Origin of the sequence: Micromonospora sp. NBC_01796 (assembly GCF_035917455.1) — a bacterium.
Lineage (GTDB): Bacteria > Actinomycetota > Actinomycetes > Mycobacteriales > Micromonosporaceae > Micromonospora_G.
On sequence record NZ_CP109078.1, the window covers coordinates 6,633,000 to 6,687,609 of the forward strand.

Below are 54,610 nucleotides of genomic sequence, written 5' to 3' on the forward strand. Positions count from 1 at the left end.
CGCAGCCCACGAACGCACCGAGCGCACGGGCGGCGTCCCGGTACCGGCGCGAGACCAGGAAGAAGACCACGAACAGCAGCGGGGTCAGTTTGATCGCGGCGGCGACGCCGACCAGCACGCCCCGGTAACGCGACGGGGTGAGCCCCACCGCGTCGACCAGGGCGAGCAGCACGATGAACATGCTGACCTGGCCGAACCGCAGGTTGCTCTGCGCCGGTGCGGAGACCAGCACCGCGCAGGCGATGGCGGCGACGACGAGCTGGCGGTGCGGGGGCGCGACGGGGAACGCGCCACGCACCGTCGCGGCGATGGCGGCCACCGCCGCGATCGTCCCGACCAACCAGATCACCTGTACGGCGGACTCCGGCAACGCCACCATCGGGCGCAGCAGCAGCATCGCGAACGGCGGGTAGGTGAACGGCCCACCGTTGGCCGCGGCGTACTCGTACAGCGGGCGGGCGGCTTCGACGGTCTGCGCCGCTCCGTAGTAGATGTGCAGGTCGGACAGTCGGTCCCAGTCCGGCCGGCGCAACACCAGCACCGACGACACGACGGCGATCACGCCGAAGAGCGACCACATCGAAGCAGCCCTACGCCATGGCATCGGACCAACGTACCGAACATGCGCGTCGGAGGGCACACAGCGTGTGGGATCGATGCTAGGTTGACGTCCCGGTCCCGGCAGCGGTGAGTGGCGGGGCGATGACCAACCGTTGGAGAGATCGTGTCCGGAGCGGTGACGCAGGACCAGTGGCAGGCCGCTCGGGGCGCATTGCGTGACGCCGGAGACCGGTTCGTCGACCTGATCTCCGGGGCGCGGGGCGAGACACCGGTGACCCCGCACTGGACGGTCGCGCAGATGACGGCCCACGTCGCGGCGACCGCCCGGCTCTACGCCTCGATGGTCGAGCCCGATCCCGTCCCGCTGCCGGTCCCCGGACTCGGCGAGCGGCTACAGAGCACCACCGTGGACACCGTCGCAGACCTCAACGAGGTGTTCCTCGCGCACTTCACCGAGCGCGACCTGGCCGTGCTCGGCGAGCAGCTACGGGCCGACATCGACCACATCCTTCGGGTGACCGCCGACCGGGATCACACGGCCGGGATCGACTGGCTCGGCGGATCGTACCCACCCCTGGCCGGGATCCTCGCCCACCTGGTCAACGAGCTGATGATCCACGGCTGGGACATCGCCCGCGTCCGGCGGGTGCCGTGGGAGATCCCGCCCGCGTACGCCGGTCTGTACCTCGACCTGTTCGTCATGGGCATGCTCGGCGACGGTTATGACCACGGACGGCTGCTGGACAACGACGAGCCGCCGCGGGAGCGTCGGATCGCGGTCGAGTTCCGCTCCCGGTACACCACCCCGGTCACGGTCGTGCTGCACAAGGGTCTGGTGACCTCCGAACCGCCCGGATCCGCTCCGGACATCCGGCTGTCGTTCAACCCGGTCACCCTCAACCTGCTGATGTTCGGCCGGGTCGGAACGGCGCGGGCGCTGCTCAGCAGGGGAGTGGCCGTCACCGGTCCCCGCCCCTGGCTGCTGCCGACCTTCCTGCGTACGCTGCGCGCGCCCGGCCCCCTGCGCGCACCCGCCGCCTGAACCACACCGGCCACGTCACCACGCTCACGGTTTACCGCATTTCCGGTACGGGTACCGCAGCCGGAAGATCGACCGGTGAACCGTCGGCGAGGAGTGGGGAGCGGTGCGGCTGCGGCGTACGGATCTGACGAAGCCCGGCTACGGCCGGCGCGTACGGGGCCGTGGGGTCAGCTTCCTCGACCGCGACGGACGCCCGCTGCGCGACCCGGACGAGGTGCAACGCCTCCGTGAGCTGGTGATCCCACCGGCCTGGCGGGACGTCTGGATCTGCCCCGATCCCCACGGCCACATTCAGGCCACCGGAACCGACGCGGCCGGACGAAAGCAGTACCTCTACCACCCGCGCTGGCGGGCGAACCGGGACCGGGACAAGTTCGCGCACGTCCTGACGGTCGCCCGGCGGCTACCGGCGTTGCGCCGGAGAATCGACCGTGATCTCGCCGGTCGGGGGCTGAACCGTGCCCGGGTGCTCGCCGCCGTCGTCAAACTGCTCGACCTGGGCATGTTCCGCATCGGTGGCGACCAGTACGCCACCGGCGACGACCCGACGTACGGCGTGTCGACCCTGCGTCCGGAACACGTACGCCCCGGGCGCGGCTGCGTGGTCCTGGAGTTCGCCGCGAAGGGTGGGATCGAACAGGCACGGCAGGTCACCGACCCGGAGGTCTGCCGGGTTCTGCGGGACCTGCGCCGCAGGCGCCGCGACTCCGACCGGTTGTTCGGATACTGGGCGGGGCGACGCTGGCACGACGTGCACGCCGACGACGTCAACAACTACCTGCGCGAGTTGAGCGGAATGCCGATGTCGGCGAAGGACTTCCGTACCTGGAAGGCGACGGTGCGTACGTCCCGGGTGCTGGCCGAGGCGGCGCCGCAGCGGTCGAAAACCGGCCGTCGCAGGGTCGTCGCCGAGGCGATGCGGGATGTGTCCGACCTGCTCGGCAACACCCCCGCCGTCGCGCGGACGTCGTACGTGGACCCGACCCTGCTCGACCGGTACGACAACGGCCAAACACCCGACATCCGACCCGGTACGTCCGACGCAGCGGCCGAACGCGCCGTGCTCAGATTCCTCCTATGACCGCGGTGTGCTGTCCCAGCGCCACGTGGTGAGACGAGGGTGCCCCGGCAGTTCGGTGCGGCCGGTGGCCCACAGCAGGGTGAGCCAGGGATCCGCACCGCCCGGAGCCTCCGGAAACAGACGGGCGAGCACCCGCGAGCAGAGAGCGGAGGGCGGGGTCCAGGCAAGCCCGAAGCCTTCCGCCAGATCGTGCATGTGTACCAGCGTCTCCACCACCCCCATCGCCGCGAAGCCTTCGGGGTCCGACACCCCGGCGCCGTGGTGGGCGCGGACCCGGGGCGGCGTCGTGCGCACCATGGCGACCAGCAGCGCACCGCACGCCTCCAGCACCTGCACCAGGCCGGCCGGACCCGCGTCACGGTCCGCGAAGAGGAAGTTCGCGGGTCCGTCCGGCCTCTTCCGGCTCAACACGAAAGGGACATGGGTGTCCAGCGGCGGGCTCTGCGGCCCCAACTGCACGGCGTAGTAGAACAGGTCATCGGCGAGGTGCTCGGCGGTCTCCCAGCAGTCCCACTCCAGCGAACCGGCCTTACCGGCCCACCCCTGCGGGGGCGCGTCCCGAAGGACGCCCACGGCGAGCCGCACGGCAAGGTCGACGTCGTCCGCGGTGACGGGAGACAGGACTGATCCGGTTTCGGCTGATCGAGACATGGCAGCACCGTATCGCGAGGGAAGAGGGCAACCTGTTCTGGTCCGCGAGAACCGGAGCCAGAGGTTCGCCACTTCGGCGCCACCTCGGCTTCCGGTCCCCGCGGATGTTCGTCAGAACGAGCGCCACTCGTCGACCATCGGGGGTCAGCGGCCAGATTGACCCAGAGGGCCGCTACGTCACCCTGCGTACCTACACCTCCACTGCACCCCGAACTCCTCGCAGCGCCGCTGCGAGGTCGGCAGCGATCTCGAAGGTCGGTGCCGCCCTCCCGGTCTCGTCTGCGTCCAGCGCGACGTGCTCGACGCGGGCCAGCATCTCCGTTGCGGTCTCCCGGTCATGGAGCGCCAGAGCCAGTTCTGCGCGGTACACCAGAACCTCTACGTGTGTGACGGGGTCGTCGTCGGCCTGCGGGCGAGCCAACGCGCTGTCGAGGATGCGGACTGCCTGGCCGGCGTCACCCTTGGAGTCGGCCAGCACGACGGCGTTCGCCAGCGCTTTGGCGAGTCGTCCGGCGGATGCGGGGGCTGACGTGGGCATCGTGGCGGGGTTCTGGAAGACGCGGATCCAGTTGCCGCCCGGGTCGACGACGCTGAATCCGCCCAGCCCGTCGGCGTTCTTTCGAGCCCTGGGCCGGGTCATCCGCGGCATTCCGGACACCAGGACTTTGCCGTACGCGTCCCGCATGCCGGTAGCGAAAGCCCGGTGCAGTTCCGCGATGTCCGGGGTGATCACGAGACAGGAGCCGTAGGAATGCTCTGGGTCGAACCCGGCGATCTCGAAGAATTGCAGGTGCAGGTCTTCACGTTGCAGTGCCACGCAGGGGTTGGGTTTGCGCTGCTTATACGTGGTGCTGAAGCCGAGAACCCGGTAGAAGGTCTCGATGTCGTCAATCGACGCGCAGGGCAGCAGGGGAACGGTCACCTCGTTGGTCATGGCTCTTTCCTAGGCGTCGCGGAGGGTCTGTCGCACATGGAAATAGCCGATCATCGCCCGAGCCCATCCGATCGGGCGATGCGACCGCAGTCGGCGTGCAGCCGCTTGGATGTGCGGAGACGTCCGTCGGACGGCTGGGGGTGTGGTGGCAGAGCCTGTCGGGTGGGCGGCACGGCTGGTTGAATCGTCGGAATGACTGGCTGGCCGACTGTGATCGGGACGCTCGGCGGGGTCGCCGTCACGGCCCTCCTCGGGCTCGTGACCGCATACCTCACACATCGCTGGCAGCAGGAGCGGGTTCGCCAGGAGCAGCAGATCGTGTCCCACCGGGAGCTTCGCGCGGCACGCCGCGACGTTTATGCGCGGTATCTGGTGTCGGCCCAGCATGCGTTCGATGCCGCGAAAGCCCAGTACCTGGCCAACCGCGACCAACCACGGGATCCGGCCGAGTTCACCACGGACCCGCCCGAGGAGATGCGCGTCGCGATCGCCGCCAACGAGGCGCTACGGGTCGAGGTGATGCTGCTGGCCGGCGAGCCGCTGCGGGCCGCGTTGGAGGCGTACGACAGGGGTTTGTGGAGACTGTGGCCGGTGCTGGGGTCCGGCAACGACCGGAGCTTCCAATCGGACAGCACCCGGAGGTACCACCGCCTGGTCCAGGCAATGCACGACGAGGTCACCGGCACCCATTGAAGACGCCGTACGCCCTACGGTCGGTTTGATCTTTCACGCCATGCAGGTGATCAAGTCGTGTCGTCACCCCGGACGAGCCATCGACGGATCGTCGACAGGTCCGCCTCGGTCAGGCCGGTGTACGGGTCGACGCGGTGCAGCAGCGCCCTTGCCGGGTGATGCGCCTTGACCCATCGCCGGTCGGCGTCGGTTGTCTCGTCGTCGAGCCAGACGAACGGACGTCCGGCTGCCCACCGACCGGGAGGTCCGGAAGCCCGAGCCGTGGCGAGATGACCTCGTTCGCCTCCGCCATCCACGTCGTTGCCCAGACCAACTGGCATCCCAGGGACATCAGTCCGCGCCCGTCATCCGGGTCGAGCCGATCGAGCAGGGGATTGCCCGTATCGTCCGATGGTCGAGCCGGGGAAGGTCTTCGATCACCCGGCCGGGCCTTGAACGGGATCAGCGGTCCGTCCACGTCGAGGAAGAGCAGGGGGCGGGTGGCGAGGCCGGGCGTCACGCCCGAACCGTAACGTGAGGACGGTCCGGGCTGCACCGGGTACGCGGCCGGACGCCGGGCGGCCCCGACCAGACAGCGGGGAGAGCGCATGACATCGACCGTGTTTCGTTTCGACCAGGGCCTGGCGGTACGGCGGCTGGGGTTCGGTGCCATGCACCTGCCCACCGAGCCGGGTCCTGCCCACGAAGCCGCTCTGACGGTGGTCCGGCGGGCTGTCGAACTCGGCGTCACGCTGATCGACACCGCCTACCTGTACGGCGGGGGAGCCAACGAGGAACTTCTTGCCGAGGCCCTGCATCCCTATCCGGACGGGCTGCTCATCACCACGAAGGTCGGTGTCGCACGCTCCGGCGCTGGGGGCGAATGGAAGCTGGACGGGCGCCCGGCGGTCCTGCGTACGCAGGTCGAGCAGGGATTGCGCCGGCTGCGGTTGGAGCGGATCGAGCTGCTCCAGCTACATCGGATCGATCCGGAGACACCGCTCGCCGACCAGCTCGGCACACTGCGCGATCTGAGGGCCGAGGGAAAGATCGGCCGGATCGGACTTTCCGAGGTCACCGTCGCCGAACTCGACCAGGCACGGCGGATCGTCGACGTGGCGAGTGTGCAGAACAGGTACAACGTGCTCGATCGCGAGCATGAGCCCGTACTCGAAGCCTGTGAGCGGGCGGGGATCGCGTTCCTGCCGTGGCGGCCGGTCGCGGCAGGTTCGTCGGGAGCGAAGGCGGAGATCGCGGCGGTGGCGGCCGAGGTCGGTGCCACACCCACCCAGGTTTTGCTCGCGTGGCTGCTGGGCCGGTCGCCGGTGATGCTCCCGATTCCGGGTACCGCTCGGCTGGACCACCTGGAGGAAAATCTCGCCGCGGAAGGGCTCCACCTGGGCCAGACCCATCGCGCCCGCCTGGACCGGCTGCACGAGCCGGCGTAGGACTTCGAGGCAGTCCGTCATCCGCGTCATCGGGTGGCCGGCTCGTACCGGAGATTCTCACCAGCCGGCAGCAGATATCCCTCCCAGCGCGGTTCCGGTGCGATGCCGTCGAGCTGTTCGGAGGAGATGTCGGCGTTCAGTTTCGAAGCCGATGAGGCCGAGCCGGAACGGGACCTCGCGGAAGATTGTCGTGCCGACGGCGGCCAGCCAGTCGTCCAGGGGACGCCGCCAGACCAGGGAATCCTCCCCGCTCCGGGAGTCGAAGGGGAAGCCGCCGATGCGCGGGTCGACGCGCGCCAGAGCTCCCAGGGGCAGATAGAAGTCGAGCCATTCAGGATCCTCGTCGCCACCCAGGATCACGCAACCGCACACCACTCGGTGACCATTCGGAAGGTGCACCGTCCCCCGCAGGTGGCCGAAGGTCGCCAGGGATGAGACGGTGCAGGGAACTTCCGCCTGCTCACCAGGTTCGTGGTCTCGGGATCCGTAGCAGCCGTCGATGGAAGCCGCTCGCCACAGGGCCGTCAGCGCCCTTTGTAAGCCTTGATGATCCAGGTCGCCCAACTCGATGGACAGCTCGTAGAACCCTCCCGACCAGTTTTCTTCGTCGGTGAACGAGGCTGGATCAGGCATGGCCCTTCCGAGGGGTCAGGACGCAGAACTCGTTGCCGTCGGGGTCGGCCAACAGCACCCGGCCGACGTCGTCCTGGCCGGTGTCGATTCGGGTGGCCCCGAGGGAGAGGAGACGGTCGACCTCCACTTGCTGGTCACCGTCGGCCGGTGGAGCGAGGTCGAAATGCAGCCGGTTCTTCCCGGTTTTCGGCATCAGGGGCGGGCCGCCCCAGGTGATCTTCGGACCGCCGTACGGGGAGCGGATCGCGGTCTCCTGGTCCTGGTCCCAGACCAATGGCCAGCCCAGCGCCTCGCTCCAGAAGTAGCCGACCCGCTGCGAACCGTCGGACGAGAGCGCGCCGATGAATCCGCACTCGGCTAGGAAGTTGTTGCCCGGCTCGATGACGCAGAACTCATTGCCCTCGGGGTCGGCGAGCACCACGTGATCCTCGTCGGGGAGTTGGCCGACGTCGATGTGCCGCGCGCCGAGCTTGAGTGCCGTCGCCACCGTCTGCTGCTGCTGATCGAGGGACGCGCTCGTCAGATCGAAGTGGATCCTGTTCGGGCCGGTCTTCTGCTCCCGGCTCGGGAGAAATCGGAGCCGGAACCCGGTGTCGTCGCTCGGCAGGAGGGCGATGCCGTCGTGGGGATCGTCGGCCAACTCCCAGCCCAGGACACCGGCCCAGAATTGCCCGACACGGAGTGGGTCGTTGGCGTCAAAACAGAGCGCAAAAAGTTGGGTGGTCATCCGGCTTCGCATCTCCGATCTGGTGACTCATGGTCGGAGACACGGCACCTCCGCCCTGTCCCGCGAGGAAATCAACGCTAGGACGGTCGGCGCCCGTCATGCAACGCGAATACCAGCGGGGGTGGCCCGGCGGTAGCCGGTCATCGCCGCGCGAAGGGAGTGGGTATGACACCGGACGAACTTGTCACTCTGGCGCTTGAGGTTTCCGAGGAGGGCATGCGGGCGGGTGAGCTGCCTGTCGGCGCGGTCGTGGCGATGGGTGACGAGATCATCGGGCGTGCGTACACCCAGGAGCGGACGCAGGGCCGCCGACTGGTCCACGCCGATCTGCTGGCCCTGGAACAGGCCGACCGGAGCCTCGGCTGGAAGCAGCGAAGGGATCCCCTGACGTTGGCGATCACGTTGGAGCCGTGTCTCATGTGCCTCGGAGCCGCGATGGCGCTCGGAGTGTCCCAGGTCTACTACGGTCTGGAGGCACCTGACGACGGCGCTGCCGGCGTACCCGCCGTATGGCAGCCGTCTCGGCAAACCATGTGGTTTTCGCAGGTACCTGCCGTGGCGGGCGGATACCGTCGATTCGAGTGCCGGGACCAGTTCCGCCGCTACGCTCTGACCGCGTCGAACACCAATCTGCGCCGGTACGCCGAAAGCATGAGTATCGAGCCGGACGAATCGGTCGGCGTGTGACCACGGCGGGAGTCTGATGGCGGGTACGACTCGCGGCGATGGCGCCCCGAGGCGTACCCGCCGGCCCTGCGCCACGTCGCAAGGTCCCCTTCGCTCTCCTGAGGATGGGCCTTCACCCGCCGGGGACGGAGACATCCGCTCGACAGGGGCCGCGGTAACGAACGCCGGGTTTGCCAGGGCGGGTGGAGAGTGTGGTTGTGTCGATCTTTATGATCACCCGATGTTCGGACTCTTCAGGAAGCCGCCCACACCGGATACCGACTATGGCCAGGCCGACCTGGAGTTGCGCAGTGCGCGTGACCGGGCGCTCGCGGGTGACTGGGCAGCAGGCCGCGACCTGATCAGGTCGACCGGCAAGGACTGGGAGCTGCGCGGCCGTAGGCTCGCGGTGCTGAGCAGCGCCGTCGCGGAGTCCTCGCAGTGGCTGGACGCGTGGGAAGCCACTGCGCCAGACGACCCGACGGTTGCCATCCTGCGAGCTGGTGCCCTGATGGACCAGGCTGGCAAGGCCCGGGGCCAAGCGTCTGCGCGCAACACCAGCCGGGAGCAGTTCGAGAGGTTCCAACAGCTTTCCGCCCTCGCGACCGAGGCCGGCCACCGCGCGGCGGAGCTCAACCCGGACGACCCCTATCCATGGGCGACCAGCATGACCTCGATGCTCGCCAACGGCCGCCAGCAGCGCGACGAGTTCCTCGTGGCGATGGACGAGTCGGTCAAGCGTGATCCGTACAATTTCGACGCTCACCTCATGGCGGTGACTTTCCGCTGTGCGAAGTGGTACGGCTCGCACGAGCAGATGTTCGACGCCGCCCGCGAGCCCGCCGCCGCCGCACCCGCCGGGTCATCGGTCGCGATGCTGCCGCTGCTCGCCCACTTCGAGTACGCGCTGCGCGAATTCGGCTTTGACACGCGGGCGGAGTCGCTGAGCACAAAAGCGAGTTACTTCCGCCGGCCGGAGGTGATCGGGGAGATCGACGCGTGCGCGGCGAAGTGGCGCGGGGCCGGCGAGCCTCGCCTGATCGGTCGGGGCATCACGCTTCGTCACTGGCTGGCGCTGGCGAACTACCTGGCCGACCATGACCGGAAGGGGACCAAGGCTCTGCTCGCGCAAATCGGTCCCTACCTCGGAAACACCGCGACGTACGGCTACTTCTGGATGCGGCAGACCGAGGGCTTCCACGCCGTCTGGAAGTGGGCCGACAAATGAGCACGCCGGGGGCTCGACGTTCCTAAGCAACGCCGGCTCCCGCGCCACCGGCCACGTCAGCCCCCGACCGGTTCGGGTTTCAGCCCCGCAGGGTGGCGATGGCCTTCTCGATACGCCGCTGGCGTGTCTCGGGCTTCTTCGCGCTCTCGATCGCGCGTACGTGCTCACGCTTGTGGCTGTACGCCAGATTGTCGTACGCGGCGCGGGCGATCGGGTCGTCGTCCAGGGCTCGGGCGAAGTCCGTCGGCTCGACGACGACGCGTGGCTCGGTGTCGAGTTTCAGCTCGACCTCGACCTCGTCGCCGATCGCGACGCCCGCGGCCTGCCGGTTGGCGTTGCTGAGGCCGAGCAGGTGGCGACCGCGCATGATGGCGACTCGGCTCCTCCAGGAATGCCCGTTGACCGTGATCGTCACCGGCGGCCGGGCGCCCCCGCCGAGCGCCTCCACCACATCGGGCGGCACTTCCAGCCCCCGCATGGGCTCGGGCGGCTCGACGAGGGTACGAAACTTCACGACGTGCTCCTTGCCGATCGGTACGGGGTCAGGAGGCGTAGGTGGTGATCTTCCACAGGTAGCCGTCAGGGTCGCTGAAGTAGCCGAAGTACCCGCCCCATTGGGCGGCCGCTGCCTCTCTGACCACGCTACCGCCGGCGGTCACCGCATTGCGGATGGTCTCGTCCACCACCTCCCTGGAGTCGGGGTTGAGGTGGAACGAGGCGCCCCGGAAGCCGGACCCCTCCGCGGAGACGCCTGCGTCCTGTGCCGCCGCGTCCCATTCGTAGAGAGCCAGTTGTAGGGCTCCCTCGCCCAGGCTGAACGAGACGAAGTTGCGGGTATCCTTGTCGATCTTGAAGCCCAGACCTTCGGCGTAGAACTTCTTGGCGCGGTCCAGGTCCTTAACACCGAGCATGATGGCGCTCACCGACAGTGACACGGTTTTCTCCTTGTAATTTCGATCTGCTGGCCGTACCGGTGGGCCGGACATCGGTCCGGGGCCCGGGATGTCACACCGGCTCGGTTCCGCCGGTCAATTGGTATGACAGGCCGCGACGGAGGAACGTGACAGATGATCGAGAACGACTGGCTGAGCGAACGGTTCGCCGAGCACCGGGACCGCCTGCACGCGGTGGCGTACCGGATGCTCCGCTCGTCCGGCGACGCCGAGGACGCGGTGCAGGAGGCGTGGCTGCGGGTCAGCCGCGCCGACACCGACAAGGTGGAGAATCCGGCCGGGTGGTTGACCACGATCGTCGCCCGGGTCTGCCTGAACATGCTCGAAGCACGCCGGGCCCGCCGTGAGGAGCCGGTCGGGGCGCTGCCACCCGAGCCAGCCACACCGCACGCCACCACCCCAACCGGCCCGGTCGACCCCGAGGACGAGGCGCTGCTGGCCGACTCGGTCGGTGTCGCACTGATGGTGGTCCTGGACACGCTGACTCCCGCCGAACGGCTCGCGTTCGTCCTGCACGATGTCTTCGACGTGTCGTTCGCGGAAATCGGTGCCATCGTCGACCGCTCCCCGGCCGCGGCCCGGCAACTGGCCAGCCGGGCCCGCCGCCGGGTGCAGGGAGCGGCTGCCGCGTCCGACGCCGCACGCTCCCGCAAGCGGGACGTCATCGCCGCCTTCCTGGCCGCCTCCCGCAACGGAGATTTCGACGCCCTGCTCACGCTGCTCGACCCGGACGCCGTGACCGGTGGGGCCCAGGGCGCCCACGCGGTGGCGGCAACCTTCGCCGGACGAGCCCAGGCCGCCCGGCCCGCCCTGGTCAACGGCGTTCCGGCGGCCGTCTATGCGTACCGCGGCCTGCCGAAGGCCGTCTTCACGTTCACCATCAGCAACGACAAGATCACCAGCATCGCCATCGACGCCGACCCGGATCGGCTCCGCGACCTCGACATCGTCTTTCTCAGCACCGGCGACAGGGAGCGGGGATGATTCTCGGGCCGGACGAGAGACCGGACCTGTTCCGGACGGAGGTCAAGCTCTCGTATTGCACGCTCGCCGTCCACGATCTTGACCAGTCGCTCCGCTTCTACCGCGACGTACTCGGCTTCCAGGTACGCGATGACGTCGAATTCGAGGGGATGCGGTGGGTGAGTGTCAGCGCGCCGTCGCAGCCGGACGTGCAGATCGTCCTCGAACCACCCGGCGTCCACCGGGGCGCCACGCCGGCCGACCAGCAGGCGATCAGGGACCTCATGGCCAACGGACTGCTGGGCCGTCTCGTGTTCGTGACCGACGACTGCGACGCCACCTTCGAGCGCGTCGAGGCCGCGGGCGCCGAAGTGATGCAGGAACCGATCGACCAGCCCTCCGGCGTCCGCGACTGTGCCTTCTGTGATCCCTCCGGAAACCTGCTGCGCTTCACCCAACCCGCGGCCGATAGTCCCGGCAATCGCGTCACGCCGAGCGCAGGCGTTTCGACCGGGCATAGCACCCAGAATTGTCTCCCGCCGGCCGTAGTCTCACCGGCATGACAACTCCGCAGACACATACCCTCGCCATTGCAGGCGTCGACCTGGTCTACGACGTGCGCGGTCCGCTGCCCCCGTCCGGCGGGCGCCCCGCCCTGCTCATGATCGGACAGCCGATGACGGCGAGCGGTTTCGAGGCGCTCGCCGCCCACTTCACTGACCGTACGGTGGTCACCTATGACCCGCGTGGGCTGGGGCGGAGCATCCGCAAGGACGGGCGGTCCGACCACACACCGCAGCAGCAGGCCGCCGACCTGCACCTGCTGATCGAGGCGCTCGGTGCCGGGCCGGTCGAGGTGTTCGCCAGCAGCGGCGGTGCGGTGACCGCACTGGAACTGGTCGCGGCGTACCCCGGCGACGTTGTGACGCTGGTGGCGCACGAGCCGCCGATCAACGCGGTGCTCCCCGACGCCACGGCCGCCGAGCGCGCCCGCGCGGGCTTCCACGAGGCGTACCAGGCGAAGGGCAACGGCGCGGGAATGGCCGCGTTCATCCTGATGACCTCGTGGCAGGGCGAGTTCACCGACGCCTATTTCGCCCAGCCCACGCCCGACCCGGCGATGTTCGGCATGTCGACCGAGGACGACGGCAACCGCGACGATCCGCTGCTGTCGAAGAACTCGTGGGCGATCACCGACTACCGCCCGGACGCGAGCGTGCTCACCGCCGCTCCGACCCGGATCGTGATCGCGGTCGGCGAGGAGTCGGCGGGGACCTACACCGCGCGTACGGCCGGGGGCACTGCGGCGTTGCTCGGCCAGGAGGCGACGGTGTTCCCGAGCCACCACGGCGGCTTCCTCGGTGGTCAGTTCGGTTACGCGGGCAAGCCCGAGGAGTTCGCGGCGAGGCTGCGCGAGGTGCTGGACGCGGGCTGAGGCTCAGGTCAGGACCGGATCAACGCGTCAGAACCTCGCGGGTCGCCAGGACGGTCCCGCGATCCCGGGTGGTGTGCGCCACGTCGGCTTGATGGCTTGCCAGGTGGCGGGCCACTGCTCGGGCGGGAGTGCCAGGGTGGCGCACACCTCGCGGGCCAGGCCCTCGGGGGTCCGGCCGTGCCACGGGCAGTCGACGAAGACCTGGTAGTCGTCGTCGATCTGAAGCGCGACCCGGAACAGCTCGGGGTTGCGGTAGTCGTTCGCGACCCAGCTCGGTCGGAGGCCGTGGGTGCGCAGCCGATCGCGGTCGATGTTCGTCAGGACAAGCCGTCCGGCCGTCCGTTCCGGCGTCTCCCATGAATGATCTGCTGCCACCCGTGCGACCTCGGCGTCGTACCGGGTGGCGGTGAAGGAGACGCCTCGGAGCATGGGGACCTCGATCGACCAGTCCCAGTGGACCAGGTCGCCGTCCCGGACGATGGTCACGTCCGTGGACCCACAGCCGTACACCCCGCAGGTGCAGCGGGCGATCGGTACGGTGCGCGGTTGTGACGTGGCCACGAGACGATTGGTGGGGACAAGGATTTCGTACGGGTCCATCCCGAGCCCGGCTCCGGCGGAGGTCATCTCCACGTCGTTGACGTACACCCGCACCTGGAATCCACCGCCGGTGGCGGCGGTCGCCGACGACACCTCCAGACGTAGGGAGTCCACCCCCGGTCGGCGGGCGATGCCTCCACCTGCCGCCACGGTGAAGCCGATCGGAACGGTGCCCGGGTAGGGGATCCCGAGTTCCTCGAGCGCCTTGACGACGAGTTCGCGGACATCCCAGGACGAGTCCCGTACGGAGACACCCGCGAGTTCACACAGTGCCGGGGAGTCCAGCCCGTCGATGAGCGCCTGGCAGGCGGCATGGATCATGTCTTCGAGGCCGTATCCGGTGTCCGCGTTCCACCGCTCCACAGCGTCGTACAGGCGCTTCTCGGCGATTTCGCCACCCGTTTCGGTCACGGTCACCATCGTCCACGACCGTTCCGGGGACCGCATCGGCATTAGTGTCGGGGAGGGGCGGTTCAGCGCGTCCCCGGTCTGCCGCCGAAGCGCCAGTAATGAACTTCCGTACGGCCTTCGCCACCTGTCGGCAACGAGGCCGCCGCAGCTTCGCGGTCCGGTGCCTCCAGCAGAGCCGCCCGGCCGAGGTGTGTTTCGCCGTCCAGGGCGAGTAGATCGCCGTACACGATCGTGTGTTTCGGGGGGACCGGTTGGGGGCCTGGTTCACCCCGGGCAATAACGAGGAACCGGCCGTAGCCGTCGACCGCTTCGGTGAAGTCCCACATCGTACGGCCGAGGACGTTGACGAACCCGTACAGCAGGATCGAGCCGAACACCCCGGCCCGGTGGTACGGCTCCTCGTACGCGAACTTGTGGGCAGCCAGCGCATCGGGCTGGTCGACGATGTGCAGGCTGCCCGTTGTCTCCGCCTCCTCACCATCACCGGTCAGGGTCGGCCCACGGGCGATCAGTCTGTCGGCGTACGAATCCATGAAGGACCAGTGTTCGGCGTTCAGGCTTCTCTTGAGCCCGAAGGAACCGGGGCGGTCGCGGCCGTAGACGAAATACTGCACGCCGCCCAGCCTAGAGATCGCCGACAGCGGCCCGAACCAGCCCACGCTTGGGACAGACGAGCGCACAGCGCCGGTGCGAGGATCAGTGCGTGGAGATTCGCTTCGACTTCGGTGACGAGCATGGTCGGGTGTTGGTGGACGTCGTGCCGAACACCGACCCGGTGGCCGTCGGCAAGACCGAGCGGGAGTTCGGGATGCCGGTGTGTACGGCGTCCGTGGAGTTCAGTGCGCGCGGTTACCGGTCGCTGCTGGGCTGGGTGCAACTGGTACGTGAGCCCGGCCCGTCGGACCCGTTCGGGATCGATCCGTTCGACCTGTTCGAGGACTCCAGCGCACCTTTTGCCTGGTACGGGTTCCAACCGGCGCTGTTCGACGCTCCTTCCCACTGGCGCCCCGGTGCGGTGCGGTGGGAAGCGCACAGCTTCCTGACCATCGGTCCCTGGGACGTCGACCCGACGCTCGTGGTTCCCCTGGTCGGGTTCGCCTGGGGCTACGGCTATGACCAGGATCCGGAGGACCAACCGCACCTGTCCCCGGTGCGCCTGCTCGGACCGGCGGACTGGGACGGCCATCGTCCCTACCTGGCCGACAGGTACCCGACCTGGAAGTTCGACGACGGGAGCCCGCTCGCCGACCAACGGTGACGACCGTTCCGACGGGCGGATTGTGACTAGTGCCCCGTCTTTGAACGTTGATCCACCCCCCTAGTGACAACACCCGTTGTCGACACTCGGCCTGACGCCGACAACAGATGTTGTCAACCCCTGTCCGGTAGTCGCGTTTCGTCGTCGCGTCGTCGTGCCGTTTCCGCACCACCGCCGCAGGTCCGAATCGTCTCGCCCGCCACCACCACAGTGACAACAGCGTTGTCAAGCAGTGGGCCTACCGCGCACGGCTGATGCTGTCCCCGCACGACGGAAACGGCGTTTGAGGAGCATCCGTGTCAGATCGTGCGCTAAGTTTTTCGTTGGGCTGCTTGGTGCTTTGACCTGGGGCGATTGAGCGTCGGAGCCTTCGTGGGTCGTTGTCAGTTGGTAACCTTCTCCGCACAAGGTGCAGGCCGGAGCTGGCGAAGCAGGAATCGCGGGCCGTGGCGCGTGGTCATCGTGCCAACGGCACGGCCCTGACCGTCTCGTTAAGCAGGAGTGTTTTGATGCCGACCGTCGCGTTTCTTGCCCGATTCAAGGTTAAGCCAGGGAAGGCAGCGGACCTGATCGCCGGTTTCCGACCTGCGATCGAGCAGGCGGAGCAGGAACCGGGCACGCTGTTCTACGCTCTGCACCGGTCCAAGGACGATTCCGAGCTGTTCTGGATCTCCGAGCTCTACGCAGACGACTCTGCCTTCGCCGTTCACCACGGGAGCGCTGTGATGGCCGCAGTCAGGCCGGTGATAGCGGAGCTCGTCGCCGAGTCGGAACAGGTCTTCGGCGCGGCTGTGTATGGGAAGGGCGTACCGGCCTGACTGTCCGCGTCCCGCGGGACCATGCCTTCCCTCTCGCCGAACGTTCTCCGAATCGCAGGTGAGGAACATGGTCGAGTGAGATAGCCCGGGGCAGCACGTTGCCATCCGGCGGCCGTTTCCGCGCCACCGGCGCGGGTCCGGGTCGCCTTGCTCGCCACTGCCACGGCGACAACATGCGTTGTCGAGCGTCATGGTTCAACGCGCTCGGTTGGGCGGACATCAGCACCATGATCGCCCGCCGCAGCTTCACCGGGTCCTTCGCGGTCCGGGTGATCCGCTGCAACCGCTGACCCTCGACCATCGACACCTGCCGGACGAACACCTCCGGGCGTCTACCCACCGGCCACCACCTCCCACAGCGTCCTACGTTGGGAGACAGCCGGCCCGACGCCCCCTCAGAACCGACGGATTACACGATCAACGTTCAAAGACGGGGCACTAGCTCGGTCATCGGGGCCGGCGTACCCGTACCCAGCCGAGGAAACGGTGGTGGATGGCGTCCGGCTCGACGGCCAGCTCCACCGCCGGATTGACGGCGGTGAGGTCCGCGAGGGCGTGCACGAACTGTGCACCGAGGTAGAGGTACAGCTCGACCTGCCGGTCCCGGAAACCGTGTGTCAGGTCGAGTTTGGCGTCCGCGCAGGGCCACGGTTGGGCGTCGGTCCGGCAGATCCAGAATGGTCGCAGGGGAGTGTGCATCGCCAACTCCGGCGGGTCAGGCATGACCATTCCGCCCGCTCGGGCCGGGTATGACCGGCGGCCAGTCAGGGACATGTCCCGGCAACGCGCGGCGGCGTACGACAAAGGGCATCTCGGGTTTTTCCGGCTCGCCCGGTGGCATCTCGACGCCCCGCAGGGACAGCCATTCCCCGCCCCACACCGAGGCGTCCTTCGGCAGGTACGTCACGCGTAGGTGCAGGTCACCGTCGCCGGGCCGGACATGCGGGTGGGCGCCCCGGTGGTACTCGTCGTGCTCCGCGTTCACGATGTCGCCGATCTTGACGAGCGGCTTTCCGCTCATTTCGTGGAAGTTCCGCGCAACGGTTCGGTCGTCGTGTTCGGACATCGGCGCGTCTCCTTTCGTCGGTGGAAGGGGCCGCCCCGCTCGCACGGGCGGGTGGGGAAGGAACGGGGCGGCCCCGCAGTTCCGCCCGGGCGTTTGCCGACAGCTCCGAGCGGTTCCACTAGTGACACCCTGGTACCGCGCCCCCTAGTGTCGATAGGCGTTCGAACCCGCTAGAGCCGACGTGACGGGAGCGGGTCCCGCATGAGTGGCCGTGAATAGTTGATCTGTTGAATTGGGGGATGTCGAATGGCGGACGTACCGGGTCCACTGGCCGAATTCATCGTTGGGGAGATCCGCCGGGCGAGGACCGCGTCCGGCCAGACACAGGAGTCGTTCGGCAAGGCCGCTGGTTTCAGCGCGTCACACGTCAGCTCGGTCGAGAACGGCACCCGAGCACTGACCATGGACTTCGTCCGTGGCGCCGATCGCGCGTCGAACACCGGCGGCCTGTACGAGCGGCTCGTGCTCAAGTTCGGCGCCCCGTCGTGGTTCCAGCCGTGGCGGGACGCCGAACAGTCGGCCGACCAACTCCGGGCTTTCCAGCCGAACCTGATTCCCGGCCTGCTCCAGACCGAGGACTACGCCCGCGCGGTGTTGCGTCTAGACACGACGATGAGCGAAGCGGAGGTAGAACAGGCCGTGGCGACCCGGATGGAGCGGCAGGCGATCCTGGACCGGGACGACCCGCCGCACCTCGTGGCCGTGCTCGACGAGGTTGCGCTGCACCGCTTCGCCGAGGGCTGCGACAAGATGCTCGCGGCCCAACTCGTGCACCTGCTGGAGATGGCGCAGCGACCACGGGTCAGCGTGCACGTCATCCCGGCCGGCGTCGGCCTACATGTCGGGCTGAGCGGCCCGTTCGTCCTGGTACACAGGTCGGAGGGCGGCTGGGTCGGGTACATGGAGAATCAGCTCGGCGGCACGGTCGTGCATCGGGCCGAGCAGGTGGCCAGCCTGCTGACAAGGTGGGAGAGCGTCCGGAACGAGGCTCTGCCGACGCGTCAGTCTCTCGATCTGATCAAGGAAGTGGTGAAGCCATGGATCTGACCGGCGCCAGGTGGCGTAAGTCCTCTCGCAGCGGCTCCAGTGGCGGCAACTGCGTGGAGGTCGCGGACAACCTGCCCGGCCGCGTGCTGGTCCGCGACACCAAGAACCGCGACGGCGGCACCCTGACCTTCGCCCCGGACGCGTGGCGCGCGTTTGTCGGCCTGGCAAAGCAGCACTGACACCTAAAGAACCTCGACCGTCGCCCCTGTCGCCCCAACCGGCACAGGGGCACGGTCATCTCCGGCCCGCGCTTCCGCCGCTCAGTTGGTCGGCAGCTCGCCGATCAGCACCCGCCCCAACGGCCACCGGAGCCACTGTGCCGGGTCCGACCGGTGGTGCAGGGTGATCTGATCGCCGTCCACGTCGATCGAGTAACCGGCGTACGGATCAGGATCGTCCTCCTGGCCGGCGGAACCCGCCCGTCCACCGCCACGGTCAAGAGTGCCCTGGTCCGGCCCCTGTCGATCGAGCGACGGCGGCGCGGGGGAGCGCGGGTACGCCGGTGGGACGAGAGTCGCGGTGGTGAGCTGACCGAATGCCGTCCATGCCGTCAACGCTGCCAGCAGGGGCACCACGGTAAGGGCGAGTACGTGAGCCTTCACCTGGTCACCTCCGGTGCCAGGAGCCCCCGGGGGTGGGGACACCGTTCGTAACTACAACGAGCGAGCGCCCGATCGGTGTCCCCGCGACTGCGGGTTACCTGTTTGAGGCTCGGAGACCGGGGTACGAAACAAGGGATCGATGATCTCGAAACCCTGATGAGGAGGAACGATGAGCCGCAGCGAGTACCACGTCGTACCGGACGGCAGTCGCTGGAAGGTCGAGCAGGGGTCGAGCGGGTTCGGCACCTTCGCCACCAAGCAGGAGGCCGTCGACAAGGGCCGCGAGACCGCGCGGGCGAACCAGCCGAGCCAGCTCGTGCTGCACACCACCGACGGGAAGATCGAAACCGAGTACACCTACCAGGACGATCCGTACCCGCCGAAGGGCTGACGCCGCGCCCGGCGCACAAGCTTGGAAAGGGGCCCGACTCGTACGAGTCGGGCCCCTCCCGGTTGGTGGTGGTTCGGGAACTCAGGTGGGCCAGCTACCGGTGACCCGACGTACGCCGACCGCACCACCCCGGTCGACGGCCGCCTTGACCACCGCGAAGATCGCGCCCTGGATGGCGGCGGCGGCGAGGATCTCGCCCCAGCCACGGTCCTCGTCGGTGGCGTTGGGCGCGTCGCCGTCACCGGCCGCCGTCTTCCAGACCTGCTTGAACACCATGCCGGCGAGTGCACCGGCCGCGACACCGAGCAGGATTCCCACCGGTTTGTACGCCATCTTGTTGACCGTCTTGCCCATCGTGCCCATCCTCCCTCGTGGCCGGTCAGCGTCGTTGATCGCGCAGCGCCGGCAGTACGTGCTTGGCGTACAGGTCGAAAAGCCCCTGGTAGTGCGGACCGGTGTTGGCGACGTAGATCTCGTCGAAGCCCGCCTTGGCGTACTTGTCGATCATCTCCAGGTGGGCGTCCGGATCGCTGCCGCAGACGAACGCCTTGCGCACCATGTCCTCGGTGACCAGCTCGGACGCCTGCTCGAAGTGCCGGGGCGACGGCAGCACCTGGGACAACTCGCCGGGCACCCCGGCGTTCGGCCAACGCTCGTACGCGATCCGCGCACCCTCGTCCTCGGTCGCCGCGTACGCCGCCTTGAAGCCGGCCTGGCACGGCTTGTCGCCGCCGCCACCGTCCCGGAAGCGCTTGACGAGGTCGGGGTCGGGGGAGGTGCTCATGTAACCGTCACCGATCCGGGCCGCCAGATCCACCGACTTCGGGCCGAACCCGGAGACGTAGATGGCCGGCGGCTGCTCCGGCCGGGTGTAGATCCGAGCATGTTCCACCGTGTAGTGCTTGCCGTGGTGGTTGGTGAACTCGCCCTTCCACAGCTCGCGGATGACCTCCACGGACTCTTCCAGCATCTCCAGCCGTACGTCCGCGCTGGGCCACGCGTCACCGAAGATGTGCTCGTTGAGTGCCTCGCCGCTGCCGATGCCGAGCACGAACCGACCCTCGTGCAGGACCGCGCTCGTCGCCGCCGCCTGGGCGATGACCGCCGGGTGGATCCGTACGGTCGGGCAGGTGACGGCGGTGGTCACCGGCAGCCGGCAGACCTGGCTCAGCGCGCCGATCGTCGACCAGACGAACGGGCTCTGCCCCTGGGCGTCCACCCACGGGTGGTAGTGGTCGGAGATCCAGAGTGCCTCGAAGCCCGCCCGCTCGGCGCCCCGCGCCTGCTCCAGCAACTCGGCGGGGGTGTATTCCTCGCTGGAAAGGAAGTACCCGATGCGCATTGTCCACTCCTTCGCGCTGCGAAAACCGTACGGGGATCAGGCGGTGACCGCGTCCACGGCCTTTTTCATCGCCTTCGGCTCGGTGGGCTTGCGGGGCGCCTTCTTCTTCAGCTCGATCATGCGTTCGCCGATCTCCTGGAGCTTCTTTCGGCCGAGCCCCTCACGCACCTTCGGGAACCACTCCTCTTCCTCCTCCTCGATGTGGTGCGTGACATTCTCGATCAACACCATCGTCTTGGCGTCGAAGCGCTCGTCCTCGGGCTTCATCGCGGCAAGTTCGAGGCAGAGTACGTCCGCCACGTGGTGCTCCTCGTAAGATTCCAGCACGTCGTCCTCGAGATCCGGCAGCAGCTTGCGGGTCTCCGGGTACATGCACTCGTTCTCGATGTAGGTGTGCACGGTCAGCAGTTCGAGAATGCGGTCGACGATGTCGCCCTTTTTCTTGGTGGCATTCTCGCCGGCCTGCTGGAATTCGTTGAACAATGCCTTGATCTCTTTGTGATCCTGCTTGAGCAGAACAATCGCGTCGTTCGACATCCGAGCCTCCTGGTTGGTTCGAAGACCCTGCTACCCTCCGCCCTCCGAACGGAAACCTCGGCCGATGCCGCTGACCTGGAACAAAGAACGCTGGCGCCGCCCCGAAAGGGGAGACGCCGGTCGTGCGGGTGCGCCTGGTTCAGGTGGCGATGGGTCAGGTGGCGGAGCCGGACGGCTTGAGCGACCGGATCCGGTCGGCCAGGTCGCGTTCGAAGAAGTCGAGGAAGCCGTCCGGGTCCGGGCCGGCGTTGAGCAGCACCAACCGGTCATAACCGGCGTCGAGATAGCCCTGCACCGCCCGTACGTGTGCCTCCGGGTCCGGACCGACGGTGTACTGCCGGCGGATGTCGTCCTCGTCGACCCACTTGCTGGCGGCGTCGAAGTTGACCGGGTTGGGCAGCTCGCTCATCACCTTCCAACCGGTGACCGCCCACCGGCTGCTGGTCAGGGCCGCCTGCACCGCCTGTTGCTCGTCGGTCGCCCAGGCGAGGTTGACCTCGGCGTAGCGGGGGCCGTCGCCACCGGCCTGTCGGTAGTGCTCGATGATCTCGGCCTGCGGTTCGACCGCGAACAGGGCGGTGCCGAGTTCCCCGGCGATCTTCGCCGAGGCCGGTCCGCTGGCGGCGACCGCGATCAGCGGCAGGGTCTCCGGCAGGTCGAAGACCCGCGCGTCCTCCAACTGGAGGTGCTTGCCCTCGTACGAGTGGTACCCGCCCGACCAGAGTAGGTTGATGATCTCCAGTGCCTCGCGCAGCCGTTCGTGTCGACCCCGCACGCTCGGAAAGCCCAGGCCCACCACGTGCTCGTTCAGCCGCTCGCCGGCACCGACACCGAGGGTGAAACGGTTGCCGGAGACGATCGCCAGGGTTGCCGCCGCCTGGGCGATGATCGCCGGGTGGTAGCGCATCGTCGGACAGGTGACGCCGGTGACCAGGCCGACGGTCCGGGTACGGGCGGCGACGGCGCCGAGCACGGTCCAGGTGAACGACGAGTGCCCCTGGATGTCCAGCCACGGGTGGTAGTGGTCGCTCATCTCCACGAAGTCGAAGCCGACCTCCTCGGCCCGGATCGCCTGCCGGATGATCTCCTCCGGCCCGAACGCCTCCGAGGAGAGCTTGTACCCGATCTGCATGCCCGGTCCCCTTCTCGCCGCCAACCACCGGATGACCGACTACCCCGACCGGTACGCGACAAACGTGCAGGTCACCTCGCTGCGGTCGAATCGGGGAGCGTTCGATCGACGAAGTGGGATAAGGTATCGAGCCTTGCCTGAGCAAGACCTCACTTACCCCCGGGGGATTTTTTCTCGTGTCTCGTTGGAAAAGCTCCACAGTCCTGACCGTTTCCGCGGTCGCGATGCTCGGTCTCACCGCCTGCGGCCCGCAGGATGCGGCGACGGAGACCAAGAAGGAACCGACGGTCCTGGAACTGCTGGCCAGTGACGCCAAGGGCTCGATCCAGAAGACGGCGACCACCATCGGCAGCGCCACCTCCATCACGTTCACGATGGACGGTAAGGGCGAGGGCGAGCCGATCAAGGGGAGCGGTTTCGCGATCCTCGGCACCGACCGCAAGGCCGAGATGACGCTGGAGGACCCGAAGGAGGGCCCGACTACCGTCCGCATCATCGGCTCCGCCATGTACGTCGGAATCTCCGCCGCCGAGCAGGCGGAGTTCGACGGCAAGAAGTGGCTGAAGATGGATGCCGGCATGGCCGGCCAGGAGGGTACCGAGGCGATGTCCAGCATGCTGGACAACATCGACCCGGGTCAGTCCCTGAAGCCGGTCCTGACCGCCGAGACGGTGACCGTGGTGGGGGAGGAGACGGTGAACGGGGCAAAGACCGTCCACTACACCGCGACCGTCCCGAGCACGGCCTACGTCGCCGCGACGACCGACGCCAAGGCCCGCGAGGCGCTCGAGAAGGAGCTCACCAAGCTGGGCGTCAAGGAGGTCAAGGTCGACCTCTGGGTGGACGAGCAGTACCAGCTCCGTCGCTTCCGCGCCTACCTCAACGACGCGAACGACATCACGGCCGACTACACCGAGTACAACAAGGCCCTGACCGTCGACGTGCCGCCGGCTGCGGAGACCGCCGACTTCGCCGAGATGATGAAGGGCCTCGCGGACGCCCTGAAGGACCTCGAAGGCTGACCGACCGGCACCTCGAACGCGTGACGGCTCCGGGTCCGCCCGGAGCCGTTTTGCGTTTCGACTCCAACCGCCGCCCCGCGGGCGGCGCTCAGGCGAGCTGACCGCTCTCGTGCAGCCGGTCGAAGATGATCTGGTCCACGGGGGAGACCCGGTCCCGGTCGGCGTACCCGAGCCAGGCCACCTCGGCGATTTCGTTACTGGCCGTGAGTACGCCCCGGTAGTCGGCGGCGTAGCAGGTCATCCGGACGGTGATGCCCTCGGCGTGCCCGTGGGCCTGGGCCTCGAAGGTCCCGACCGGGGTGACGCTCTCCGGTGTGATCGCCACCCGGAGTTCCTCGTCGATCTCGCGGACCAGGGTGGCCAGGTCGGTCTCGCCGGGCTCGCGCTTCCCGCCGGGCAGGTAGTAGACGTCCTTGCCGTGGCTGCGGGTGCTGAGGATGGCGCTGTTCTCGATCCGGATCCACGCGATCTTGTCAATGACGGTCACGCTCGGCATCGTAGGCGCCGGCCTTTCCGCGTACGGTGAGCACCCCGGCGAGGTCGATCTCGTCGGATCGGCCTCCGAACCCGGACTCCGAGATCAGGCGCGCGCCGAGGACGGCGCTCCAGAACGTACGGGTCTCGACGTCGGCGGGCCGGTCGATCTCCCACCCCCGGCGCTCCAGGATCGTGGTGAGGTACCGCTGCGCCTTTCCGAACAGCAGGGTGAGGCTCTGCTCGGCCAGTGGCCGCAGCTCCGGGCGCTGACGGGTGATCGACATCGCCCGGACGGCGGTCGGCACCGCCGGCAGCGCGAGTGCCGTACGCGCCATCGCCGTCCGGAACGCCTCCGGCGTACGCTGCCGCCGCCCGACCGGCTCCAGTCGTGCGGCGTCGCGCAGTAGCAACCGGAACGCCGTGTGCACGAACAGCGCGTCCTTGGAACCGAAGTAGTAGGTGATCTGGTTCGCGTGCGCGCCGGCCGCGGCGGCGATCTCGGCGACACCGACGCCGTCGTAGCCCCGCGCCGCGAACAGCGCCGCGGCCTGTTCGAGGATCAATCCACGGGTACGCCGACCGCGGTCCCTGGGTGGGGCGTCGCGGCCGGAGCGCGGCTCGGAGGTGGACATGTCAAAGTTGTATGCGATACAACTAGGAGATGGCAAGCCCCGAATCCACGCACCCCGCCAGGAGGCCAGCATGAACGCCCACGACGTTGTCGTCACCGGGCTCGGCGCGACCACGCCGCTCGGCGGGGACGTCGACTCGCTGTGGCAGGGCATGCTCGTCGGGCGCTCCGGCGTACGCCGAATCGACGACCTGATGGCGTCGTTCGCGTACGCCGACGACCTGCCCACGAAGATCGCGGCGCCGATGGCCGTCTCCCCGGCCGACGTCCTGCCCCGGGTGCAGGCCCGCCGGATGGACCGCTGCCAGCAGGCCGCGCTCGTCGCCGCCCGGCAGGCATGGGACGACGCCGGGGCGCCCGAGGTCGACCCGGTCCGCCTCGCGGTGGTGATCGGCACCGGGGTCGGCGGCCTCACCACCCTGCTCGGCCAGGACGACCTGCTCGAGGAGAAGGGCCCGAGCCGGATCTCCCCGCTCACCGTGCCCATGCTGATGCCGAACGGCCCCGCCGCCTGGGTCAGCCTGGAGTACGGCGCCCGCGCAGGCGTGTACGCCCCGGTCTCCGCCTGCGCCTCCGGAGCCGAGGCCCTCGCCCTCGCCGCCCGACTCATCCGCGCAGGCGAGGCCGACGTGGTCATCGCCGGTGGAGCCGAGGCCGCCATCGCCCCGCTGACCATCGCCGGATTCGCCCAGGCCCGTACGTTGTCCAAGCGCAACGACGACCCGGAGCGCGCCTCCCGGCCGTTCGACGTCGACCGGGACGGCTTCGTGCTCGGCGAGGGCGCCGGGGTGATGATCCTGGAACGGGCGGACTTCGCGGCCGGGCGGGGCGCCCGCGTACTCGGGCGGCTGGCCGGCTACGGCATCACCTCCGACGCCCACCACATCACCGGCCCGGACCCGACCGGCGCAGGACAGATCCGGGCGATCCGTACGGCCGTGGCCAGCGCGGGCCTCCAGCCCGCCGACGTCAAGCATGTCAACTGTCACGCCACGTCCACCGTCGTCGGAGACATCGGCGAGGCCGCCGCCATCGAGCAGGCCCTCGGGGACGACGTCGTGCTCACCGCGCCCAAGTCCAGCCTCGGTCACCTGGTCGGCGCCGCCGGTGCGGTCGAGGGCATCATCACCCTGCTGTCGGTGGTCAACAACGTCATCCCGCCCACCCTCAACCTCGAACAGAAGGCCCCCGAGGTCCACCTGGACGTGGTCACCGACAAGCCCCGCGAGCAGCAGCTCGACGCGGCCCTCTGCAACTCCTTCGGCTTCGGCGGCCAGAACGTCTCCCTGCTCTTCACCGCCTGACCAGCGTGTCGTAGAGAGCGAGGTGGCGGTGCACCATCAGGTCGGCGGCCAGGTGCACCCGGCTCCAGTCCCGTGCCGCCCGGCCGACGGACTCGGCGTACGCCCGGTCGCGCAGCAGCCGTTCCAGGGCGTTGGCCAGGCCGACCGGGTCGCCGGGGCGTACCAGCAGGCCGCGCCCCTCCGCGAGCAGTTCGGGGATTCCGCCCACCGCGGAGGCGACGACCGCCCGCCCGGCCGCCATCGCCTCCATCACCGCATTGCTCATCCCCTCCGTCATCGACGGCAGCGCCACCACATCGGCGCGGGCCAACAGGCCGTCCATGTCCAGTCGCGCGCCGAGCAGACGCGCGTCGATCCCGGTCAGGGCGGCGTGGCGCCGCAGGGCGTCGCGCTCGGGACCGTCTCCGACCAGCGCGAGTGTGCAGGTCAGGCCCCGGTCACGCAGCAGTGCGGCGGCGTCGATCAGGTGCTTGTGGCCCTTCAGGCCCCTGAGGTTCGCCACACACAGGACCACCGGGTGGGCGCTGTCGAGTGGGGTCGGCTCGGCCCCGGCGAACGCGGCCGGCGGTAGCCCGTTGTAGATCACCGCGAGCCCGCCCGCCGGTACGCGTTCGGTCTCACGAACCCGATCGGCGACCGCGTGCGCGTTGGCCACCAGCAGGTGGGTCATCCGGGCGGAGATGCGCTCGACCGCCAGCACCCAGCGTCGCCCGCGTTTGAAGTCGTCCAGGCTGCGACGCCCGGCGACAAAAACCGGGACCCGCGCCAGCCGGGCGGCTGGTGCTCCCAGCACGTAGCTGTTGAACAGGAACGCGTGCACCACGTCGGGCCGTGACCGGCGCAGCTGGCGGACGAGTCGCCCCCACGTTGCGAGCAGGGGCGGTACCGCCCGCCATCCGCCGGGCTGTCGCAACCCGAGATGTACGACCGGAACCCCCGCCACCCGGAGCGCGTCCTCCCGAGGTCCCGCCCCGGTCAGCACCACGACGGACACCTCCACGCCGAGCCGGCTGAGCCCTTCGGCGAGCAGGACCAGTTGTTTCTCGGCGCCGCCAAGGCCCAGTTGGCAGATGATCAGGCATACCCGTAGCGGCGCCACCCGGCGTCCGGTCATCGGATCGGCAACGGCGGCCAACTCTTCCATTCGGCAGACGCTATCAGTATGAAATATCCCAAATCGCTCAGAACACCCTGGCTCGCGAGTCCCGACCACCGCCCGGGTCACCCGTGCGGTGGACACGGGTTGCGGGGGCCGGCAAACCCGCCTGGCGCGGGCCGGCGGCCGACAATCCTTTGCTCATGGAGACCGACCGTGTGACCCTGCCGGACCTCACCCTGTACCGGCTGCAGCGCAGTGAGCGCGACGCGGAGTTCGAGGGTGTGGCCGTACCCGGTCTGGTGGCGCGGTTCTACCACCGCGACGAGGACGGTCGCACCGCCACCGTCGGCCGTTACTGGTACGCCGGCCGGGAACTGCTGATGGCCTGGGGGTACGCCGACGAGGAGCACTGCCGGGCCTCGGCGGTCCGGGGCGCCGACGGTCGATGGCACCCGCCGACCGAGGGCTGCCCGACGGTGCGGGTGGTCCGGGAGCGGCCGGAGGCGCCGGTGGCCGGGTTCGAGGTCCAGACCCCGTCCGGGAACTGGATCGCGGGAGGGACGACGGCACCGGTTCCGGCCGGATGATCCGGCCTCCGGGTTCCCCCGGCCGGTCCCGTCGTCCCGTCGTCCCGTCGTCCCGTCGTCCCGTCGTCCCGTCGTGCTGCACCACCCGGACGTCGTCAAGATCTACGACTTCGATGCCGAGCTTCCGTCGCCGGCCAGGTCAGCCGGCTGCCCCGGCGACCGGTTCCGGCCGGGGCACCGATGCGGTGCGGCGGACCGCCCAGAGCGAGCCGGCGGTCAGGGCCAGGGCGGTGGCGAATGCCGCCAGGTGGATCACCGGGTTGTCGATCGGTACAAACCCGATGATCGCCACCGGCACCTGGACGACCGCGACCAGGGCCACCAGCAGGCCACGCCGGGCACGGCCCCAGGCGTACGCGGTCCACAGCGGAGCGGTGACCGCGATCAGGGTCAGTGCGTCCAGCACCGAGTGCAGGTACGTGTTGTGTACCGCGTTGTGCGCGAACGCCTGAGCTGGTGATGCCACCAACAGCCCCGCGATCACCAGTCCGGCCACGATCCCAATTCGACGCATGACAACCTCCCAGTGCGACCGCGAAGTCACGGATAGTCATCACGGTAGGCAGGGGATCGGTGCGCAGATAGGCGCATCGCGTCATCTGCCGCTCCGGACACCCGTGCGGGGGAGTTGCGGCCATTGATGGAACTCTTTGGCATCGTCCGGCGACTACTTCTCCGGGAGGCCCGTCAACCGCCCACTGTCCCTTTCGGAGGAGCAGCCGATGGACCGCAGAGCGAGACGCACGGGTCGGACCCCGTGACCCGCCGACCCGTCACCCGGTGATGCCCGGACCGCCGGTGCTGGCGCACGGGGTGGGTGGCCGCCAGGACCTGCCCATCTCGCTCACCGAGCTGGTCGTCGGCGCCGTGCTCGCACTGGTCGTCACGTTCCTCGCCCTGGGCACCCACTGGCGCCGCCCCCTGCTCGACACCGCCGACACGGCCGGTCGGCCGGTGCCCGTACCACTGGCCCGTCTGGTCGACTCCGCCGGTGGGGCGTGGGGCGTACGCCTGCTCGGCCTCGCTCTCGCCGGCTGGTTCGGCGTCGGACTGCTCGCCGGCCCGGACACCCCGCAGAACCCGACCGCAGGCGCGGTCCACGTGCTCTTCTGGGTGGGGCTGGTGCCGCTGTCGCTGCTGTTCGGGCCGGTGTGGCGCGCCCTGAACCCGGTACGCACCCTGCACCTGCTCGCCGCGCTCGCCCTGCGCCGCGACCCGGCGACCGGGCTCCGGCCGCTGCCGCCCCGGCTCGGGTACCGACCCGCTGCCGTCGGCCTACTGGCGTTCGTCTGGCTGGAACTGGTCGCGCCGGGGCGGGCCACCCTGCCCGTCATCGGCGGATGGCTGGCCGCGTACCTGGTCGCGATGCTCGCCGGTGCCGTGCTGTACGGAGCCGGGTGGTTCGACCGGGGCGACGCGTTCGAGGTGCTCAGCGCGCTGGCCGGCCGGCTCGCGATCATCGGTCGCCGGGGCGACGGGGCACTGGTGTGGCGCAACCCGCTCGACGGCATCGCCTCGCTCGCCCCGGCCCCCGGCCTGGTCGCCACGGTGGTGGTGCTGCTCGGCTCCACCATGTACGACAGTGTCTCCAACGCCCCGTTCTGGCTTCGTTTCCAGCAGGGCAACGGACTGCCCGCGCCGGTAACCGGCACCGTGGGACTGGTCGGCGTCATCGGCGCGGTCGCCCTCGCGTACGCCGCCGCGACCCGTGCCGCCGCCCGACGCGGGCACACCGACCGGACGGGTACGCCCGGGGAACTGGTGCACTCCGTCGTCCCGATCGCCGTCGCCTACCTCGTCGCCCACTACCACTCGCTGCTGATCCTGGAGGGTCAGCGGACCATCGCCCTGCTCTCCGACCCGCTCGACACCGGCGCGAACCTGCTCGGCACCGCCAACTGGCCGGTCCGTACGGACCTCGTCACCCCCTCCGGGGTCGCGAACCTCCAGATCACCGTGATCGTGCTCGGCCACCTCCTGGGCACCCTGCTCGCCCACGACCGGGCCCTCGGACTGTTCCCACCGGCCGAGGCGACCCGAGCGCAGGTCCCACTGCTGGTGCTGATGGTCGGGTACACGGTGACCGGCCTGCTGCTGCTCTTCGCCTGACGGTTCGGGCAGGCGGGTCAGCGTCAGCCGTACCGCGTCGGCCGGTCAGCGTCGGCCGGTCAGCGTCGGCCGGTCAGCGTCGGCCGGTCCCCGTCGGTCGCGCGGTCAGCCGAGCAACTGTTCGCCGACCCAACCGTCCGGGGAGCAGCCGGGCGGGATGGCGAAGACCGCCGAGCCGATCGGCGTCGTCCACTCGTTGAGCAGGTCCAGTTCGGCGAGGCGGCGTTGGATCGGCAGGAACTGCCGCTCGATGTCCGCCTGGTACGACGCGAAGATCAACCCGGTGTCCGGATGCCCGTCCGGGTTCGGCACACCGTCGTAGTTGTACGGCCGGCGCAGGATGCGCAGCCGATCCTCGGTGACGTGGGCGCGGCTGATGTGGGAGAAGTCGGGAATCGCGGGCAACCCGGTGGCGTCGGTGACGGCGAAGTCGGGCAGGTCGTGTTCGGCGGTCCCGCTCAGCGGCGCACCGGTGTCCAGGCGCCGACCGACGGCGAGTTCCTTGTCGGCCCGTCCGAGCAGGTCCCACGTCTCCAACTCGGCCCGGATCCGCCGCAGGACCAGGGTGGTGCCGTCGCGCAGCCAGGCCGGCCCCTCGGGCACCCATACCGCCCGGTCCAGGGCACCGGTGGCCATCTTCGGGTTGGCGGTGCCGTCGAGTTGGCCGAGGATGTTGCGCTGGGTCTGCGGCTCGGCCTGGACACCCGCGCCGCGACGGAACCCCTGCTGGACCCAGCGCACGGCCCCGAACGGGCGGGCGTCCTTGATCAACATCCGCTGGGCGTGGGCGACGGTGAGCGGGTCGTCGGCGCAGATCTGGAGCAGCAGGTCACCACCGGACCAGGCCGGCAGCAGCCGGTCGATGGGGAACGGCGGCAGGTCGGCGACGGACGGGGGGCGCCGGTCGTCGAGCCGGGCGGCGGCGTACAGGCCCGGTCCGAATCCGAACGTGATGGTGAGCCGGGCGGGGAGCACGGCCAGTTCCCGTTCGGTGTCGCCCAGGGCCGGCTCACCCCGGGTCAGCCGGGCGGCGTCGTCGGAGAGCAGGCGCATCAGCCGGACCAGGGCCGCCCGGTCGGTGCCCGGTTTCAGGGTGAGGCCGACAAACGCGGCGTGCGACTGCGGGTCCGTGGCGATGCCGGCCTGCCGGGCGCCGTGGAAGGGCTCCACCGCCGTACCGATCTCGACGGCCGGAACGGGCGACGCGGCCGGCGGCGCGGCGTCGGTGGCGTGGACGGCGGCGACCGTACCCGCTCCGGCGAGGATCCCACCCACCGCGACGGACCCGCCGGTGAGCAGACGCCGCCTGCTCACCGGACGGTACGTGGACCGGTCCGTCATGCCGGCGGGCTCATGCTCATGCCCGCGCCGGGGCTGGCGGTGGGGCTCATGTTCATGCCGGTGGCTGGACTGGCGCCGGGGCTCATGTTCATGCCGGTGCTCGGGTCGTAGCTCTCCCCGGCGCCGGCGAACGGCTTCACGATCGCGGCGAACTCGGCGGTGCGGCCATCCGCGAAGGTCAACGTGAAGATGACCTCGTCGCCGGGCTTGACCGGCTTCACCAGGTTCATCAACATCAGGTGGTCGCCGCTGGGTTCCAGCACATGGGTGCCCTTAGCCTTGATCACAAAGCCGCCGGTCTTGGGCTGCATCACCATCTTGCCGTCTTTCATCGCCATCTCGTGCAGTTCCATCGGCGACACCGACGACACGGCGCTCACCACGGTGACGTCGGTGTCGCCGTCGTTGACCAGGGTGCCGAACGCCGCCGTCATCCCCGAGTCGGCCGCCTTGACCCACGGGTCACGGAGGTTGAACGCGCCGGTGGTCGACGAAGCACTCGGGCTGGCCTGGCCGGTACCGGACGGTTCGCTGCCGCCGCACCCCGCCGCCGTGCCGATCAGGGCCAGAGCCGCCACGGCGGCGCTGGCGATGGTCAGGAGTGCGGGACGCCGTCGTGGGACTGGCGACGCGGCAGTGCTCATCTGTTCCTCGGCCTTCGTGTTCATCTGGGGTGTTCCGTTCGCCCTGTTGGTCGTTGCCACCCCTCGTGGAGTTCCCGGCATCGTGCCCGGCTCGACGCTCTCCCTGTGTCGTGCCGCCCCGCCGGGGAAGCGGTGGCCGGACCAGCAGGTCTGATCGATGTCGGGACGCAGGTCACAGAGGGTGAAGAAATAACCGGGGAGGGTCTCCCCGTTTGACTCTTCGTACGAAGCGGGGAAGATCTCCCCGGTTTCAGTGAGGAGCGTCGACGTGGCTGGTACTGCCGTACAACAGCGGTTGCCCCGGCAGCGAGCCGACGCGTCCCGGAACTTCGACCGGATCATCGCCGCTGCCGGCGAGCTTTTTGTCGAGCGGGGCGCCGATGTGCCGCTGGACGAGATCGCGCAGCGGGCGGGGGTGGGTAACGCCACCCTCTATCGGCATTTCGCCAACCGGCGGGAACTGATCCGGGTAGTGGTTCTGACCCTGATGTCCGGTCTGACCGACCAGGCGGACCGGGCACTGACGGAGGAACCAGACCCGTTCGAGGCGCTCCGGCGGTTCGTGCACATATCGGCGGAGCTGCTGATCGGGGGGCTGTGTCCGGTTTTCTCCGACTGGCTGGACCCCGCCGATCCCGAGTTGAACGTACAGCGGGAGCGGATGGAGGACGCGTTGGAGGCCATCCTGCGCCGGGCACGTGAGTCCGGCCAGTTGCGTCCCGACGTGGCCATCGGCGACGTGATCGTCCCGATCGTCCAGCTCACCCGACCGATGCCCGGTACCGGGCGGGCGACCCTCGATCGGTTCGCCCACCGCCACCTGGAGATCCTGCTCGACGGGCTGCGCGCACCGCAGCGTTCCGTACTGCCGGGGTGCACGGTCACCCTGGCCGACCTACGACAGGCAGCGTGCGGTCCGGCTCAGCGTGGAGCCGACCCTTCCGCCGAGCGGGGAGCGCGCTGACCGACCGGCGCTGACCCACGGCGCCGACAAACCAAACACCATCACCGCCACATCCGGGTGGCCTGCGTCCACAGGCTGCCGTTTCCATCCATATTTGCGAAAATTGCGGGGACCTTCATGTCCACAGAAGTAGAAGCCAATCCGAGGCGCTGGACAGCGCTGATATTCATCTCGTTGGCTCAGTTGATGGTCGTGCTGGATGCGACCGTGGTGAACATCGCCCTGCCGGCGGCCCAGCACGACCTGGGTATCTCCGACGGCAACCGGCAGTGGGTCATCACCGCCTACACGCTCGCCTTCGGTGGTCTGCTGCTGTTCGGCGGCCGGCTCGCCGACATCGCCGGCCGGAAGCGGATCTTCACCATCGGTCTGATCGGCTTCGCCGCCGCCTCGGCCATCGGCGGTATCGCGGCCAACACCGGCATGCTGCTGGGTGCTCGTGCCCTGCAGGGTGTCTTCGGCGCGATGCTCGCCCCGGCCGCGTTGTCGCTGCTGGCGGTCACCTTCACCGAGGCCAAGGAACGCGCCAAGGCGTTCGGTGTGTTCGGTGCGATCGCGGGTGGTGGTGGCGCCCTCGGGCTGATCCTCGGCGGTGTCCTCACCGAGTACCTGAACTGGCGCTGGGCGTTGTTCGTCAACATCCCGATCGCGCTGATCGCCGCCGCGGGTGCGTACCTGGTGATCCACGACGTACCGGGTGCCCGTAACCGCAACCGGCTGGACATCCCCGGCGTGGTGCTCTCCACCACCGGTCTGGTCTCGCTGGTCTACGGCTTCACCCGGGCCGAGTCCGACGGCTGGACCGCCGCCTGGACCCTGGGCTCGTTCGTCGCGGCTGCCGTGTTGCTGGCGGCGTTCGTACTGGTCGAGTCGCGGGTCGCGCACCCGCTCCTGCCGCTGCGGGTACTCACCGAGCGCAACCGGGCCGGCGTCTACTCCGCGCTGGGCATCGCGGTGATCGGCATGTTCGGCCTGTTCCTCTTCCTCACCTACTACCTCCAGGTGGTCAAGGGATGGTCGCCGGTCGTCACCGGCGTGGCGTTCCTGCCGATGATCGTCGGCATGATCACCGGTTCGACCCAGATCGGCGCCCGGCTGATGAACCGGGTCGCGCCCCGGCTGCTGATGGGTCCGGGCTTCCTGGTCGCCGCGATCGGCCTGCTGATCCTGACCCAGATGAAGGTGGACAGCTCGTACGGCGGCCTGATCCTGCCGGGTCTGGTCCTGCTCGGCCTGGGCATGGGTACGGCGTTCATGCCGGCCATGAGCCTGGCCACCTACGGTGTCGAGCCGCGTGACGCGGGTGTCGCCTCCGCGATGATCAACACGTCGCAGCAGGTCGGCGGCTCGATCGGCACCGCGCTGCTGAACACCGTCGCGGCCAGCGCCACCGCGGCGTGGTTGCTCGACCGGGGCGGCAACCCGGCGCTGATCAACGAGGCGGCCGTGCACGGGTACGCCACCGCGATCTGGTGGGCGGTCGGCCTGATGGCCCTCGCCGCGGTGATCGTGTTCACCTTCGTCAACACCGGACGTCAGGACGGCGGAGCCGTGACCAGCGGATCCGGTGCCAGCGACGACGAGACCGCGGGGGACGTCCCCGTACCGGTGATGATGCACTGACCGGCGACCGACGGACGGTGTCTGCGTCCTGAAGGTGCCCGGACACAACAGGCTGGCGGCCCTGCCGAGAGGCAGGGCCGCCAGCCTGCGTCATAGCCGAGGGCGGGAGGCTTTGAACCCGCCCCGCCGCTGCTTCGTGTTTGTCTCGGGACCCCTCGGGTGTCCCCGGAATGCGAAGAGGTGTTGGTCTCGCCGGAGGAGGCTGGGCCCACCGAACCTGAATGCGTACACAGGAATACAGCGAACAATCGTCGAGGTACGTCCGCTCCGCTCGTGGAAGAGTCCCATGCTCGCTCATCTCGCTCTCGTCCGATTCCCGGCGATTCCCGTTCTCGTCCTCGGCGGATCGACCGTTGTCGCCGCCGTACCGAAGATCCTCACCCGTCGTCGGGGCTCCGACCGCAGGTCAGCGGCGGGGGACACGCGGGTGGGGCTGGCCGATCTTGCCGCGCGGCGGCTACTCCTCGCGGACCGGGTCGCCGCGGCGAAGTTCGCCACCGGTCAACCGATCGACGATCCGGTACGGGAGCAGAGAGTTCTCGACGAGGTGGCCGACGTGGCCGAGGCGATCGGACTGAAACCCGCTGTCGGTGTTCGTTTCTTCCGGGACCAGCTAGAGGCCAGCAAAATGGTGCAACGCGCGCTGCACGCCCAATGGCGGGCATATCCGGAGTACGGTCCCCGAGAACGGCCGGATCTGGCGAAAGACGTACGCCCGCAACTGGACCGGATGACCGTGCACATGTTGCGCGAACTGCTCCTGACCATCAGGGGCACCGGCCGACCCGCCGATGCCGGTCCTGCGGCGGCCGATCGGCAACTGGACGGGCTGCATCGTGACGCCCTGCTCCTGGCCCTGCGCTCACTGCCGGCGTACGGGCCGCAGGGATCGCCGCCGTCGTGAGTGCGACACCGGTCAGTCGATGTCCTCGCGTACCCGGGCGACGAGTTGGGTGGGGTTGACGAACCGCAGCGCCACCACCAGCAGGACCAACATCATCGAGGTGTAGATGACCGCCATCGCGTCGACCGACTGCTGTGCCCGGATGCCGGCCGCCGACATCGAGTAGTACAGGGCCACCACCAGCGTCTGCGAGTCCGGTCCGGCGGTGAGGAAGGTCAGTTCGAACATCCCGACCGTCCGGACCAGGACCAGGATCGAGGCGGCCAGGATGCCGGGCGTCAGCAGGGGAGCGAGGATCCGGACAAAAACCTGACCGGTACGGGCACCGCACATCCGCGCCGCCCGTTCGATCGCCGGGTCGATCTGCTCGATGAACGGGGTCATGGTCAGGATGACGAACGGCACCGACGGCACCAGGTTCGCCAGGACCACGCCGGAGAGGTGGCCGGCGAAGCCGTACTTGTAGAGGACCGTCGCCAGCGGGATGCCGTAGGTGATCGGCGGCATCAGGATCGGCAGCAGGAACAGCAGGTAGAGCAGTCGCCGACCGGGAAACGAGCGGCGGGCCAGCACGTACGCGGCCGGCACCCCGATCAGCACCGAGATGCCGACCACCAGCAGGGACACCTCCAGGGTCACCACCAGGACGGGCAGCAGCCCGAACTCCCGCCAGGCGGTGCCGTACCAGGTGGTGGTGAAGCCCTGTGGCAGCCAGGTGTCGAACCAGCGGGTGCCGAACGAGTTGACCAGCACCGAGCCGATCACCCCGGCCAGGTTGACGAAGAAGAAGACCACCGCGCCCCAGACCAGCCAGGCCCCGGGGCTGGCGACGAAGCGTCGGCGGGTGCTGCCTCCGGTTGTCGCCATCAGCCCTTCCCTCCGGCGGTCGAGCCGGTGTAGAGCAGCGACCGCCAGCCGAGCACCGCCGCGATGACCAGCAGTTCGACCACGCCCATCAACACCGCGATGGTCGCTGCCATCGGGTAGTCGTACCGCAGGTACGCGGCCTCGTACGCGGCGATCGAGATCACCCGGGTCTCGCCGGCCGGATCGCCGACCAGGACCGCCGACGGGAAGACGCTGAACGCCAGCACGAAGGTCAGGCAGAACGTGGTCGCCAACCCCGGTGCCAGCAGCGGCAGGGTGATCCGGCGGAACCGCTGCACCCAGCCGGCGCCGAGGGTCGCGGCGGCCCGTTCCAACGCCGGGTCGATCCCCGACAGGTACGACAGCACCAGCAGGAACGCGAACGGGAACCCGGTGATGACGATGGAGAAGAAGACACCCCAGTAGTTGTAGGTGAGGCGTACCGGGTCGTCGGTCAGGCCGGTGGCGAGCAGGAGCCGGTTGAACCAGCCGGTCGGGCCGAGGAAGTTGAGCAGGCCCTGCGCGGTCAGCACCGTCCCGAGCGTGATCGGCACGACCAGGACCGTCGTCAGCAGCCGCTTGCCCCGGAACCGCCCCCGCATCCGGTACGCGATAGGCACCGACGCGGCCACGTTGAGCAGCGCCGCCGGCAGCGACAGCCGCAGTGTGATCCAGATCGTGTCCCGCTGGTACGGGTCGGCGAAGAACTCCCGGTACGCCCCGAACACCCCGCCCCGCGCCGGTTGGAAGGACAGCCCGACGCCGTAGAGGAACGGGTAGACGAACAACACCAGGACGAACAGGGCCGCCGGGGCGAGCAGCAGCAGTTGCCGGTCGACGCCCCGCTCGGCCAACCGGTGGCGCAGCGCCACGCGTACCGTCGGGTTCTGATCCTTCGGGGTCATCACGGGGCCTGCGGTTCGTCGGCCGGAAAGACCAGCAGGCGGGCCGGAGCGACGACCAGTTCCACCTGCTCGCCGAGGACCGGCCGGTGCGACGTACGCAGATTGAGGGTGAGCCCCGCCTCGGTACGCGCCTGCACCGCCACCTCGCGGCCCTGGTACTCCACCACCTGCACGGTGGCGAGCAGCCCGGTCCCCGGTACGTCGGCGATCCGCAGGTCCTCGGGCCGGATGGCGGCGATCACCGCCGCGCCGGCCTCGACCGGGCCGACCGGGGTCCCCACCAGGCGCAGACCCTCGCCCTCCACCACGAACTGGGTGCTGCCGTGCTTTCGTGTGGCCCGCATCGGCAGCAGGTTGCGGTAGCCCATGAAGTCGGCGACGTGCCGGTTCGCCGGCCGGGTGTGCAGCTCCTCCGGCGGCCCGATCTGCTGCACCCGTCCCGCCCGCAGCACCACCAGCCGGTCCGCCAGGGAGAGCGCCTCCTCCTGGTCGTGGGTGACGTACACGGTGGTCAGGCCGAGCGACTGGTGCAGCCGCCGGATCTCGGTCCGCATCTCCAGGCGCAGTTTGGCGTCCAGATTCGACAGTGGCTCGTCCATCAGCACCAGCGCGGGTTCCAGCACCACGGCACGGGCGATCGCCACCCGCTGCTGTTGCCCGCCGGAGAGCTGTCCGGGCAGCTTGCCGGCGTGTTCCTCGAGCTGGACCAGCCGGATCGCCTCCTCGGTACGGCGACGTACCTCGGCCCTCGGCAGGCGGCGCATCTGCAACCCGAACGCCACGTTCCGGCGGACCGACAGGTGCGGGAACAGGGCGTAGTTCTGGAACACCATGCCGAACCCGCGCCCCTCCGGCGGCAACGTGTCCAGCCGGGTCTCGTCGGACCAGATGCTGCCCCTGGTCAGCGGCAGCAGCCCGGCGAGGCAGTTCAGCGCGGTCGACTTGCCGCACCCGGAGGGGCCGAGCAGGGCGATGAACTCGCCGCGTTCGACGGTCAGGTCCAACCCGGTCAGGGCCTCGTGGCGGCCGAAGCTGCGCGAGACGCCGTCGAGCCGGATCCGGGTGAAGCTCACTTCCCCACCTTCGCGCCGCCGATCTCGCGGTCCCATCTGCCGAACGCCTCGACCAGGGCCTTGGCACCGAGCGGGACCTCCACCGGGTGGGCGGCGATGAGCTGCTCGTACTCCGGGCGGCCGTACTGCTCGATCGCCTTTCGGCTGGCCTCCGGCGCCATCGACAGGGTCACGTCCTTCACCGCCGGGCCGGGGTAGAAGTAGCCGTTGTCGTACGCCTTGGCCTGCTGGTTCGGGGTCAGCATCCAGTCGAGCAGGTTGAGCACCGCGGCCTGCTTGTCGGTCGACACCCCCTTGGGTACGACCGCGTAGTGGGCGTCGGCGACCCAGTGGAAGCCGTCCAGGGTGCCGATCCTCGCCTCGGCCGGCACGGTGCCGAGCACCCTCGGGTTGATGTCCCAGCCGGTGGTGCTGACGATGATCTTCGCGGATCCGTTGGCCAGGTTCTTCATCGTCTCGCTGGTCCCGGACGGGTAGAGGGTCACGTGCCGGTTCAGTTCGGCGAGGTAGGCCCAGGTCCTGTCCCATCCCCGGACCGGGTCCTTCGGGTCGCTGTCGCCCAGCAGGTACGGCAGCCCCATCAGGAAGGTACGGCCGGGTCCCGAGTTCGACGGGCGGGCGTACTGCACCGCGCCGGGGTTCGCCTTCGCGTACGCCAGCAGGTCGGCCGCGGTCTTCGGCGGGTTCGGCACCTTCGCGGGCAGGTACTCGATCAGCGGCCCGGACGGGTAGTACGTGACGGTGACCCCGGAGTCGCCGGCAAGCTGCTGCATCGCCGCCGCACCGGGCAGGTAGTTCGCCATCCCGGGCAGCCGGTTCGCGTACGCCGGGAGCAGCGGGGTCCACAGTTGCTGCTCGATGCCGGCGGCCAGGCCGTCCACGCCGGTCAGCACCAGGTCGATGTCGACCCGGTTGGCGTTCTGCTGGGCCCTGATCTTGCCGACCAGCTCCGGTGAGGGCGACTTCGAGTACGTCACCTTCGACACCACGTCCGGGTTCTTCGCCACGAACTCGTCGATCATCGACTGGGTGAGCTGGAGGTTCCCGGCCACGTCCAGCACGTTCAGGACAACCGGGGACGCGGGCCTGGCGGGCACCGTACCGCCGGCGGACTCCGGCGCCGCGGACTCCGGCGCCCCGCAGGCGGTGAGCAGGGACGCGGTCAGCAGGCAGGCGGCGGCGAGACGGCTTCGGGTGAGGCGCATGGGCGTCCTTCCGGGCGAAACCTATCGGAAGTGTTCCGGAAGGGAAATCTAAACACATCGAAGTCTGAGGTCAAGGTCTGCACGTGGGCGACGGGAGCTGTGGCCGGGAGCCCGGGGGACCTTGGCGGGTCTACCGAAAGTTCCGGACTGCCGGGTGATCGGAGAGTGTGATGGCTCACCGTTGGCCGAAGATGCTGGACTGATGACATGAAGAGGTCTTCAATTGCGTGAGTGATCGAGTCGACGGAGGAGACGTGACCGTTCCGCTGTACCAGCGCAAGGCGGAGTTCTTCCGTACGCTCGGACACCCGGTGCGCATCCGGGTGCTGGAACTCCTCGGCGACGGTCCGATGGCCGTACGGGACCTGCTGGCCGATGTGGACATCGAGGCGTCCAGCCTCTCCCAACAACTGTCGGTACTGCGGCGGGCGGGGATCGTGACCTCCCGACGCGAGGGGTCGGCGGTCATCTACGCCCTCGCCGGGCCGGACGTCGCGGAGCTGATGCGGGCGGCCCGCCGCTTCCTCACCGAGATGATCACCAACCAGGCCGAACTGCTGGACTCGTTGCGCGAACCGGAAAGCAGCAGCGACGACGACCCGGTCACGGCACGGCGGTGAGCGTCGCCACGATCGCCGGATCGACCTGGCACAGGGTACGGGACCTCCTGCCCACCGGGGCGGACCTCACCCTGATGCGCCGGCAACCCCGACGTGACCTCGTCGCCGGACTCACCGTCGCGGTGGTCGCCCTGCCACTGGCCCTCGGATTCGGCGTCTCCTCCGGAGTCGGTGCCGCCGCCGGCCTGGCCACCGCGATCGTGGCCGGAATCCTCGCCGCGCTGTTCGGCGGATCCAACCTCCAGGTCTCCGGACCCACCGGCGCGATGACCGTCGTGCTGGTGCCGATCGTGGCCCAACACGGGCCCGGAGGCGTGCTCACCGTCGGGCTGCTCGCCGGCCTCATCCTGGTGGCGCTGGCCCTGCTCCGTGCCGGCCGGTACGTGCGCCACGTACCGGCGCCGGTGGTGGAGGGCTTCACCGTCGGCATCGCCGCGGTCATCTTCCTCCAGCAGGTGCCCGCCGCCCTGGGAGTGTCGACACCGGCGGGGGAGAGCGTCGTCGCGGTCGCCGGGCGGGCCGTCCGCGACTTCGCCGGCCAACCCCAGTGGCCCGCGCTGATCCTGGCGACCGGGGTGGCGGTGGTGATGCTCGCCGGCGCCCACTGGCGGCCGACGTGGCCGTTCTCGCTGCTCGCGGTCGGGGCGGCCACACTGGTCGCGCAACTGGCGCACCTCGGGGTCGGCCGGGTCGGCGCCCTGCCGGCCACACTGCCCACACCCTCGCTGGGTTTCCTCGACCCGGCCGCCGTCCCGTCACTGCTCACCGCCGCCCTGGCCGTCGCGGCGCTGGCCGCGCTGGAGAGCCTGATGTCGGCCACGGTCGCCGACGGCATGACCGTCAACCAGCGCCACGACCCGGACCGGGAACTCTTCGGCCAGGGGGTGGCGAACCTGGTCACGCCCCTGTTCGGTGGCGTACCCGCGACGGCGGCGATGGCGCGTACGGCGGTCAACGTCCGTTCCGGGGCCCAGTCGCGGCTCGCCGCCCTGTCCCACGCCATCGTGCTGGCACTGATCCTGCTGGCGGCCGCCCCGCTGGTGGCCCACATCCCGCTGGCCGCGCTGGCCGGGGTCCTGCTGGCCACCGCGATCCGGATGGTCGAGGTCAGCGCACTGGCCGTACTCGCCCGATCCACCCGGGCCGACGCGCTCGTCCTGGTGCTGACCGCGACCGCCACCCTCGCACTGGACCTGATCGCCGCCGTCGGGATCGGGCTCGTCGTCGCCGGTGCCCTGGCGCTGCGCCAGATCGCCCGGGCCGCCCGACTGGAGGAGGTCCCGCTCGACATCGCCGACCACCACGTCGAGGAGCAGGCGCTGCTGCGCGAGCACATCGTCGCGTACCGGATCGACGGACCGCTGTTCTTCGTCGCCGCCCACCGGTTCCTGCTCGAACTGACCGAGGTGGCCGACGTACGGGTGATCATCCTGCGGATGTCGAGGGTGTCGACGATCGACGGCACCGGTGCGCTCGTACTCCGGGACGCGATCGAACGGCTCGAACACCGGGGGATCGTCGTCCACCTCTCCGGCGTGGCCGCCGGACACGAGCAGGCACTCGGCGCGGTCGGCGTACTCGACCGGCTCCGCGCCGAGGGCAGGGTCTTCCCGGGTACGCCGGAGGCGATCGCCGCCGCTCGGGTGCACCTGCACCACACCGGCGTCCTGCTGCCGACCGGGCAGGCCGGACCGGGAACGGCCTGACCGACCGCCGGATCAGCGCTCGGCCTCGTGCGCCGCTCCGGATCAGCGCTCGGCCTCGTGCGCCGCTCCGAGTCAGCGCTCGGCCTCGTGGGCCGCGCGTGCTTCGAGCAACTCGGGCAGGTGTTGCCGGCTCCAGGTGCGGGCGGCGTCGATGAGCGTCAGGAGGCTACGCCCGAGCGGGGTCAGATCGTACTCCACCCGGGGCGGATTCTCGTCGTACGCGGTGCGGGTCACCAGGCCGTCGCGTTCCATCGCCCGCAGGGTCTGGGTGAGTACCTTCGGGGTGACCGCGCGCAGGGGAACCCGGATCTCGCTGAACCGCCGCCGACCGTGCTCCAGACAGAGCACCACCATTCCGGTCCACTTGTCGCCGATCTGGAAGGGCAGCGCACCGCTCGGACACATCGGGTCGAACATGTCCGCGTCCAACGGCTGGGCCATCTCCGGACCCTATCCCGGTACCTTTGAAGTAACCAGTATCCCGTGGATACCGTCTCCGTTGTGGAACCGACAACCGGAGGCGGGACGCAATCATGAGCGACATTGCCATCTTCGGAGCCGGCGGCCGAGCCGGCCGAGCGGTGACCAGGGAGGCGCGCGACCGTGGGCACCGGGTGACCGCGGTGGTGAGGGATCCGGAGCGGTTCCGACACCTGTCGGCCGACGGGGTCCGGGTGCTGCGCGGTGACGTCACCGACGTACGCGCGGTTGCCCTGATCACACGTGACCACGACGCCGTGGTCCACGCGGTCTCGCCGGCGTCCGGACCGGAGGCGTTGGCCCGACTCGACCGCTTCGACGGCCAGTTCTTCGTCCGGGCGGCCGACGCCCTGCGACAGGGGATGGCCGAAGCCGGCGTGTCCCGACTCGTGGTCATCGGTCTGTTCGCCAACCTCGACGGGGTCGACGGGCGTCCGGTGATGGACGACCCCGCACTGTTCCCCGCCACCCTCCGACCGTTCGCCCGGGCCCACACGGATGGGCTGGACCGGCTGCGTACGACCGGAGGAGCGCTCGACTGGGTGATGCTCACCCCGCCCGCGATGCTGTCCGCGGACAGCCCCCGGACCGGCCGCTACCGGGTGGGAGGTGACGCCGTGCCGCCGTCGGAGTCCGCGTGGCTCTCCTACGCCGACCTCGCGGTGGCGGTGCTCGACGAGATCGGGACACCCCGCCACCACCGCACCCGCGTCTCCGTCTACAACACCGCTAGTTGACCGATTTGGCGAGGGTGTCGGCCACGGCGGCGCGGGTGGGGTCGGGGTTGGCCCAGGACCAGTTGGGGTGGGCGCGGTTGGTGAGCAGGGCAAGGACGAGTTTGCGGTTCGGGTCGACGACCAGGGACGGTCCGGCGAATCCGGTGTGGCCGAAGGTGCGGGCGCTGGAGAGTCGGCCCATGAACCAGGGTTGGTTGAGTACGACGCCGAGGCCGTGTGCGGAGGTGCGGTTCGGGCGTTCGGGGTCGATGGCGGGTTTGCCGCCGTTGGCGTTCTCCAACATCTTGCGGACCGTGGCCTCGGCGAGGATGCGTTTGCCCTGGTAGGTGCCGCCGCCGAGGAGTAGTTGTCCGATCGCGGCGAGGTCGGTGGCGGTGGCGAAGATGCCGGCGTGGCCGGCGATTCCGCCGAGGTGGTTGGCGACGTCGTCGTGGACGATGCCGCGCAACAGGCCACGGGAGGAGCGGGCGTCGGTGGCGACGAGGCGGGTCTTCTTCGCGTCGGCGGACAGCCAGCCGTTGGGGGTGAAGCCGGTGTCGCGCAGGCCGAGTGGGCCGGTGAGGTTGGTCTTGAGTGCCTGGTCGAGGCGCTGCCCGGTGACCTTTTCCACGATCTTCCCGGCGAGCATGAGGCCGACGCTGGAGTAGCGGAAGGTGTCGCCGGGGTTGGCGCCGGAGACGAGTGGGGTGGTCATGACGGCGTTCCACCGGGCGGTGTTGTCGGGCAGGCCGGTGACCTTGGCGCCGACGGGTAGGCCGCCGGTGTGGGTGAGGAGCATGGCGACGGTGACCGCGTTCTTGCCGGTGCCGGTGAACTCGGGGAGGTATTCGGCGACGGGGGCGTCGAGGTTGACCTTGCCCTTGTCGACCTGTTGGAGGAGCAGGATCGCGGTGTAGACCTTGGTGACCGAGGCGAGGTCGAAGATCGAGTCGGGGCGCATCGGTACCCGTTGGGCGGCCGGGAGGAGTTTCGGGCCGGCGCTGTAGCGCAGTGCCTCGCCGACGGCGGTGTGGACGGTGGTCTTGTCGTTGACCAGGACGAGGGCGACCGCGCCGGGGAAGCCTGCGTGTTGCACGGTCTGTGGGGTCGCGGGGAGGTAGCGCTGGAGGACCTTGGTGACCTCGGCGGCGTACGGGGCCTGGTTCGCCGTACCGGCGGTGGCGCCCGGGGTGGCGGTGGCGCCGGGTGAACCGCTCGGTGCCGAGCCCAGCTTCGCCGTGTTGCCGGCCGCGTCGGTGGCGCTGACGGCACCGGCCGGATCGGTCGATTCGGTCCAGGCCGGGGCGTTACCGGTGCCGTCGGGTTTACCGCAGCCGACGATCGCACCGGCGGCGGCGAGCCCGGCTCCGAGCAGCGTGCGACGGGCGAGCGTACGGCGAGCGACATGCATGAACGTGATAGTGACACCACCCATCCGACTCCCGCGATCCGGGTCGCCCCCGTTGTTCGGGCGATTGCCACTCTTGCGGAGAAAGGGTCGCTACCGGCGGCGGGATTCGCACTCTTTCTCGACAAGAGTGCGAATCCCGGAAGCGGAGGTGGTCAGGAGAGGAGGCGGGTGGCGTCCTCGGATCGGCCCTCGGTGTGGGCGGCGAGCGCCTGTGCGAAAAGGTCGGCGGGCAGGATCCTTACGCCGAGTTCCTCGGCCTTGGTTGCCTTGGACCCGGCACCCTCGCCGACCACCACCAGGTCGGTACGTTTGGAAACCGACCCCGACGACTTGCCGCCGAGCCGCTCGACCGCCTCGTTGCCCTCGTTGCGGGACAGACCGGGCACCGAGCCGGTGACGACCACCGTCATCGGGGAGCCGTCGGCCCGTTGCAGCGGCAGAACCGGCCCCGCCGACTCCGGGCCGGACGCGTCGGTGGACTCCACCGGTGCGACCCGGCCGGGACTGCCGGGCTCGGTCATGTTGACCCCCCGCGCGACGAGCTTGTCGATCACCGGGGCGAGGTCGGCCAGCTCGGCGGCGATGGTGACCGCCCGCTCCGGGCCGACGCCCTCGACCTCCTGGAGTTGCTCGACACCGGCCCGGCGCAACGCGTCCATCTCGCCGAAGTGCCGGGCCAGCCGCCGGGACATCGACCGGCCGGTCATCCGGACACCGAGGCCGGTCAGCACCCGCGACAGCGGTTGGGCCTTGGACCGTTCGAGGTTCGCCACGAGTTTCGTCGCCGAGGTCTCGCCCATCCGATCCAGCTTCGCCAGGGTCGGGACGTCGAGGTCGTAGAGGTCGGCCGGGTCGGTCACCAGACCGGCCGCCACCACCGCGTTGATGATCTTGTCGCCCACGCCCTCGATGTCCATCGAGTCACGGGCGGCGAAGTAGGCCAGGGACTCGGCCGCCCCGCAGGCCCGGCCCAGGGTGCACCGCCACCGCTTCTGCGACCGGTCGATCTCCCCGCCGCAGCGCGGGCAGTGCGTCGGCGGCTCGAACGGCACCGAGTCCGCCGGCCGCTCGTCGAGCTTGGCCCCGGTCACCTCCGGGATCACCTCACCGGCCCGGCGTACGAACACGGTGTCGCCCGCGCGCACGTTGCGCCGGACCAGATCCTCGAAGTTGTGCAACGTCGCCGAGGTGACCACCACCCCGCCGACCTGGACCGGCGCCAGCACCGCGACCGGGGTGATCAGACCGGTACGGCCGACCTGCACCTCGATCCGCAGCAGGGTGGTGGTCCGGGTGTCGGCCGGGAACTTGTAGGCGATCCCCCAGCGGGGCGCCCGGCTGGAGAACCCGGCCAGGTCACGATCGGCGGCGGCATCCGCCTTGATCACCGCGCCGTCGACCGCGAACCCGAGCTGCCCGCGCCGCTCGTTGAGCACCTCGACCGCGGCCAGCGCCTCCTCGATCGTGTCGCACACCGGCATTCCGGCCGGCGAACCGGCGGTGGTGGCGACGCCGAGGGCGCCCACGTACGCCATCTCGGTGGAGTGGCGCCGGTCCCCTTCCCCCACGTCACCCACCAGGCCGTACGCGTAGAAGGACAACGGCACCTCGTACGCCCGGTCCTGGGCCCGCAGGCTGCCGGCCGCGGCACTGCGCGGATTGGCGAACGCCGGCTCACCGTGCCCGGTGCGCAGCTCGTTGGCGCGCTCGAAGTCGGCGTCGGTCATGAAGACCTCACCGCGGATCTCCAGGGTGACCGGCTCGGCCAGCCGCTGCGGCAGACCCACCACCAGGCGCGCCTGGGTGGTGACGTCCTCACCGGCGCGCCCGTCACCCCGGGTGACCAGGAGGTTGAGCTGACCGTGCAGGTAGCGGGCCGAGACCGCGAGGCCGTCGATCTTCGGCTCGACCGTGAGACCGGAGGCCGGGCGGCCGAGCAGCTTCTCCAGCCTGGTGCCCCAGGTGCGCAACTCGTCGGCCCCGAAGACGTTGTCCAGACTCAGCATCGGCACGGTGTGCTCGACATCGCCGTTGATCCCGACCCCGGCGGCGACCAACCCGGTCGGTGTGTCGTCGATCCGCCACTGCGGCGTGGCTGCCTCGGTGGCGCTCACCCGGGCCATCAGGGCGTCGTAGCTGGCGTCGTCCATCGCCAGGTCGGTGCCGTTGTAGTAGGTCACCGCGGCGGCCCGGATCGCCTCGATCGCCGCGTGGTAGTCGGCCACCGTGTCGAAGGGCGCGGCGTGGCCGGCGTCGACGATCGGATCGACGGCATCGATCAGCTCGGCGGCATCGGTCGGTCCGACGGTGTCGATCGGTGCGACGGTGTCGGTCAGCGTGGCGGTGTCGATCGGCGTGGCGGTGTCGATCGGCTCGGCCATCTGGTCGCCACCGGAACTCTCCATCGACGTGGACCTCTTCCCCGTGTCGGTCGGTGCCGCGGCTCGGCACCGGCTCGCCCCACCCACGGACAACGCCCGACCTGGGCGTCCCGGTGGATGCTGGGCCAGCCTAAGGCCCGGGTACGACACGTACGAGCGCCCGCTGTCGGCCCAGCTCGGTCGGGTATGCCGGCCCGTACCGGCGCCGGCGGCCCGGTCCGGCGTACCGGTCGGGGGCTACCCGGTGCGTCGGGTGAACCGACGCGGCGCACGTACGTAGTAGGGGGAACCGTCCCGGAGCGGGTGACGGCAGCGGGGCTGCCGGACGGGGTCGGGGCGGGTCGGTGAGGAGAGGACCACGATGGGCGGTGGCGCCGGACGGCGGTGCGGACGGTCGGCGTCGGCCCGTACGGCGGGGGCGGTCGTCGGCCTGGTGCTGGTGGCACCGTTGGGGATTCCGGGACTGACCGGAAGCCCGAAGGCGTACGCGGCCACCGTCACCGCCGAGCCGATCCCACCGGTCGAGCCGACTCCGGCCGCCGGGTCGAGTCCATCGGTGGCGCCGGGCGGCCGGTATTACGTGGTCGGGCCGGGGACGGCTGGGCAGAAGGAGTACCTGTACGGGATCGCGGTGCAGACGCTCGGTGACGGCAACCGGTTCCGGGAGATCATCGAGCTGAACCGGGACCGGCCACAGCCGGACGGGGGCCGGCTGACCGATCCGCTCGACCTGCGGCCGGGGTGGATCCTGCTGTTGCCGCCGGACGCCAAGGGAGCCGGCGTGCAGGTGGGCACCCCTCCGGACGTACCGGCCCGGGCTCCGGCGAGCGCCGCCGAACCGGTCCGCGTACCGGCGCCGGAGGCGGCCAGCGACCGGACCCGTACGAGTTTCGCCGGTTACCTGCTCCGGCTCGGTGCGTTCGGGCTGATGGTGCTGCTTCTCGCGGTCGCGGTGGCCGTCATCCGGCAGCGGCGGCGTCCCCCGGTCACCGTGGCGAGCACCGCGACCACACCGCCGGCACCGAAAGCAGAAGCCGGAACGGGAGCGGCAACGGAAGCGGGTGGGGTTCGGGTGGGAGAGCCGGGGGAGTTGCGGGCGGAACTGGGGCAGGGGCCGGACCGGGTCGAGGTCCGGTTGATCGGTGCCGGCCGGGTGGGCGACTTCGGGGCGTACGCCTGGCTGCCCGACGGTGAACGGTTGCCGGGCGCCACCATGCCGGTGGTGCTGGGGCGGCAGGCGCAGCGATGGCTCTGGGTGGACCTGGCCCGGACGCCGGATCTGCTGACCATCACCGGGACACCGGAGGCATCCGGGCGGCAGGCGCTCGCCATCGTGGGGCAACTCCTCGATCGGGGGATCGGTGTCACCGTCGTCGGTCGGGTGCTCGGCGACGACGTACCGGCCGGCTGTCGACAGGTCGACACCTTCCCGGCGGCGCCGTACGACGCCGCCGGGCCGGGGATCGTGATCAGTGGCGGGTTGCGTGGGCCGGACCTGCTGGCGGCCCGGGGCATGCTGGCCGCCAGCGACGGGCTGTTGGTGCCCGTGCTGGTCGGGAAGGTGCTCCGGGCCCGCTGGTCACTGCTGGCCGTCGAACGCCCGACCGCCCCGCCGTCCGGTGGGCCCGGGACGGCACCGGCGTCAACCGATGCGGGGTCTGCGGGGTCCGAGGCGGCACCGCCGTCGACCTCGGGAATTGCCACCGTGGTGGCGGTCCCCGGCGAACGGGATTGAACCGGAGTGCCCGAACTGCCGTTGTGCGGGCGTGGGCGCCGGACGGCGCACGGTGCGCGCGGTCGCGCCCGAGGCGAAGGAGAGTGCCGGTGGCGGCGCAGCGGCGGTCTTCGGTCCGGCGGCGATGGTGGTCCCTCGTCCTCGGGATCGCGGTGGTCCTGACGCTGCCGGGGCAGGCCCTGGCGGCACCCGCCGCTCCGGGGGAGAGCTACCTGAAGTACTACGTGGTGACCTCCGCGTACCAGGGCGAGTTCGAGACCCTCGAGCGGATCTCGTTCCGGTTCCTCGGCACCACCGAACGGGCCGACGACATCTTCGACCTCAACGCCGGACGCCGGCAGGCCGACGGCGGTGTGCTCACCGAACCCGGCCCGCTCCCGCCGGGTTGGTTGCTCGTCCTGCCCTGGGACGCGACCGGGGAGGGGGTCCGGTACGGCCTGCTCTCCGCAGCCCAGCTCGGCGCCGGACCCGGTGCCGGGCCGGGAACCGGAGCGCCGCCGAACCCGTCGGCCGGTTTCCCGGTCACGGCACCACCGGTGGGCGGCACCCCGGTCGGCGCCCCGGTCGTGGGCGACGTGACCGGGGCCGGGCAGTGTCCGGTGACCACCGCCCCGACCGGCCCGGACCGTACCGACCGGCGGCCGGATCCGGGCCCGGCGTGGGCCCGTACGGAGGGCGAAGGGGTCATGGTCGCCGTGGTGGACTCCGGGGTGGACGGTGGCCGGGCGGGCCTGACCGGACGGGTGGCGGTCGGTGTCGACATCACCGCCGGCAGCGCACGCGGTGACGTGGACTGTCTCGGCTCGGGGACCGCGATGGCCGGGATCATCGCCGGACGTGCCACCGACTCGGCGGGCGGGAGCGGGATGGCCCCGGCGGCCACCGTGCTGCCGGTCCGGGTGGTCACCACGACACCACAGGCGCGATCGACCGACGTCGAGACCGGAATCCAGGTGGCGGTCTCGGCCGGAGCCGGTGTGATCGCGCTCGGCGGCCATGTCGCCCTCGACGATCCGGTGGTGGCGGCGGCGGTCGAGTCCGCCCTGAGCCACGACGTCGTGGTGGTCGCCGGAGCGGCGGTCGGTGACGGGTCCACGGCCGAGTCGCCGACCCGACCGGAGACGGCTCTCCTGCGGGTCGGCGGACTGGGTGCCGATGGACAACCGGCCACCGGCTACCGGCCGGGGGCGGTGCAGGTGGTCGCCCCCGACGTCGACCCGGTCACGGGTACGAGCGCCGGCAGCGGCACCCCGTACGCGGTCGCGTTCGTGGCCGGCACGGTGGCGCTGGTCCGGTCCGCCTTCCCGAACCTGAGCGCCGAGCAGGTCGCCCACCGGATCAGGACCACCGCCGAGGGGGTCGGGGCGAGCCTGCCCGATCCCGGCACCGGCTGGGGACTGGTCGATCCGGGCGCCGCCGTGACGGCCGTACTTGCGGAGGAAGGGCGACCGGCCGCGGCGGCACCCGACGACCGGGATCCGGGCCCGGTACGGGTGACCGTGGTGGTGGTACTGGTCCTGCTGCTGGCCGGTGCCGCCGTGGTGCTGACCCGGCGGGCCCGGCGTACCGCCACGACCACCGGAGACCCCACCGCCGGCGAGGATGTCGACGTTCCCTCCGGCGCCGCCGGATCCCAGCGGTAGGGCGAACAGACCCGAAGGAGCTGCCATGGCGGTGCGTGTCCGGAAGCGGGCGGTGGGGCGGCTGATCGGGTCGGCGACCTGCACGGTCCTGCTGGTCCTCGGCCTACCGGCAGGAGCCGGGTACGCCGCCGCCGACGGCGAGCCACCGACCCTGCCCACGGTGACCGACGAGTGCGTGGGGCCGTCCCCGGTCCCGTTCGCCGGGGTCCCGTGGCCGGTGGCCCGGCTCGCGCCGCAGGCGGTGTGGCCGTTGAGCCGGGGCGGGGGCGTGACGGTGGCGGTGGTCGACACCGGGGTCAGCGCCGCGGCGACGGGCCTGACCGGTGTGGTGCTACCCGGCCGGGACGTGGTGGCCGGCGGTCGGGCCGACCGGGACTGCCGGGGTCGGGGCACCGCGCTCGCCGGGATCGTCGCCGCCCGCCCGGTCACCGGGACCGGTGTGGTCGGGGTGGCGCCGGCGGTGTCCGTACTGCCCGTGCGGATCGTCGACGGCCAGGGCCGGTTGCAGCCGAGGTACCTGGCCGACGGCATCCGGGCGGCGGTGAGCCTGGGCGCCGACGTGATCCTGGTCGGCACCGGGGTCGAGGCTCCCGACGCCAACCTGCGGGCCGCGGTCGACGAGGCGGTCGCCCGCGACATCGTCCTGGTCGCGGCGATCAGCGACCAGCGCGGGGCGAGTCAGGCCGGTGCGCCGGTGGTCTGGTACCCGGCCGGATTCCCACAGGTCGTCGCGGTCGGCGGGATCGACGCCGACGGTAGGCCGACCGAGCCGGTCGTCGAGGAGTCCGGAGTGGACCTGGTCGCGCCGGGGGTGGCGGCGGTCAGCGTCGGACCGAGCGGCGCCGGACACTACCGGATCGGTGGCGCGGCGGTCGCGGCCGCGTACGTGGCGGGTGCGGCGGCACTGGTCCGGTCGTACCGCCCCGCGCTGGGCGCCGCCGAGATCCGCACCCGGCTGGAGCTGACCGCCGAGCACCCGCCCGGCGCGGCGCGTACCCCGGCACTCGGGGCCGGCGTGCTCGACCCGTACGCGGCGGTTTCCGTGGTCGATCCCGGTCAGGCGGCGCGTCCGGTCGAGGCCCGGCCGGCACCGGCGGTCCTCCCGGTCGTGCCCCCGGCGGACCCGGCGGTCGGCCGCGCCGGTCTGGTCGGCGCGGCCGTCGGTGTCGGTACGGTGCTCGCCCTGGCCGCCGGGGTCACGATCCGGGCCGGGCGTCGGCGTCGCTGGCGGGTACGCTGACCGCCTGCCCGGCCGGCGGCTCCACCCAGGCGGTCTGGATCAGCCGGCTGCCCCGCCGGGTGCACAGCAGTGCCCGCCCCGGCGGCAGGATGCGCGGCTTGGTGTTGCCGAGCAGCGGCCCCTCGGAAGCCGGGCAGGACAGCGCCACGTCCGGGCTGTTCGTCTCCTGCAACCGCCGGATCAGCGGATCCATCGACATCCGCATCACCCCGGCGGCACCTCGGGTCAGCACCAGGTGGAAACCGATGTCGGTGCCCTGGGGCAGGAACGGGATCAGCGGTTGCAGCGGGCTGTCGTGCCCGCTGAGCAGGTCGTAGTCGTCGACCAGGACGAACAGGCGCGGACCGGTCCACCAGTCGCGTCGGCGCAGCCGTTCGGGGGTGATGTCCGCGCCCGGCACCCGGCTGCGCAGCCCCTCGACGGCCTGCGCCACCGCCTCCTTCGTCGAGTCCGGCGAGACGGAGTAACCCAACCGGTACTCCTCCGGGATCGACTCGAAGAGCTGACGGCGGAAGTCGACCACCATGATCCGCGCCTCCTTCGGCGTGAACCGGCGGGTCACCGCCTCCGCGAGGTGGCGCAGCAGGGCGGTCTTGCCGCTCTCGGTGTCACCGAGCGCGGTCAGGTGCGGGACCTCCTCGAAGTTGTGCCAGACCGGCCGCATCCGCTCCTCGTCCAACCCCAACGCCACCCGCAGGTCGCCGTCGGGTGCCGGCAGGTCGGCGGCGGGCAGCACCGCCGGCAGCGTACGGACGGCCGGGGCGGCCGGGCCGTCCCAGAAGTCGCCCACCATGGCGGCCAACCCCCGGGCACCCTCGGCGACCGTGTTCGGGTCGGCCAGCCCGTCGATCCGCGGCAGCCCGCCGAGGAAGTGCGTCTTCTGCGCGGTCAGACCCCGGCCGGGAGTGTGCGGCACCGTCGCCGCCAGCCGCAGGTCGATCGCGGAGTCGACCGGGTCACCGAGGCGCAACTCCAGCCGGGTGCCGATCTGGTCGCGCATCCCGTGGTGCACCTCCGACCAGCGGGCGGTGGTCAGCAGCAGGTGTACGCCGAAGTTCAGGCCCCGGGCGACGACCTGACGGATCGCGGCCTCACCCGCCTCGAACTCCTGCCGCAGGGTGAACCAGCCGTCGACCACCAGGAACACGTCGCCGTACGGGTCGTCGGTGATCGTGCCGTCGGCGCGACGCTGCCGGTAGGTCGCCATGCTGTCCACGCCGAGGGTGCTGAACCGCCGTTCCCGGTCGGCGATCAGGGCGGCGATCTCGGCCAGGGTCCGGCTCACCCGGTCGGTGTCCAGCCGGCTGGCGACACTCCCGACGTGCGGCAGGTCCGCGATGGACGCCAGCGCACCGCCACCGAAGTCCAGGCAGTAGAACTGGACCTCGCGCGGGCTGTGGGTCAACGCCAGACCGCCGATGACCGTACGCAGCAGGGTGCTCTTGCCGCTCTGCGAACCACCGGCCACACCCAGGTGCCCACCGACCCCGGACAGGTCGACCGTCATCAGCTCCCGTACCTGCTCGAACGGCTTGTCGACAAAACCGACCGGCACCACGAGGCGGCCGTTGCCGGGCCAGTCCGGTGCCCGCAGACCGTACTCCGGGTCCGGGGCGAGCGCGGGCAGCAGCTGGTCCAGGGTGGGCGGGGCGCCCAGCGGGGGCAGCCACACCTGGTGGGCCGGCGGCCCCTGGTCGGCGAGTTGGTCCACCACCACCGCCAGCACGCTCGCCGAGTTCGCCTCCGGCTCGGCCCCCTCCGGTACGTCCGGCGCCGCCGCGCTCTCCTCCGGCACCCGGTACGGCACATGGTCCAGCAGGTACGGCACCACCTGCTGCTGCACCACCTCCTGGCGTACCCGGGCGGTCTTGGGCCGGTACGCCCCGGAGACGTACGCGGCCTTGAACCGGATCAGGGTCGACACGTGCGTACGCAGGTAGCCGTTGCCCGGCTGGGCGGGCAGTTCGTGCGCGTCCGGCACCCCGATCACCGACCGGGACTCCATCGCGGAGAACGTACGCAGGCCGATCCGGTACGACAGGTGCGATTCGAGCTGGGCGATCCGCCCGTCGTCGAGGCGCTGGCTGGCCAGCAGCAGGTGCACCGCGAGCGACCGGCCCAGCCGTCCGATCATCACGAACAGGTCGATGAACTCGCGGTGCGCGGCGAGCAGTTCGCTGAACTCGTCGACCACGACGAAGAGGGTGGGCAGGGGGTCGAGCCCCGCGCCCTGGGACCGCGCCCGTTCGTAGTCCAGGGCGGAGCTGAACCCGCCCGCCTGCCGGAGCAGTTCCTGGCGCCGTACCAACTCGCCGTGCAGGGCGTCGCGCATCCGGCTGACCAGGGCGGCCTCGTCGGCCAGGTTCGTGATCACGGCGGAGGTGTGCGGCAGCCGGTCCAGCCCGAGGAAGGTCGCCCCACCCTTGAAGTCGACCAGGATCAGGTTCAGCGTCTCCGAGGAGTGCGTCGCGGCCAGGGCCAGCACCAGCGTACGGAGCAGCTCGCTCTTGCCGGACCCGGTGGCGCCGATCAGCATCCCGTGCGGGCCCATCCCGCCGAGCGCCGACTCCTTGATGTCCAGCTCCACCGGTACCCCGTCGGAGTCGATCCCGATCGGCACCCGGAGCCGGTCGGCCGGTGCCCGGGTCGCCCACATCCGGGACACGTCGAGCCGGCTCAGGTCGCCGATGTCGAGCAGGGTGGCGAGGTCGAAGTCGGAGGTCAGCGCCTCGGCCGCCGGTTCGGTGGCGATGCTGAGCCGGTACGGCGCCAGGATCCGGGCCACCGCGCGGGCCTTGGCGACGCTCAGCCCGTCGGCCTTCGCCAGCGGGGAGCGCGCCTCCCGCCCCACCGCGTCGTGCCGGACCATCTCCACCTGCCCGTCGGCCACGTCCAGCCAGAGCAGCTCGCGCGGGGTGGCCGGCGGCGCGGTGCCGAGTTCGACCAGCAGCGCGTTGCGGTAACCGCCGGAGGCCATCCGGGCACCGGTCGGGATCCGCCCGCCGTCGCAGATCACCAGCACGTACGGTTCGTCCCGGCTCGGCGTCGCGCCCTGCTCGTACCGGGGGCGGGCGGAGAAGGCGTCGCCGAGCAGGCGTTCGACCTCCTCGATGTTCTCCGCGACCAACCGGGCCGAGCCGGCGGCGTCCTGGTCGACCGGGTGCTGCACGTGGGGCAGCCACTTGGCCCACTCCCAGGCGCCGGCCCCGTCGCCACCGAGACAGAGGGCGATCATCACCTCCTCCGGGGCGTGGAAGGTGACGAGCTGGGCGACCAGGGCCCGGAGCACCGAGCGGCGTTCGTCGTCGGCGCCGGTGATCCGGATCTGGGCGAAGCCGCGCAGGAAGAGGGCGACCGGCTGGTCCTCGATCGTGCTGTACGCCTTGATGAACCGGCGCAACGACTTGGCCGACAGCGGCTCCAGGTCCTCGATCGGCTTGGTCTGCATCGGGGCGATCCGGGTCGCCAGGCGCTGCCGGCCGGTGCCGACCCGCAGCTCCAGGAAGTCCGGGTGGGTGCCGCGCCGCTCCCAGCGCCGGGTGGTCATCGCCACCGACCAGAGCGTGCCCGGCTCGGGATGCCGCCAGGCGCTCGCGTCCCGCTGCTGCCCCACGTACCGCCGCACCCGCCGCCGGTTCTGGGCCAGGTAGCGCAGGTAGTCGCGCCGGTCGCCGCCGAGCCGCCGCTTGCGGTCGCCGCCGCTCATCGCCATCTGGCCGATCATC

The 54,610-nt window shown here is 70.3% G+C and carries 57 protein-coding genes and 1 pseudogene (2 of these 58 only partly in view); 27 read left to right on the forward strand and 31 right to left on the reverse strand.

Going from position 1 to position 54,610, the window contains the following annotated elements:
- Window positions 1-604, reverse strand: the 5' portion of a protein-coding gene (locus OIE47_RS29710; protein WP_326557824.1) for a glycosyltransferase 87 family protein. 986 nt of this gene lie to the left of the window's left edge; the window shows 604 of its 1,590 coding nt (coding positions 1-604); its start codon is at window positions 602-604; the stop codon falls past the left edge of the window.
- 120 nt (window positions 605-724) lie between these two features.
- Between OIE47_RS29710 and OIE47_RS29715 the strand changes: the two genes are divergently transcribed.
- Together OIE47_RS29715 and OIE47_RS29720 are read left to right on the forward strand one after the other, a co-directional pair.
- Window positions 725-1,603, forward strand: coding sequence for a maleylpyruvate isomerase family mycothiol-dependent enzyme (locus OIE47_RS29715; protein ID WP_326557825.1), 879 nt, complete (start codon window positions 725-727; stop codon window positions 1,601-1,603).
- 103 nt (window positions 1,604-1,706) lie between these two features.
- A complete protein-coding gene (locus OIE47_RS29720; protein ID WP_326557826.1) occupies window positions 1,707-2,684 on the forward strand; it encodes a DNA topoisomerase IB in 978 nt (325 codons plus the stop codon).
- On the opposite strand, the gene OIE47_RS29725 is transcribed toward OIE47_RS29720, so the two are convergent.
- Both OIE47_RS29725 and OIE47_RS29730 read right to left on the reverse strand, forming a co-directional pair.
- Entirely contained in the window at window positions 2,679-3,335 is a 657-nt protein-coding gene (locus OIE47_RS29725) for a hypothetical protein (RefSeq protein WP_326557827.1), read from the reverse strand. The genes OIE47_RS29720 and OIE47_RS29725 overlap by 6 nt on opposite strands.
- A gap of 190 nt (window positions 3,336-3,525) precedes the next feature.
- The gene (locus tag OIE47_RS29730; RefSeq protein WP_326557828.1) at window positions 3,526-4,269 is read right to left on the reverse strand and encodes a VOC family protein; all 744 of its coding nucleotides are present in this window, start codon (window positions 4,267-4,269) and stop codon (window positions 3,526-3,528) included.
- 192 nt (window positions 4,270-4,461) lie between these two features.
- On the opposite strand from OIE47_RS29730, the gene OIE47_RS29735 reads away from it, so the two are divergent.
- Window positions 4,462-4,962 (forward strand): hypothetical protein, encoded by a 501-nt coding sequence (locus OIE47_RS29735; protein WP_326557829.1) that lies wholly within the window; start codon window positions 4,462-4,464, stop codon window positions 4,960-4,962.
- Window positions 4,963-5,012: 50 nt separating this feature from the next.
- Here OIE47_RS29735 and OIE47_RS29740 read toward each other — a convergent pair.
- Window positions 5,013-5,434: pseudogene (locus OIE47_RS29740) on the reverse strand (hypothetical protein).
- 115 nt (window positions 5,435-5,549) lie between these two features.
- Between OIE47_RS29740 and OIE47_RS29745 the strand changes: the two are divergent.
- The gene (locus tag OIE47_RS29745) at window positions 5,550-6,389 is read left to right on the forward strand and encodes an aldo/keto reductase (RefSeq protein ID WP_326557830.1); all 840 of its coding nucleotides are present in this window, start codon (window positions 5,550-5,552) and stop codon (window positions 6,387-6,389) included.
- Between the two features lie 57 nt (window positions 6,390-6,446).
- Here the strand turns inward: OIE47_RS29745 and OIE47_RS29750 are convergent, their stop codons facing one another.
- A complete protein-coding gene (locus tag OIE47_RS29750; RefSeq protein ID WP_326557831.1) occupies window positions 6,447-7,022 on the reverse strand; it encodes a hypothetical protein in 576 nt (191 codons plus the stop codon).
- Entirely contained in the window at window positions 7,015-7,749 is a 735-nt protein-coding gene (locus OIE47_RS29755) for a VOC family protein (protein WP_326557832.1), read from the reverse strand. Before OIE47_RS29755 ends, OIE47_RS29750 begins: the two co-directional genes overlap by 8 nt.
- Before the next feature lie 165 nt (window positions 7,750-7,914).
- Between OIE47_RS29755 and OIE47_RS29760 the strand changes: the two genes are divergently transcribed.
- Both OIE47_RS29760 and OIE47_RS29765 read left to right on the forward strand, forming a co-directional pair.
- Window positions 7,915-8,436, forward strand: coding sequence for a nucleoside deaminase (locus tag OIE47_RS29760; protein WP_326557833.1), 522 nt, complete (start codon window positions 7,915-7,917; stop codon window positions 8,434-8,436).
- 220 nt (window positions 8,437-8,656) lie between these two features.
- Window positions 8,657-9,643: a hypothetical protein gene (locus tag OIE47_RS29765; protein ID WP_326557834.1), complete on the forward strand. Its 987-nt coding sequence runs from the start codon at window positions 8,657-8,659 to the stop codon at window positions 9,641-9,643.
- 79 nt (window positions 9,644-9,722) lie between these two features.
- Here the strand turns inward: OIE47_RS29765 and OIE47_RS29770 are convergent, their stop codons facing one another.
- Together OIE47_RS29770 and OIE47_RS29775 are read right to left on the reverse strand one after the other, a co-directional pair.
- Window positions 9,723-10,157: a YdeI/OmpD-associated family protein gene (locus OIE47_RS29770; protein WP_326557835.1), complete on the reverse strand. Its 435-nt coding sequence runs from the start codon at window positions 10,155-10,157 to the stop codon at window positions 9,723-9,725.
- 28 nt (window positions 10,158-10,185) lie between these two features.
- Window positions 10,186-10,578: a VOC family protein gene (locus OIE47_RS29775; RefSeq protein WP_326557836.1), complete on the reverse strand. Its 393-nt coding sequence runs from the start codon at window positions 10,576-10,578 to the stop codon at window positions 10,186-10,188.
- 132 nt (window positions 10,579-10,710) lie between these two features.
- Between OIE47_RS29775 and OIE47_RS29780 the strand changes: the two genes are divergently transcribed.
- The 3 genes from OIE47_RS29780 to OIE47_RS29790 are packed head-to-tail and all read left to right on the forward strand — an operon-like array spanning window position 10,711 to window position 12,994.
- Window positions 10,711-11,580, forward strand: a complete 870-nt coding sequence (locus tag OIE47_RS29780; protein ID WP_326557837.1) for a sigma-70 family RNA polymerase sigma factor — start codon at window positions 10,711-10,713, stop codon at window positions 11,578-11,580.
- On the forward strand, window positions 11,577-12,122 hold the full coding sequence (locus OIE47_RS29785; RefSeq protein ID WP_326557838.1) for a VOC family protein: 546 nt from the start codon (window positions 11,577-11,579) through the stop codon (window positions 12,120-12,122). Before OIE47_RS29780 ends, OIE47_RS29785 begins: the two co-directional genes overlap by 4 nt.
- Window positions 12,119-12,994: an alpha/beta fold hydrolase gene (locus tag OIE47_RS29790; RefSeq protein WP_326557839.1), complete on the forward strand. Its 876-nt coding sequence runs from the start codon at window positions 12,119-12,121 to the stop codon at window positions 12,992-12,994. Before OIE47_RS29785 ends, OIE47_RS29790 begins: the two co-directional genes overlap by 4 nt.
- Before the next feature lie 27 nt (window positions 12,995-13,021).
- Here OIE47_RS29790 and OIE47_RS29795 read toward each other — a convergent pair whose 3' ends face one another.
- Together OIE47_RS29795 and OIE47_RS29800 are read right to left on the reverse strand one after the other, a co-directional pair.
- Complete coding sequence (locus OIE47_RS29795; RefSeq protein WP_442792195.1) at window positions 13,022-14,014, reverse strand: hypothetical protein; 993 nt, start codon at window positions 14,012-14,014, stop codon at window positions 13,022-13,024.
- Between the two features lie 53 nt (window positions 14,015-14,067).
- The gene (locus OIE47_RS29800; protein WP_326557841.1) at window positions 14,068-14,664 is read right to left on the reverse strand and encodes a YciI family protein; all 597 of its coding nucleotides are present in this window, start codon (window positions 14,662-14,664) and stop codon (window positions 14,068-14,070) included.
- A gap of 44 nt (window positions 14,665-14,708) precedes the next feature.
- On the opposite strand from OIE47_RS29800, the gene OIE47_RS29805 reads away from it, so the two are divergent.
- Both OIE47_RS29805 and OIE47_RS29810 read left to right on the forward strand, forming a co-directional pair.
- Window positions 14,709-15,263, forward strand: coding sequence for a hypothetical protein (locus tag OIE47_RS29805; protein WP_326557842.1), 555 nt, complete (start codon window positions 14,709-14,711; stop codon window positions 15,261-15,263).
- 509 nt (window positions 15,264-15,772) lie between these two features.
- Window positions 15,773-16,081, forward strand: a complete 309-nt coding sequence (locus OIE47_RS29810; protein ID WP_326557843.1) for a putative quinol monooxygenase — start codon at window positions 15,773-15,775, stop codon at window positions 16,079-16,081.
- Window positions 16,082-16,528: 447 nt separating this feature from the next.
- Here OIE47_RS29810 and OIE47_RS29815 read toward each other — a convergent pair whose 3' ends face one another.
- Both OIE47_RS29815 and OIE47_RS29820 read right to left on the reverse strand, forming a co-directional pair.
- On the reverse strand, window positions 16,529-16,804 hold the full coding sequence (locus OIE47_RS29815) for a hypothetical protein (protein ID WP_326557844.1): 276 nt from the start codon (window positions 16,802-16,804) through the stop codon (window positions 16,529-16,531).
- Window positions 16,797-17,102, reverse strand: coding sequence for a hypothetical protein (locus tag OIE47_RS29820; protein ID WP_326557845.1), 306 nt, complete (start codon window positions 17,100-17,102; stop codon window positions 16,797-16,799). Before OIE47_RS29820 ends, OIE47_RS29815 begins: the two co-directional genes overlap by 8 nt.
- A 291-nt stretch (window positions 17,103-17,393) precedes the next feature.
- Here OIE47_RS29820 and OIE47_RS29825 point away from each other — a divergent pair, with 291 nt between their 5' ends.
- Both OIE47_RS29825 and OIE47_RS29830 read left to right on the forward strand, forming a co-directional pair.
- The gene (locus OIE47_RS29825; RefSeq protein WP_326557846.1) at window positions 17,394-18,194 is read left to right on the forward strand and encodes a helix-turn-helix domain-containing protein; all 801 of its coding nucleotides are present in this window, start codon (window positions 17,394-17,396) and stop codon (window positions 18,192-18,194) included.
- Window positions 18,185-18,373, forward strand: coding sequence for a DUF397 domain-containing protein (locus OIE47_RS29830; RefSeq protein WP_326557847.1), 189 nt, complete (start codon window positions 18,185-18,187; stop codon window positions 18,371-18,373). The genes OIE47_RS29825 and OIE47_RS29830 overlap by 10 nt, the downstream gene beginning before the upstream one ends.
- 81 nt (window positions 18,374-18,454) lie before the next feature.
- Here OIE47_RS29830 and OIE47_RS29835 read toward each other — a convergent pair whose 3' ends face one another.
- Complete coding sequence (locus OIE47_RS29835; RefSeq protein WP_326557848.1) at window positions 18,455-18,796, reverse strand: hypothetical protein; 342 nt, start codon at window positions 18,794-18,796, stop codon at window positions 18,455-18,457.
- A 169-nt stretch (window positions 18,797-18,965) separates the two neighbouring features.
- Between OIE47_RS29835 and OIE47_RS29840 the strand changes: the two genes are divergently transcribed.
- Window positions 18,966-19,187 (forward strand): DUF2188 domain-containing protein, encoded by a 222-nt coding sequence (locus OIE47_RS29840; RefSeq protein ID WP_326557849.1) that lies wholly within the window; start codon window positions 18,966-18,968, stop codon window positions 19,185-19,187.
- Window positions 19,188-19,268: 81 nt separating this feature from the next.
- Here the strand turns inward: OIE47_RS29840 and OIE47_RS29845 are convergent, their stop codons facing one another.
- The 4 genes from OIE47_RS29845 to OIE47_RS29860 all read right to left on the reverse strand — a co-directional run bounded on the left by OIE47_RS29845 (window position 19,269) and on the right by OIE47_RS29860 (window position 22,198).
- Window positions 19,269-19,541 (reverse strand): DUF4235 domain-containing protein, encoded by a 273-nt coding sequence (locus OIE47_RS29845; protein ID WP_326557850.1) that lies wholly within the window; start codon window positions 19,539-19,541, stop codon window positions 19,269-19,271.
- A 25-nt stretch (window positions 19,542-19,566) separates the two neighbouring features.
- Window positions 19,567-20,529, reverse strand: coding sequence for a TIGR03557 family F420-dependent LLM class oxidoreductase (locus OIE47_RS29850; protein ID WP_326557851.1), 963 nt, complete (start codon window positions 20,527-20,529; stop codon window positions 19,567-19,569).
- Window positions 20,530-20,565: 36 nt separating this feature from the next.
- A complete protein-coding gene (locus tag OIE47_RS29855; RefSeq protein ID WP_326557852.1) occupies window positions 20,566-21,066 on the reverse strand; it encodes a hemerythrin domain-containing protein in 501 nt (166 codons plus the stop codon).
- A gap of 154 nt (window positions 21,067-21,220) precedes the next feature.
- Window positions 21,221-22,198 carry a TIGR03557 family F420-dependent LLM class oxidoreductase gene (locus tag OIE47_RS29860; protein ID WP_326557853.1) on the reverse strand — a complete coding sequence of 326 codons (978 nt, stop codon included), beginning with the start codon at window positions 22,196-22,198 and terminating at the stop codon, window positions 21,221-21,223.
- Between the two features lie 176 nt (window positions 22,199-22,374).
- Between OIE47_RS29860 and OIE47_RS29865 the strand changes: the two genes are divergently transcribed.
- Entirely contained in the window at window positions 22,375-23,220 is an 846-nt protein-coding gene (locus tag OIE47_RS29865) for a hypothetical protein (RefSeq protein ID WP_326557854.1), read from the forward strand.
- Between the two features lie 88 nt (window positions 23,221-23,308).
- Here the strand turns inward: OIE47_RS29865 and OIE47_RS29870 are convergent, their stop codons facing one another.
- Window positions 23,309-23,707, reverse strand: a complete 399-nt coding sequence (locus tag OIE47_RS29870) for an NUDIX hydrolase (protein WP_326557855.1) — start codon at window positions 23,705-23,707, stop codon at window positions 23,309-23,311.
- Window positions 23,694-24,329 (reverse strand): TetR/AcrR family transcriptional regulator C-terminal domain-containing protein, encoded by a 636-nt coding sequence (locus tag OIE47_RS29875; protein WP_326557856.1) that lies wholly within the window; start codon window positions 24,327-24,329, stop codon window positions 23,694-23,696. Before OIE47_RS29875 ends, OIE47_RS29870 begins: the two co-directional genes overlap by 14 nt.
- A gap of 70 nt (window positions 24,330-24,399) precedes the next feature.
- Between OIE47_RS29875 and OIE47_RS29880 the strand changes: the two genes are divergently transcribed.
- Window positions 24,400-25,632 carry a beta-ketoacyl-[acyl-carrier-protein] synthase family protein gene (locus OIE47_RS29880; RefSeq protein WP_326557857.1) on the forward strand — a complete coding sequence of 411 codons (1,233 nt, stop codon included), beginning with the start codon at window positions 24,400-24,402 and terminating at the stop codon, window positions 25,630-25,632.
- On the opposite strand, the gene OIE47_RS29885 is transcribed toward OIE47_RS29880, so the two are convergent.
- A complete protein-coding gene (locus tag OIE47_RS29885; RefSeq protein WP_326557858.1) occupies window positions 25,622-26,776 on the reverse strand; it encodes a glycosyltransferase in 1,155 nt (384 codons plus the stop codon). The genes OIE47_RS29880 and OIE47_RS29885 overlap by 11 nt on opposite strands.
- Before the next feature lie 155 nt (window positions 26,777-26,931).
- Here OIE47_RS29885 and OIE47_RS29890 point away from each other — a divergent pair, with 155 nt between their 5' ends.
- Window positions 26,932-27,318 (forward strand): hypothetical protein, encoded by a 387-nt coding sequence (locus OIE47_RS29890; protein WP_326557859.1) that lies wholly within the window; start codon window positions 26,932-26,934, stop codon window positions 27,316-27,318.
- 139 nt (window positions 27,319-27,457) lie between these two features.
- Here OIE47_RS29890 and OIE47_RS29895 read toward each other — a convergent pair whose 3' ends face one another.
- On the reverse strand, window positions 27,458-27,832 hold the full coding sequence (locus OIE47_RS29895) for a hypothetical protein (RefSeq protein WP_326557860.1): 375 nt from the start codon (window positions 27,830-27,832) through the stop codon (window positions 27,458-27,460).
- A gap of 269 nt (window positions 27,833-28,101) precedes the next feature.
- Here OIE47_RS29895 and OIE47_RS29900 point away from each other — a divergent pair, with 269 nt between their 5' ends.
- Window positions 28,102-29,427 (forward strand): hypothetical protein, encoded by a 1,326-nt coding sequence (locus tag OIE47_RS29900; protein WP_326557861.1) that lies wholly within the window; start codon window positions 28,102-28,104, stop codon window positions 29,425-29,427.
- 105 nt (window positions 29,428-29,532) lie between these two features.
- Here OIE47_RS29900 and OIE47_RS29905 read toward each other — a convergent pair whose 3' ends face one another.
- Complete coding sequence (locus OIE47_RS29905; protein WP_326557862.1) at window positions 29,533-30,768, reverse strand: Dyp-type peroxidase; 1,236 nt, start codon at window positions 30,766-30,768, stop codon at window positions 29,533-29,535.
- Window positions 30,765-31,436 (reverse strand): copper chaperone PCu(A)C, encoded by a 672-nt coding sequence (locus tag OIE47_RS29910; protein WP_326557863.1) that lies wholly within the window; start codon window positions 31,434-31,436, stop codon window positions 30,765-30,767. The genes OIE47_RS29905 and OIE47_RS29910 overlap by 4 nt, the downstream gene beginning before the upstream one ends.
- Window positions 31,437-31,680: 244 nt before the next feature.
- Here OIE47_RS29910 and OIE47_RS29915 point away from each other — a divergent pair, with 244 nt between their 5' ends.
- The 3 genes from OIE47_RS29915 to aroQ all read left to right on the forward strand — a co-directional run bounded on the left by OIE47_RS29915 (window position 31,681) and on the right by aroQ (window position 34,903).
- Window positions 31,681-32,376 carry a TetR/AcrR family transcriptional regulator gene (locus OIE47_RS29915; RefSeq protein ID WP_326557864.1) on the forward strand — a complete coding sequence of 232 codons (696 nt, stop codon included), beginning with the start codon at window positions 31,681-31,683 and terminating at the stop codon, window positions 32,374-32,376.
- A 117-nt stretch (window positions 32,377-32,493) separates the two neighbouring features.
- Window positions 32,494-33,999, forward strand: coding sequence for an MFS transporter (locus OIE47_RS29920; RefSeq protein ID WP_326557865.1), 1,506 nt, complete (start codon window positions 32,494-32,496; stop codon window positions 33,997-33,999).
- Window positions 34,000-34,285: 286 nt separating this feature from the next.
- A complete protein-coding gene (aroQ, locus tag OIE47_RS29925) occupies window positions 34,286-34,903 on the forward strand; it encodes a gamma subclass chorismate mutase AroQ (RefSeq protein WP_326557866.1) in 618 nt (205 codons plus the stop codon).
- A gap of 12 nt (window positions 34,904-34,915) precedes the next feature.
- Here aroQ and OIE47_RS29930 read toward each other — a convergent pair whose 3' ends face one another.
- The 4 genes from OIE47_RS29930 to OIE47_RS29945 are packed head-to-tail and all read right to left on the reverse strand — an operon-like array spanning window position 34,916 to window position 38,953.
- Entirely contained in the window at window positions 34,916-35,770 is an 855-nt protein-coding gene (locus OIE47_RS29930) for an ABC transporter permease (RefSeq protein ID WP_326557867.1), read from the reverse strand.
- A complete protein-coding gene (locus tag OIE47_RS29935) occupies window positions 35,770-36,675 on the reverse strand; it encodes an ABC transporter permease (protein ID WP_326557868.1) in 906 nt (301 codons plus the stop codon). The genes OIE47_RS29930 and OIE47_RS29935 overlap by 1 nt, the downstream gene beginning before the upstream one ends.
- Window positions 36,675-37,748 (reverse strand): ABC transporter ATP-binding protein, encoded by a 1,074-nt coding sequence (locus OIE47_RS29940; RefSeq protein WP_326557869.1) that lies wholly within the window; start codon window positions 37,746-37,748, stop codon window positions 36,675-36,677. Before OIE47_RS29940 ends, OIE47_RS29935 begins: the two co-directional genes overlap by 1 nt.
- Window positions 37,745-38,953, reverse strand: coding sequence for an ABC transporter substrate-binding protein (locus OIE47_RS29945; protein ID WP_326557870.1), 1,209 nt, complete (start codon window positions 38,951-38,953; stop codon window positions 37,745-37,747). Before OIE47_RS29945 ends, OIE47_RS29940 begins: the two co-directional genes overlap by 4 nt.
- 254 nt (window positions 38,954-39,207) lie before the next feature.
- Between OIE47_RS29945 and OIE47_RS29950 the strand changes: the two genes are divergently transcribed.
- Entirely contained in the window at window positions 39,208-39,573 is a 366-nt protein-coding gene (locus OIE47_RS29950) for an ArsR/SmtB family transcription factor (RefSeq protein ID WP_326557871.1), read from the forward strand.
- Window positions 39,574-39,647: 74 nt separating this feature from the next.
- On the forward strand, window positions 39,648-41,279 hold the full coding sequence (locus OIE47_RS29955; protein WP_326563280.1) for a SulP family inorganic anion transporter: 1,632 nt from the start codon (window positions 39,648-39,650) through the stop codon (window positions 41,277-41,279).
- A gap of 72 nt (window positions 41,280-41,351) precedes the next feature.
- On the opposite strand, the gene OIE47_RS29960 is transcribed toward OIE47_RS29955, so the two are convergent.
- Window positions 41,352-41,720 (reverse strand): winged helix-turn-helix transcriptional regulator, encoded by a 369-nt coding sequence (locus OIE47_RS29960; protein WP_326557872.1) that lies wholly within the window; start codon window positions 41,718-41,720, stop codon window positions 41,352-41,354.
- A 92-nt stretch (window positions 41,721-41,812) separates the two neighbouring features.
- Between OIE47_RS29960 and OIE47_RS29965 the strand changes: the two genes are divergently transcribed.
- A complete protein-coding gene (locus OIE47_RS29965; RefSeq protein ID WP_326557873.1) occupies window positions 41,813-42,496 on the forward strand; it encodes an NAD(P)-dependent oxidoreductase in 684 nt (227 codons plus the stop codon).
- On the opposite strand, the gene OIE47_RS29970 is transcribed toward OIE47_RS29965, so the two are convergent.
- Together OIE47_RS29970 and ligA are read right to left on the reverse strand one after the other, a co-directional pair.
- Window positions 42,489-43,886, reverse strand: a complete 1,398-nt coding sequence (locus OIE47_RS29970) for a serine hydrolase domain-containing protein (RefSeq protein WP_326557874.1) — start codon at window positions 43,884-43,886, stop codon at window positions 42,489-42,491. The genes OIE47_RS29965 and OIE47_RS29970 overlap by 8 nt on opposite strands.
- A gap of 152 nt (window positions 43,887-44,038) precedes the next feature.
- Complete coding sequence (gene ligA / locus OIE47_RS29975) at window positions 44,039-46,291, reverse strand: NAD-dependent DNA ligase LigA (protein WP_326557875.1); 2,253 nt, start codon at window positions 46,289-46,291, stop codon at window positions 44,039-44,041.
- Between the two features lie 337 nt (window positions 46,292-46,628).
- On the opposite strand from ligA, the gene OIE47_RS29980 reads away from it, so the two are divergent.
- From OIE47_RS29980 to OIE47_RS29990, 3 genes are all read left to right on the forward strand, one after another.
- A complete protein-coding gene (locus OIE47_RS29980) occupies window positions 46,629-48,002 on the forward strand; it encodes a LysM peptidoglycan-binding domain-containing protein (RefSeq protein ID WP_326557876.1) in 1,374 nt (457 codons plus the stop codon).
- Between the two features lie 89 nt (window positions 48,003-48,091).
- On the forward strand, window positions 48,092-49,645 hold the full coding sequence (locus OIE47_RS29985) for a S8 family serine peptidase (protein WP_326557877.1): 1,554 nt from the start codon (window positions 48,092-48,094) through the stop codon (window positions 49,643-49,645).
- A 25-nt stretch (window positions 49,646-49,670) separates the two neighbouring features.
- The gene (locus tag OIE47_RS29990) at window positions 49,671-50,885 is read left to right on the forward strand and encodes a S8 family serine peptidase (RefSeq protein ID WP_326557878.1); all 1,215 of its coding nucleotides are present in this window, start codon (window positions 49,671-49,673) and stop codon (window positions 50,883-50,885) included.
- Here the strand turns inward: OIE47_RS29990 and eccCa are convergent.
- Window positions 50,842-54,610 carry the 3' portion of a type VII secretion protein EccCa gene (gene eccCa, locus OIE47_RS29995; protein ID WP_326563281.1) on the reverse strand. It continues 197 nt past the right edge of the window, so the window shows 3,769 of its 3,966 coding nt (coding positions 198-3,966); its start codon lies off the right edge, out of view — the gene reads right to left on this strand; it ends in the stop codon at window positions 50,842-50,844. The genes OIE47_RS29990 and eccCa overlap by 44 nt on opposite strands.

Excerpts from the sequence above, each read along its gene's own strand:
- OIE47_RS29815 (WP_326557844.1), bottom strand. The coding sequence starts at position 16,804 with ATGCCTGACCCGCCGGAGTTGGCGATGCACACTCCCCTGCGACCATTC.
- OIE47_RS29840 (WP_326557849.1), top strand. The coding sequence starts at position 18,966 with ATGAGCCGCAGCGAGTACCACGTCGTACCGGACGGCAGTCGCTGGAAG.
- OIE47_RS29895 (WP_326557860.1), bottom strand. The coding sequence starts at position 27,832 with ATGCGTCGAATTGGGATCGTGGCCGGACTGGTGATCGCGGGGCTGTTG.
- OIE47_RS29970 (WP_326557874.1), bottom strand. The coding sequence starts at position 43,886 with ATGCATGTCGCTCGCCGTACGCTCGCCCGTCGCACGCTGCTCGGAGCC.
- OIE47_RS29790 (WP_326557839.1), top strand. The coding sequence starts at position 12,119 with ATGACAACTCCGCAGACACATACCCTCGCCATTGCAGGCGTCGACCTG.
- OIE47_RS29845 (WP_326557850.1), bottom strand. The coding sequence starts at position 19,541 with ATGGGCAAGACGGTCAACAAGATGGCGTACAAACCGGTGGGAATCCTG.
- OIE47_RS29730 (WP_326557828.1), bottom strand. The coding sequence starts at position 4,269 with ATGACCAACGAGGTGACCGTTCCCCTGCTGCCCTGCGCGTCGATTGAC.
- ligA (WP_326557875.1), bottom strand. The coding sequence starts at position 46,291 with ATGGAGAGTTCCGGTGGCGACCAGATGGCCGAGCCGATCGACACCGCC.
- OIE47_RS29820 (WP_326557845.1), bottom strand. The coding sequence starts at position 17,102 with ATGAGCGGAAAGCCGCTCGTCAAGATCGGCGACATCGTGAACGCGGAG.
- OIE47_RS29745 (WP_326557830.1), top strand. The coding sequence starts at position 5,550 with ATGACATCGACCGTGTTTCGTTTCGACCAGGGCCTGGCGGTACGGCGG.
- OIE47_RS29930 (WP_326557867.1), bottom strand. The coding sequence starts at position 35,770 with ATGGCGACAACCGGAGGCAGCACCCGCCGACGCTTCGTCGCCAGCCCC.
- OIE47_RS29850 (WP_326557851.1), bottom strand. The coding sequence starts at position 20,529 with ATGCGCATCGGGTACTTCCTTTCCAGCGAGGAATACACCCCCGCCGAG.
- OIE47_RS29795 (WP_442792195.1), bottom strand. The coding sequence starts at position 14,014 with ATGGTGACCGTGACCGAAACGGGTGGCGAAATCGCCGAGAAGCGCCTG.
- OIE47_RS29990 (WP_326557878.1), top strand. The coding sequence starts at position 49,671 with ATGGCGGTGCGTGTCCGGAAGCGGGCGGTGGGGCGGCTGATCGGGTCG.
- OIE47_RS29885 (WP_326557858.1), bottom strand. The coding sequence starts at position 26,776 with ATGGAAGAGTTGGCCGCCGTTGCCGATCCGATGACCGGACGCCGGGTG.
- OIE47_RS29755 (WP_326557832.1), bottom strand. The coding sequence starts at position 7,749 with ATGACCACCCAACTTTTTGCGCTCTGTTTTGACGCCAACGACCCACTC.
- aroQ (WP_326557866.1), top strand. The coding sequence starts at position 34,286 with ATGCTCGCTCATCTCGCTCTCGTCCGATTCCCGGCGATTCCCGTTCTC.
- OIE47_RS29935 (WP_326557868.1), bottom strand. The coding sequence starts at position 36,675 with ATGACCCCGAAGGATCAGAACCCGACGGTACGCGTGGCGCTGCGCCAC.
- OIE47_RS29825 (WP_326557846.1), top strand. The coding sequence starts at position 17,394 with ATGGCGGACGTACCGGGTCCACTGGCCGAATTCATCGTTGGGGAGATC.
- OIE47_RS29830 (WP_326557847.1), top strand. The coding sequence starts at position 18,185 with ATGGATCTGACCGGCGCCAGGTGGCGTAAGTCCTCTCGCAGCGGCTCC.
- OIE47_RS29920 (WP_326557865.1), top strand. The coding sequence starts at position 32,494 with ATGTCCACAGAAGTAGAAGCCAATCCGAGGCGCTGGACAGCGCTGATA.
- OIE47_RS29875 (WP_326557856.1), bottom strand. The coding sequence starts at position 24,329 with ATGTCCACCTCCGAGCCGCGCTCCGGCCGCGACGCCCCACCCAGGGAC.
- OIE47_RS29810 (WP_326557843.1), top strand. The coding sequence starts at position 15,773 with ATGCCGACCGTCGCGTTTCTTGCCCGATTCAAGGTTAAGCCAGGGAAG.
- OIE47_RS29880 (WP_326557857.1), top strand. The coding sequence starts at position 24,400 with ATGAACGCCCACGACGTTGTCGTCACCGGGCTCGGCGCGACCACGCCG.
- OIE47_RS29890 (WP_326557859.1), top strand. The coding sequence starts at position 26,932 with ATGGAGACCGACCGTGTGACCCTGCCGGACCTCACCCTGTACCGGCTG.
- OIE47_RS29735 (WP_326557829.1), top strand. The coding sequence starts at position 4,462 with ATGACTGGCTGGCCGACTGTGATCGGGACGCTCGGCGGGGTCGCCGTC.
- OIE47_RS29855 (WP_326557852.1), bottom strand. The coding sequence starts at position 21,066 with ATGTCGAACGACGCGATTGTTCTGCTCAAGCAGGATCACAAAGAGATC.
- OIE47_RS29945 (WP_326557870.1), bottom strand. The coding sequence starts at position 38,953 with ATGCGCCTCACCCGAAGCCGTCTCGCCGCCGCCTGCCTGCTGACCGCG.
- OIE47_RS29980 (WP_326557876.1), top strand. The coding sequence starts at position 46,629 with ATGGGCGGTGGCGCCGGACGGCGGTGCGGACGGTCGGCGTCGGCCCGT.
- OIE47_RS29960 (WP_326557872.1), bottom strand. The coding sequence starts at position 41,720 with ATGGCCCAGCCGTTGGACGCGGACATGTTCGACCCGATGTGTCCGAGC.
- OIE47_RS29900 (WP_326557861.1), top strand. The coding sequence starts at position 28,102 with ATGCCCGGACCGCCGGTGCTGGCGCACGGGGTGGGTGGCCGCCAGGAC.
- OIE47_RS29760 (WP_326557833.1), top strand. The coding sequence starts at position 7,915 with ATGACACCGGACGAACTTGTCACTCTGGCGCTTGAGGTTTCCGAGGAG.
- OIE47_RS29905 (WP_326557862.1), bottom strand. The coding sequence starts at position 30,768 with ATGACGGACCGGTCCACGTACCGTCCGGTGAGCAGGCGGCGTCTGCTC.
- OIE47_RS29750 (WP_326557831.1), bottom strand. The coding sequence starts at position 7,022 with ATGCCTGATCCAGCCTCGTTCACCGACGAAGAAAACTGGTCGGGAGGG.
- OIE47_RS29785 (WP_326557838.1), top strand. The coding sequence starts at position 11,577 with ATGATTCTCGGGCCGGACGAGAGACCGGACCTGTTCCGGACGGAGGTC.
- OIE47_RS29780 (WP_326557837.1), top strand. The coding sequence starts at position 10,711 with ATGATCGAGAACGACTGGCTGAGCGAACGGTTCGCCGAGCACCGGGAC.
- OIE47_RS29965 (WP_326557873.1), top strand. The coding sequence starts at position 41,813 with ATGAGCGACATTGCCATCTTCGGAGCCGGCGGCCGAGCCGGCCGAGCG.
- OIE47_RS29955 (WP_326563280.1), top strand. The coding sequence starts at position 39,648 with ATGCGCCGGCAACCCCGACGTGACCTCGTCGCCGGACTCACCGTCGCG.
- OIE47_RS29860 (WP_326557853.1), bottom strand. The coding sequence starts at position 22,198 with ATGCAGATCGGGTACAAGCTCTCCTCGGAGGCGTTCGGGCCGGAGGAG.
- OIE47_RS29765 (WP_326557834.1), top strand. The coding sequence starts at position 8,657 with ATGTTCGGACTCTTCAGGAAGCCGCCCACACCGGATACCGACTATGGC.
- OIE47_RS29725 (WP_326557827.1), bottom strand. The coding sequence starts at position 3,335 with ATGTCTCGATCAGCCGAAACCGGATCAGTCCTGTCTCCCGTCACCGCG.
- OIE47_RS29910 (WP_326557863.1), bottom strand. The coding sequence starts at position 31,436 with ATGAACACGAAGGCCGAGGAACAGATGAGCACTGCCGCGTCGCCAGTC.